This is a genomic window from Arenibacter sp. S6351L (assembly GCF_023016025.1).
Lineage (GTDB): Bacteria > Bacteroidota > Bacteroidia > Flavobacteriales > Flavobacteriaceae > Arenibacter > Arenibacter algicola_B.
Window position 1 is genome coordinate 403,701 of record NZ_JALKBB010000001.1, and the last position, 54,675, is coordinate 458,375.

At 39.3% G+C, this 54,675-nt stretch carries 56 protein-coding genes (1 of these 56 cut by a window edge); 31 read left to right on the forward strand and 25 right to left on the reverse strand.

The window, feature by feature from the left end:
* Positions 1–168 carry the 5' portion of a hypothetical protein gene (locus tag MWU82_RS01620; protein ID WP_072859856.1) on the reverse strand. It extends 180 nt beyond the left edge of the window, so only the first 168 of its 348 coding nucleotides appear in the window; its start codon is at positions 166–168; its stop codon lies off the left edge, out of view.
* Positions 169–631: 463 nt separating this feature from the next.
* Between MWU82_RS01620 and MWU82_RS01625 the strand changes: the two genes are divergently transcribed.
* From MWU82_RS01625 to MWU82_RS01660, 8 genes are all read left to right on the forward strand, one after another.
* On the forward strand, positions 632–874 hold the full coding sequence (locus MWU82_RS01625) for a hypothetical protein (protein ID WP_072859855.1): 243 nt from the start codon (positions 632–634) through the stop codon (positions 872–874).
* Positions 865–1,185: a type II toxin-antitoxin system RelE/ParE family toxin gene (locus MWU82_RS01630; RefSeq protein ID WP_072859854.1), complete on the forward strand. Its 321-nt coding sequence runs from the start codon at positions 865–867 to the stop codon at positions 1,183–1,185. The genes MWU82_RS01625 and MWU82_RS01630 overlap by 10 nt, the downstream gene beginning before the upstream one ends.
* Positions 1,186–1,886: 701 nt before the next feature.
* A complete protein-coding gene (locus MWU82_RS01635; protein WP_247094997.1) occupies positions 1,887–2,243 on the forward strand; it encodes a hypothetical protein in 357 nt (118 codons plus the stop codon).
* Positions 2,244–2,452: 209 nt separating this feature from the next.
* On the forward strand, positions 2,453–2,632 hold the full coding sequence (locus MWU82_RS01640) for an adenylosuccinate synthetase (RefSeq protein ID WP_247094998.1): 180 nt from the start codon (positions 2,453–2,455) through the stop codon (positions 2,630–2,632).
* Between the two features lie 264 nt (positions 2,633–2,896).
* Entirely contained in the window at positions 2,897–3,340 is a 444-nt protein-coding gene (locus MWU82_RS01645; protein ID WP_215947839.1) for a molybdenum cofactor biosynthesis protein MoaE, read from the forward strand.
* Positions 3,341–3,342: 2 nt separating this feature from the next.
* Positions 3,343–3,774: a cyclic pyranopterin monophosphate synthase MoaC gene (gene moaC, locus MWU82_RS01650; RefSeq protein WP_247094999.1), complete on the forward strand. Its 432-nt coding sequence runs from the start codon at positions 3,343–3,345 to the stop codon at positions 3,772–3,774.
* A gap of 58 nt (positions 3,775–3,832) precedes the next feature.
* Positions 3,833–4,207: a hypothetical protein gene (locus MWU82_RS01655; protein WP_215947841.1), complete on the forward strand. Its 375-nt coding sequence runs from the start codon at positions 3,833–3,835 to the stop codon at positions 4,205–4,207.
* A gap of 121 nt (positions 4,208–4,328) precedes the next feature.
* Entirely contained in the window at positions 4,329–4,838 is a 510-nt protein-coding gene (locus tag MWU82_RS01660; protein ID WP_215947842.1) for a hypothetical protein, read from the forward strand.
* A 121-nt stretch (positions 4,839–4,959) separates the two neighbouring features.
* On the opposite strand, the gene MWU82_RS01665 is transcribed toward MWU82_RS01660, so the two are convergent.
* Positions 4,960–5,682 (reverse strand): hypothetical protein, encoded by a 723-nt coding sequence (locus MWU82_RS01665; protein WP_247095000.1) that lies wholly within the window; start codon positions 5,680–5,682, stop codon positions 4,960–4,962.
* Positions 5,683–6,144: 462 nt separating this feature from the next.
* Here MWU82_RS01665 and MWU82_RS01670 point away from each other — a divergent pair, with 462 nt between their 5' ends.
* The 9 genes from MWU82_RS01670 to MWU82_RS01710 all read left to right on the forward strand — a co-directional run bounded on the left by MWU82_RS01670 (position 6,145) and on the right by MWU82_RS01710 (position 13,886).
* A complete protein-coding gene (locus MWU82_RS01670) occupies positions 6,145–7,602 on the forward strand; it encodes an arginine decarboxylase (RefSeq protein WP_215947844.1) in 1,458 nt (485 codons plus the stop codon).
* A gap of 20 nt (positions 7,603–7,622) precedes the next feature.
* Positions 7,623–8,567 carry an agmatinase gene (speB, locus tag MWU82_RS01675; protein ID WP_215947845.1) on the forward strand — a complete coding sequence of 315 codons (945 nt, stop codon included), beginning with the start codon at positions 7,623–7,625 and terminating at the stop codon, positions 8,565–8,567.
* Entirely contained in the window at positions 8,554–9,531 is a 978-nt protein-coding gene (locus tag MWU82_RS01680; protein WP_215947846.1) for a deoxyhypusine synthase family protein, read from the forward strand. Before speB ends, MWU82_RS01680 begins: the two co-directional genes overlap by 14 nt.
* Before the next feature lie 3 nt (positions 9,532–9,534).
* On the forward strand, positions 9,535–9,849 hold the full coding sequence (locus tag MWU82_RS01685) for a hypothetical protein (protein ID WP_103442589.1): 315 nt from the start codon (positions 9,535–9,537) through the stop codon (positions 9,847–9,849).
* A gap of 75 nt (positions 9,850–9,924) precedes the next feature.
* Positions 9,925–10,635: an RMD1 family protein gene (locus tag MWU82_RS01690; protein WP_247095001.1), complete on the forward strand. Its 711-nt coding sequence runs from the start codon at positions 9,925–9,927 to the stop codon at positions 10,633–10,635.
* A gap of 179 nt (positions 10,636–10,814) precedes the next feature.
* On the forward strand, positions 10,815–11,231 hold the full coding sequence (locus tag MWU82_RS01695) for a bleomycin resistance protein (protein WP_215947848.1): 417 nt from the start codon (positions 10,815–10,817) through the stop codon (positions 11,229–11,231).
* A gap of 122 nt (positions 11,232–11,353) precedes the next feature.
* On the forward strand, positions 11,354–12,730 hold the full coding sequence (gene rimK, locus MWU82_RS01700) for a 30S ribosomal protein S6--L-glutamate ligase (RefSeq protein ID WP_215947849.1): 1,377 nt from the start codon (positions 11,354–11,356) through the stop codon (positions 12,728–12,730).
* Between the two features lie 168 nt (positions 12,731–12,898).
* Positions 12,899–13,393, forward strand: a complete 495-nt coding sequence (locus MWU82_RS01705) for a hypothetical protein (protein ID WP_215947850.1) — start codon at positions 12,899–12,901, stop codon at positions 13,391–13,393.
* Entirely contained in the window at positions 13,386–13,886 is a 501-nt protein-coding gene (locus MWU82_RS01710) for a nuclear transport factor 2 family protein (RefSeq protein WP_247095002.1), read from the forward strand. The genes MWU82_RS01705 and MWU82_RS01710 overlap by 8 nt, the downstream gene beginning before the upstream one ends.
* 124 nt (positions 13,887–14,010) lie before the next feature.
* On the opposite strand, the gene MWU82_RS01715 is transcribed toward MWU82_RS01710, so the two are convergent.
* From MWU82_RS01715 to MWU82_RS01730, 4 genes are all read right to left on the reverse strand, one after another.
* Positions 14,011–14,715 (reverse strand): hypothetical protein, encoded by a 705-nt coding sequence (locus tag MWU82_RS01715; protein ID WP_247095003.1) that lies wholly within the window; start codon positions 14,713–14,715, stop codon positions 14,011–14,013.
* Positions 14,716–14,852: 137 nt separating this feature from the next.
* Positions 14,853–15,227, reverse strand: coding sequence for a hypothetical protein (locus tag MWU82_RS01720; RefSeq protein ID WP_215947852.1), 375 nt, complete (start codon positions 15,225–15,227; stop codon positions 14,853–14,855).
* Between the two features lie 122 nt (positions 15,228–15,349).
* On the reverse strand, positions 15,350–16,159 hold the full coding sequence (locus MWU82_RS01725; protein WP_247095004.1) for an SDR family oxidoreductase: 810 nt from the start codon (positions 16,157–16,159) through the stop codon (positions 15,350–15,352).
* On the reverse strand, positions 16,156–18,438 hold the full coding sequence (locus tag MWU82_RS01730) for a M28 family peptidase (protein ID WP_247095005.1): 2,283 nt from the start codon (positions 18,436–18,438) through the stop codon (positions 16,156–16,158). The genes MWU82_RS01725 and MWU82_RS01730 overlap by 4 nt, the downstream gene beginning before the upstream one ends.
* 213 nt (positions 18,439–18,651) lie before the next feature.
* Between MWU82_RS01730 and MWU82_RS01735 the strand changes: the two genes are divergently transcribed.
* Positions 18,652–19,116, forward strand: a complete 465-nt coding sequence (locus tag MWU82_RS01735) for a CBS domain-containing protein (RefSeq protein WP_069859037.1) — start codon at positions 18,652–18,654, stop codon at positions 19,114–19,116.
* A gap of 117 nt (positions 19,117–19,233) precedes the next feature.
* On the opposite strand, the gene MWU82_RS01740 is transcribed toward MWU82_RS01735, so the two are convergent.
* The 5 genes from MWU82_RS01740 to MWU82_RS01760 form a co-directional block, all read right to left on the reverse strand.
* Entirely contained in the window at positions 19,234–19,584 is a 351-nt protein-coding gene (locus MWU82_RS01740) for a hypothetical protein (RefSeq protein ID WP_215947855.1), read from the reverse strand.
* 7 nt (positions 19,585–19,591) lie between these two features.
* On the reverse strand, positions 19,592–20,200 hold the full coding sequence (locus MWU82_RS01745) for an LpxA family transferase (RefSeq protein ID WP_215947856.1): 609 nt from the start codon (positions 20,198–20,200) through the stop codon (positions 19,592–19,594).
* Positions 20,197–20,583, reverse strand: a complete 387-nt coding sequence (locus tag MWU82_RS01750) for a VOC family protein (protein ID WP_215947857.1) — start codon at positions 20,581–20,583, stop codon at positions 20,197–20,199. The genes MWU82_RS01745 and MWU82_RS01750 overlap by 4 nt, the downstream gene beginning before the upstream one ends.
* Positions 20,584–20,661: 78 nt before the next feature.
* A complete protein-coding gene (locus MWU82_RS01755; RefSeq protein WP_247095006.1) occupies positions 20,662–21,234 on the reverse strand; it encodes a pentapeptide repeat-containing protein in 573 nt (190 codons plus the stop codon).
* 123 nt (positions 21,235–21,357) lie between these two features.
* Positions 21,358–21,732: a DUF1304 domain-containing protein gene (locus tag MWU82_RS01760; protein WP_215947859.1), complete on the reverse strand. Its 375-nt coding sequence runs from the start codon at positions 21,730–21,732 to the stop codon at positions 21,358–21,360.
* Between the two features lie 264 nt (positions 21,733–21,996).
* Between MWU82_RS01760 and ssb the strand changes: the two genes are divergently transcribed.
* Positions 21,997–22,329, forward strand: a complete 333-nt coding sequence (gene ssb / locus MWU82_RS01765) for a single-stranded DNA-binding protein (protein WP_031442041.1) — start codon at positions 21,997–21,999, stop codon at positions 22,327–22,329.
* 418 nt (positions 22,330–22,747) lie between these two features.
* Positions 22,748–23,047: a GIY-YIG nuclease family protein gene (locus tag MWU82_RS01770; RefSeq protein WP_215947860.1), complete on the forward strand. Its 300-nt coding sequence runs from the start codon at positions 22,748–22,750 to the stop codon at positions 23,045–23,047.
* A gap of 839 nt (positions 23,048–23,886) precedes the next feature.
* Here MWU82_RS01770 and MWU82_RS01780 read toward each other — a convergent pair.
* The 5 genes from MWU82_RS01780 to MWU82_RS01800 all read right to left on the reverse strand — a co-directional run bounded on the left by MWU82_RS01780 (position 23,887) and on the right by MWU82_RS01800 (position 32,099).
* The gene (locus MWU82_RS01780; RefSeq protein WP_215947861.1) at positions 23,887–24,405 is read right to left on the reverse strand and encodes a ferritin; all 519 of its coding nucleotides are present in this window, start codon (positions 24,403–24,405) and stop codon (positions 23,887–23,889) included.
* Positions 24,406–24,475: 70 nt separating this feature from the next.
* Positions 24,476–26,599: a Tex family protein gene (locus tag MWU82_RS01785; protein WP_247095008.1), complete on the reverse strand. Its 2,124-nt coding sequence runs from the start codon at positions 26,597–26,599 to the stop codon at positions 24,476–24,478.
* Between the two features lie 44 nt (positions 26,600–26,643).
* The gene (gene metG / locus MWU82_RS01790) at positions 26,644–28,728 is read right to left on the reverse strand and encodes a methionine--tRNA ligase (protein ID WP_247095009.1); all 2,085 of its coding nucleotides are present in this window, start codon (positions 28,726–28,728) and stop codon (positions 26,644–26,646) included.
* Positions 28,729–28,863: 135 nt separating this feature from the next.
* Positions 28,864–30,579, reverse strand: a complete 1,716-nt coding sequence (locus MWU82_RS01795) for a DUF1501 domain-containing protein (RefSeq protein WP_215947864.1) — start codon at positions 30,577–30,579, stop codon at positions 28,864–28,866.
* Positions 30,580–30,590: 11 nt separating this feature from the next.
* Positions 30,591–32,099: a DUF1800 domain-containing protein gene (locus MWU82_RS01800; RefSeq protein ID WP_215947865.1), complete on the reverse strand. Its 1,509-nt coding sequence runs from the start codon at positions 32,097–32,099 to the stop codon at positions 30,591–30,593.
* A 191-nt stretch (positions 32,100–32,290) separates the two neighbouring features.
* Between MWU82_RS01800 and MWU82_RS01805 the strand changes: the two genes are divergently transcribed.
* Positions 32,291–32,650, forward strand: coding sequence for a YraN family protein (locus tag MWU82_RS01805; RefSeq protein ID WP_247095010.1), 360 nt, complete (start codon positions 32,291–32,293; stop codon positions 32,648–32,650).
* A gap of 51 nt (positions 32,651–32,701) precedes the next feature.
* Complete coding sequence (locus MWU82_RS01810; protein ID WP_031442049.1) at positions 32,702–33,361, forward strand: aspartate kinase; 660 nt, start codon at positions 32,702–32,704, stop codon at positions 33,359–33,361.
* Positions 33,362–33,449: 88 nt separating this feature from the next.
* On the opposite strand, the gene MWU82_RS01815 is transcribed toward MWU82_RS01810, so the two are convergent.
* From MWU82_RS01815 to MWU82_RS01840, 6 genes are all read right to left on the reverse strand, one after another.
* Positions 33,450–34,781: a redoxin domain-containing protein gene (locus MWU82_RS01815; RefSeq protein ID WP_247095011.1), complete on the reverse strand. Its 1,332-nt coding sequence runs from the start codon at positions 34,779–34,781 to the stop codon at positions 33,450–33,452.
* A gap of 14 nt (positions 34,782–34,795) precedes the next feature.
* Positions 34,796–38,194 (reverse strand): transcription-repair coupling factor, encoded by a 3,399-nt coding sequence (gene mfd, locus MWU82_RS01820; protein WP_247095012.1) that lies wholly within the window; start codon positions 38,192–38,194, stop codon positions 34,796–34,798.
* 201 nt (positions 38,195–38,395) lie between these two features.
* On the reverse strand, positions 38,396–39,109 hold the full coding sequence (locus tag MWU82_RS01825) for an SCO family protein (protein ID WP_247095029.1): 714 nt from the start codon (positions 39,107–39,109) through the stop codon (positions 38,396–38,398).
* Complete coding sequence (locus MWU82_RS01830) at positions 39,105–39,824, reverse strand: formylglycine-generating enzyme family protein (RefSeq protein ID WP_215947984.1); 720 nt, start codon at positions 39,822–39,824, stop codon at positions 39,105–39,107. The genes MWU82_RS01825 and MWU82_RS01830 overlap by 5 nt, the downstream gene beginning before the upstream one ends.
* Positions 39,825–39,928: 104 nt before the next feature.
* Complete coding sequence (nirK, locus tag MWU82_RS01835; RefSeq protein ID WP_247095030.1) at positions 39,929–41,335, reverse strand: copper-containing nitrite reductase; 1,407 nt, start codon at positions 41,333–41,335, stop codon at positions 39,929–39,931.
* A gap of 229 nt (positions 41,336–41,564) precedes the next feature.
* On the reverse strand, positions 41,565–42,827 hold the full coding sequence (locus MWU82_RS01840; RefSeq protein ID WP_247095013.1) for an alginate export family protein: 1,263 nt from the start codon (positions 42,825–42,827) through the stop codon (positions 41,565–41,567).
* Between the two features lie 424 nt (positions 42,828–43,251).
* Here MWU82_RS01840 and MWU82_RS24230 point away from each other — a divergent pair, with 424 nt between their 5' ends.
* The 4 genes from MWU82_RS24230 to MWU82_RS01855 all read left to right on the forward strand — a co-directional run bounded on the left by MWU82_RS24230 (position 43,252) and on the right by MWU82_RS01855 (position 46,780).
* Complete coding sequence (locus tag MWU82_RS24230) at positions 43,252–43,374, forward strand: hypothetical protein (protein WP_281502388.1); 123 nt, start codon at positions 43,252–43,254, stop codon at positions 43,372–43,374.
* Positions 43,375–43,376: 2 nt separating this feature from the next.
* A complete protein-coding gene (locus MWU82_RS01845; protein WP_247095014.1) occupies positions 43,377–44,141 on the forward strand; it encodes an SDR family oxidoreductase in 765 nt (254 codons plus the stop codon).
* A 60-nt stretch (positions 44,142–44,201) separates the two neighbouring features.
* Positions 44,202–45,083: an SMP-30/gluconolactonase/LRE family protein gene (locus tag MWU82_RS01850; protein ID WP_247095015.1), complete on the forward strand. Its 882-nt coding sequence runs from the start codon at positions 44,202–44,204 to the stop codon at positions 45,081–45,083.
* A gap of 71 nt (positions 45,084–45,154) precedes the next feature.
* Entirely contained in the window at positions 45,155–46,780 is a 1,626-nt protein-coding gene (locus MWU82_RS01855) for a sodium:solute symporter (RefSeq protein WP_247095016.1), read from the forward strand.
* Positions 46,781–46,813: 33 nt separating this feature from the next.
* Here the strand turns inward: MWU82_RS01855 and MWU82_RS01860 are convergent, their stop codons facing one another.
* Positions 46,814–47,698: a dienelactone hydrolase family protein gene (locus MWU82_RS01860; RefSeq protein WP_247095017.1), complete on the reverse strand. Its 885-nt coding sequence runs from the start codon at positions 47,696–47,698 to the stop codon at positions 46,814–46,816.
* A 624-nt stretch (positions 47,699–48,322) separates the two neighbouring features.
* Between MWU82_RS01860 and MWU82_RS01865 the strand changes: the two genes are divergently transcribed.
* The 3 genes from MWU82_RS01865 to bla all read left to right on the forward strand — a co-directional run bounded on the left by MWU82_RS01865 (position 48,323) and on the right by bla (position 51,745).
* A complete protein-coding gene (locus tag MWU82_RS01865) occupies positions 48,323–50,044 on the forward strand; it encodes a sensor histidine kinase (RefSeq protein WP_247095018.1) in 1,722 nt (573 codons plus the stop codon).
* Entirely contained in the window at positions 50,037–50,462 is a 426-nt protein-coding gene (locus MWU82_RS01870; RefSeq protein WP_247095019.1) for a response regulator, read from the forward strand. The genes MWU82_RS01865 and MWU82_RS01870 overlap by 8 nt, the downstream gene beginning before the upstream one ends.
* A 479-nt stretch (positions 50,463–50,941) precedes the next feature.
* Positions 50,942–51,745 (forward strand): subclass B1 metallo-beta-lactamase, encoded by an 804-nt coding sequence (gene bla, locus MWU82_RS01875; protein ID WP_215947876.1) that lies wholly within the window; start codon positions 50,942–50,944, stop codon positions 51,743–51,745.
* 7 nt (positions 51,746–51,752) lie between these two features.
* On the opposite strand, the gene MWU82_RS01880 is transcribed toward bla, so the two are convergent.
* Positions 51,753–52,061 (reverse strand): helix-turn-helix domain-containing protein, encoded by a 309-nt coding sequence (locus MWU82_RS01880; RefSeq protein WP_247095020.1) that lies wholly within the window; start codon positions 52,059–52,061, stop codon positions 51,753–51,755.
* A 120-nt stretch (positions 52,062–52,181) separates the two neighbouring features.
* Here MWU82_RS01880 and MWU82_RS01885 point away from each other — a divergent pair, with 120 nt between their 5' ends.
* Both MWU82_RS01885 and MWU82_RS01890 read left to right on the forward strand, forming a co-directional pair.
* Entirely contained in the window at positions 52,182–52,694 is a 513-nt protein-coding gene (locus MWU82_RS01885; RefSeq protein WP_215947877.1) for a VOC family protein, read from the forward strand.
* 304 nt (positions 52,695–52,998) lie between these two features.
* Complete coding sequence (locus tag MWU82_RS01890) at positions 52,999–54,213, forward strand: site-specific integrase (RefSeq protein WP_247095021.1); 1,215 nt, start codon at positions 52,999–53,001, stop codon at positions 54,211–54,213.
* Positions 54,214–54,346: 133 nt separating this feature from the next.
* On the opposite strand, the gene MWU82_RS01895 is transcribed toward MWU82_RS01890, so the two are convergent.
* The coding region (locus MWU82_RS01895; RefSeq protein WP_247095022.1) for a hypothetical protein at positions 54,347–54,675 on the reverse strand (329 nt) is incomplete at its 5' end.

Below are 54,675 nucleotides of genomic sequence, written 5' to 3' on the forward strand. Positions count from 1 at the left end.
ATAATTTGACTGACAGCCATCATTGTCAATTTCGCCAATAAGATCTGTAAACCTTGCTTCAATTTTTCTGTTCTCCTCCTGAAAACAATTCGGCAGGGAGTCATCATTGGAGCACGAGTTAATGGTGACAAGTAACACTAATATTTTAATCACAATCCTTATATTCATAATGACTTTTTTTAGAAATGAACATACACTGTAGAAAAACATTGTTCTAGATTATATATTGATGATGCATTTAAATCAAAATAGTTGCTCGTTCGCAACTGAAATATCTAATTAATAGTTTATTGGGGAAGTAAAAAAATAGACCAAACTTACTTCCTTGTACTCAGAAGTTGATCGTTAATGTTTGGTTGCAAATTTATCCAGTAATTAGGATAGTTTGTGGTAGTTATATTACCCTGAAACTAATTTTCCAATCAAGGGTCAGTAGGTTGCGCCCTAATTCGATTTTATGTAACGCTTATCTACCTGAACACTATAAAATCGAAATAGGATCCACGCGCAAAGTTTTTGTAAGATTTGGGGAGAAAAGCTCTAGCCAAATTAAGACCTGTAACAGCCATCAAAAAATTAATAGTGGGGTCAAATTCAATAATTCTGTATCTTTACGTAAAAGCTATTTAAAATGGACCTACAATCTAGAAAAATTAAGTTTGTACAGGAGTTTTTGAAATTACAAAGCGAAGAGGTCATTTCCCATCTTGAAAAAATATTGAGCAAAGAAACCAAAACTTTAACTAACCAAGAGTTTGAGCCTTTTACGATCGAAGAGTTTAATGTCCGAATTGATCAATCGATGGACGATTCCAAAAATGGGAAATTAATCAAGGCAAGCGATTTAAAAGCCAAAATTGACAAATGGGCCTAGAAATATTTTGGACTGGATTCGCTGAGGATCAACTTCATTGTATATTTAAACATTACCAGAAAAAAGCTGGTAATCGCATTGCCAAAAAACTTGTAGATGGAATTTTTAATGAGCCTTCTAAACTAAAAATCCAACCCGAAATCGGCCAAATCGAAGAATTATTAAGAGACAGAGAGCTCGGTTTTCGATATTTGATCTACAAAAAAAATTATAAAATAATTTACTGGATAAACGAAGACGAAAATCGAGTTGAAATTATAGATGTTTTCGACGTTCGGCAATATCCCCTAAAAATACGGAGATCGCAATAAGTCCGAAAGTTTAGTCATAGATTAACTCATAAGCGGAGGGATTTTCTCGATTACTATTCGATTTTAAACAATACCATTTATATCCATTTGACTACATTTGTAAAGACGGAATAAAAATCCTCAAAAAAGTTCACAAATCGTCAACATTGTAAACCTAGAAAAATCAGAATCCCTTTAAAATAAAGGGGTCACAGAAAGAGGTTCGATTCTTGGTGAGGTCACGAACCAAAGGTGCGCAGCACCAAAAGCGTCAGCTTTCGGATCGAAGCCCGTGCTGAGCGGCGTCGAAGTGATTCTTGGTGAGACTACGAAGTAGGCTAGACTGAGGTGTATGGCACGGTCATTTCTTTATAAGTAGAACTATACTTTCTTCATTGTTCTGCATTTCCTTTTATTAATTCTTGTGTACCTGATAAGGTTGGCGGGAGGTGGTAAAAAAGAAATTTATATTTAGTAATAAAAATACACTCCTAAGCATCATAATCTTGCCCTGAGGTAATTGGCGATTTTCAAGATTGCGTAATTGTATTGTGGATATTGAAGGAATACTCTTCTCAAAATAAAGCTGTTTGCCATAAAGGATTTGTTTGACGTTTTGTATAGGGCAGTTATTTATCAGGTTAATTATAAAATAGTTAGAGCAAATAGAGTAATGTTCACTTCATTAAATTTATATGTAATTAACATTAAAATTTATTACAATGATTACCGAAAATAAAAATCAAGATAAGAAGTCAGTTTTAAAGGGTTTGAATAATGAGGTTCAACAAAATCGTGGGCTTGACCTAGAAACAAACCCTAATGGGGATTCAAATAAAGGGGTCGGCAAACCGGTTGACAACGGAGGTGTTGCATCTTCAAGATTTGATAAGCATTTGGAAAAGCAATGGTTGGCCGTACGGGATAATTATCTCGCAAATTTCCCGGAACTAAACGATATGGACACCACATATGACAACAAGAGTTTTAGTACTCTAATACAAAAGCTGGCGAAAAGAAGACAGCAAACCTCTGAGCAGGTGCGGGAGGAAATAATGAATTGGCCTTCTTCCCAATAAATGCCGTATTTCTTTACGGCCTTATACTATGATATTACCGGGCAGTTTTCTGGCATGACCATAAGATTCTTCCTTGAATTTAGTTTTGGTTACCATAAAGAAGTCCTGGGCCGCTCCTGGATGTCATAATGAAGGCAAAGTGAAATAGATAAGGGTACTTAAGTAAACGCCTACTAAATTTCGTAAATTGCATAACAGCTATTCAAACAATGTTAAACATATATCCTTTATTGTTACAATTGCCGATAGGCACTCGAAATCCGGATGACAATGATCCTATTGATCTTACCAGTGCATTCGATGTTATTGTTTTTATTATTCTGCCTATTCTAATGGTTATCTTTTATATTCTTTGGAGAAAGAAAAGGAAGAAGGATAAGGAGAATTAGTTGTTGCAGTTAACTTTTGTAAATATAACTTTACGAGTAAGGCCCATAGTGCAAAGAGCTCTATTTCTATAGTAATAAAGGCTAGCCTGATTACAATTGAAACAGGGGTGCAGCTTAAGATGTTTGATGGTGTGATTGGTGGATGGTCTACGCTAGAAACGCCCCATCGCAAAGACCTTGATTATAGTTTGGGAGTGATGCAATTCCAACACCTACTACCATAAATTCCTGAATGTTGATTACCTTAGTGCCAAAGTATTGACCATGGAAAAGAGCAAAATCAAAAATGTATTCGTAGAAGGTGCAATAAGCCCGGAGTTCATTGCCAATTCCATTGCAAAGCACCAGTCCAAAACCACTATTGGGGCACACGATATCTTTTTGGGCCAGGTACGGGCAGATCTAATTGACGGACAGGAAGTGGCCGCTATAGAATATTCGGCCTATGAGGAAATGGCCAATTTAAAATTTCACGAAATAAGGGAGGCTACCTTTGCCAAGTTTAACCTAAGCTGTATGCACATCTATCACAGTTTGGGAAGGGTAAATACTGGAGAAATATGCCTGTTTGTTTTTGTGTCATCGCCACACCGAAAAGAAGTTTTTGAGGCATTGCACCATGTGGTGGAGGAAATTAAGAATCAGGTCCCTATTTTTGGGAAGGAACTGTTTGAGGATGATTCCTATCAATGGAAAGTAAATAAATAGAGATGGTAGATATCACCCATAAAAAATCAACTTTGCGTACGGCGATTGCCCAGGCTATAGTCCAAGTAAGTTCAGAGGATACTATAAGCGCCATAAATAATAAAACGGTGCCCAAAGGCGATGTGTTTGCCATTAGCAAGGCTGCTGGTTTATTGGGAGTGAAGAAGACGGCGGACCTTTTGCCGGACTGCCATCCCCTGCCTATAGAATACACCGATATTTCTTACTCTATAATTGGTTTACAAATAACGGTTTTGGTTACGGTAAAGACCATCTACAAAACTGGTGTAGAGGTAGAAGCCATGCACGGTGCCAGTATAGTGGCCCTAAATATGTATGATATGTTAAAGCCTATAGACAAGGGCATCGAAATACAGCATATTAAATTATTGAGAAAAACGGGAGGGAAGTCGGATATAGGTGCCGACCTATAATTCTCCAGTCAATAAAATTTAACAGTTACTTAAGAGAATCTGTGCATATCTTTGTGGTGTGAAAAAAACAAGGCACTTGCTTTTTTTTAGGGTTCTAGCGCTTATACTTTTCTTAAGTATAGGGCAAGTCTCTATGGCTACCACCAAGGAGGCCAAAGAAGTTAAGGCCGGGGTTAATGGTGAGATCCAAACAGATCATCATCTAACCTACGAGATGCCGAACTCTGGGCATACTATGCTCTTGGCAGAAGGTAATTATCAATTGCCAACAGTTAACGAACTAAGGCCAAATCTCAATTTATTTTCCCCTAATACTATAAGTTGCCTCTCCGTACTCAAGGAAAAGGAGCTTATGTCCCTAAAAAGGGAGGTCCAAATTATTGCTAGTTTGGACGCGCTAACCATTATCTATCCCTTTCACACCTTTTTATAAATTTTTCCATTACTCACACCTAATTCCAGAATAACCAATTTTGGAAAATTCCCCATGCCATACATTAGCCTTGGTAGGTGGGGATGTAATTAATAAATGGAATAATTTAAAAAAATATACAATGAATATATCAATGTTGTTGGTATCAGTTTTATTGGTGCTTTGCACCATCATACCTTTTGTAATCCTTAATAAATCAGGAAAAGGGGATTTAAAAATAATGTCTAAAGAAGTTAAAAACTTAATGATCGAATCTAAACTTAAATTCGATTTAAAGGAAAGTTGGGGCAATTCGTTCATCGCCCTGGATTCAAATAATAAGAAACTTATTTTTTCCAAAGTATTTGATGGCGTTGTAGCCCTGGAAAATATTGATCTTAATGAAGTGTCCAATGTCAAAATCGTAAAGAAAACCTACCAGCTCAAGTCCAAAAATAAGAAGGAGACGGTTTTGGAGAAATTGGATTTGGAGATTAGCTTTTTAGATCATGAAAAGCCCGTCAGGACCCTAAATTTTTATGACATCAATAGTATTTACATGGAGGATTACGAACTTGTCCGTGCCGAAAAATGGAATACTGCCATTAATGGTGTTTTAAAAACAAATATAGAAAGTGCCAAGGTGGCCTAATTTCCTAGGTTTTTTATTAGTTAACATAGTTAAGGGCAATCTGTATTTTGGAAAATAGACTTTTCGGAATACAGATTGCCCTTTTTAGTACTATATATTTTTGAAGGCAAAGGATTTAGAATTACTCCCGTTTTGACCAAATTTCATTTAAGGGGTCGCCCTTGCTGCTTTTGCCGGTATGATGCCAATCCTTGCCATTTAATTCGTAATTGAAGGATAGGGCCGCTCCCACCCGGGAATTGTCCCTGGAGAAATAGCCTATATTTTCTATGTACTTGCCATTGGTTGCGTCGTAGGTTCCGCCCCCGCTACCAAAAAACTCGAAGGTTTCGGTGTTATAGGCAATCCATTGAAAATGCCCGTTCAATAAATATTTCATAGTTTTTCTTGGTCTGGAAGTATCCCTTCTTTCTTCGCCTTGGTCCGTTACCCGGCCAGTCATTAGCCACTTGCCGTCCAGATCCTGAGTACCAATTGTGGTGGGGGTAAAGGTCATTGGCTTGGCCCCTTCGAGTATCAAGTTTCCTTTTTTTAGCTTATAGGGTACATTAATACTGGTAATTTTATCTTCTTTATGGTTGGAATTAAATTCAAGATCAACCATAAGGTTATTGTCGGAGGTGGTGTAGTAGCCACCCATGGTTTTTATAAATTCTGCAGGGGACTCTTTATAGATGGTGTGGACGTAATAATCCCCGTCCAATTTCAACTCGTGATGAAGGGTTCCATCCTTGCTTTTTTCCTTAAAATGATAAACGTTGGCCGGTATTTGGGCCGTAATTTTATTAAAAAAAGAGAGGAGGAGAATAAGACCAATAAAAACGTTGAATTTTTTAAGCTTCATGACCATCTGGTTTTTATTTAAAAATAGTCAAGAAAAGGTTAAAAATCAACGCTTTGGGTTTAATTTTTAGTTAATTTTTTACTATTCGGGAAATTCATTTTTTACTTCAACGTAAAATTTTTTAAAACGCTTGTTTTTTCATTTTTTTTGTTTTCATTTGTCACATCAATTTAGCCTTAAATTTTATCTTGATATTAGCATCTAGTTGAGTACAATGAACCATATTTACAAATTTGGATTTCTGGCAGCAGCAAGGTTTAGGCCACTGAAATTTAATGGTATAGGTAGCCAGAATTTACTTGGTATTCCAAATTTTTCTTCCATCGTGTGCAGTCAGCACGACTATTTTTTTATTCCTACCACTGAAAAGCAGATAATTGTTTAGGGATTTAGTTATAATTTCTAATATTATTTGCATTTGGCGATGCTATTTACTTATTTACAATTCATATATTTATTTAAATGAACACGAAGTACATTAATCTTATAGATCAGACATACTATTTTCCTCAAGAGGAGTTTTCATTGGATGGCGAAAACCTAAAGTTCCATGGAATACCACTTATGGATTTGGTAGAGCAGTATGGCAGTCCTTTGAAATTTACCTATTTGCCTAAAATTTCAGAAAATATCAACAAGGCAAAGGAATGGTTTAAAATAGCCATGGAGAAAAATAATTACAAGGGCAAATACCATTATTGCTATTGTACCAAAAGTTCCCATTTTAAACCGGTTTTGAACGAAGCCTTAAAGAATGATATTCATATAGAAACGTCTTCCGCCTTTGATATTAATATCGTTGAAAAATTAAAGGAAAGGGGTAGGATTAAGGACAATACCTATATCATATGTAACGGATTTAAAAGGGATCAATATATTACCAATATAGCTAATCTTATAAACCGGGGACATCAGAATTGTATTCCTATTATCGATAATTACGAGGAAATAGACCTTTTGTCCGATGCCATCAACGATACTTTTAAAGTTGGAATCAGAATTGCATCCGAGGAGGAGCCAAAGTTCGAATTTTATACCTCGCGACTGGGAATCGGATACAAAAATATCGTACCTTTTTATGAGAATCAGATTAAGGATAATGACAAGGTAGAGTTAAAAATGCTACACTTTTTCATTAATACCGGTATACGTGACAATGCCTATTATTGGAACGAATTGGTTAAATGTTTAAAGGTGTATGTGAGGCTTAAAAAGATTTGTCCATCCTTGGACAGTCTTAATATTGGTGGTGGTTTCCCCATAAAGAACTCTTTGGCTTTTGATTACGACTATCAATACATGATAGATGAGATTATAAACCAAATTAATATTGCCTGTCAGGAAGCGGATGTTGCAGTACCTAATATCTTTACCGAATTTGGAAGTTTTACGGTAGGTGAGAGTGGCGGTGCCATTTATGAAATACTATATCAGAAGCAACAGAACGATCGGGAAAAGTGGAACATGATCGATTCCTCTTTCATTACCACATTGCCGGATACCTGGGCCATTAATAAACGTTTCATTATGCTGGCTATTAACCGCTGGCAAGATGAATATGAGCGGGTATTGTTGGGCGGACTAACCTGCGATAGCGATGATTATTACAATAGTGAGCAAAACATGAACGCCATTTATTTGCCCAAGTACAGAAAGGATAAGCCGCTTTATATTGGATTCTTCAATACAGGGGCCTATCAGGAGTCCATTGGAGGTTATGGCGGGTTACAGCACTGTTTAATACCACATCCGAAACATATTTTAATTGATAAGGATGAAAACGGAAATATAACGACCAAATTATTTAGTGAACAACAAAAGGCAGAGGATCTGCTTAAAATTTTGGGATATGAAATGAATCTTAACGGCAATACTGAAGTTGGTGAATCCGTTAAGCAGAAAATTAAATCTGACCTTTAAAATCAATAAACTTTAAACAAATGAACACAACTAACAATTACGCTGGCATACCAGACGAGTTTGCGCAATTGGAAAAGGCAAAGGTAGTTTTGATACCTGTGCCTTATGATGGAACCAGTACCTGGGGAAAAGGGGCGGACAAAGGGCCAAAGGCTTTTTTGGAGGCCTCGGAAAATATGGAATGGTATGATATAGAAACCGATACGGAGGTCTATCAGCAAGGGATATATTTGGCGAATTCCATAGATGAGGACAGTTCTCCGGAGGCTATGGTAAATGCGGTACATAAGGCCACAAAGGAGTATATTAAACGGAATAAGTTTGTTACCCTTTTCGGAGGGGAGCATTCAATTTCCATAGGTACCATTAGGGCCTTTAATGAGTGTTTTGATAACCTTACCGTATTGCATATAGACGCACATGCAGATATAAGGAAATCATATAATGGCAGTAAATTTAATCACGCCTGTGCGGTTCATGAGGCAAGTCAGACCACCAACCTTATCCAAGTGGGGATACGTAGTATGGATGCCATTGAAAAAACCTTTATAGATGAGGAGAAAACTTTTTTCGCCCATGATATGGTAAATGATGAGTATTGGACGGATAAGGTAATAGATCTTATGACGGACAATGTCTTTATAACTTTCGACCTGGATGCATTGGATCCGTCCATTATGCCGTCTACCGGAACCCCTGAACCAGGAGGCTTGTTTTACTATGAGACCTTGGAGTTTCTAAAACAGGTGTTTGAGGATAAAAATGTTGTAGGATTTGATATTGTGGAACTTTGTCCCAATAAAGCGGATAAATCTTCCGATTTCCTTGCAGCCAAATTATATTACAAAATGCTTAGCTATAAGTTTATGGGTGAGGCCGTAGAAGACGAATACGACAACACCTATGACGTTGATTCCAAAGTGGGAGGCAATAATAATTCAAAATTCGACGATGACGAAGACTAAAGGAGAAATTTCCAATTTTATTGAAAAGTATTATTTACATTTTAACGCAGCCGCTTTGGTGGATGCCGCAAAGGGATATGAAGATCAACTAAAGCAGGGTTCCAAAATGTTGGTCTCTTTGGCAGGAGCCATGAGTACAGCAGAATTGGGAAAGATTTTCGCTGAGGTTATCCGCCAGGATAAGGTGCATATCATTTCCTGTACCGGGGCCAATTTGGAAGAGGATATCATGAATTTGGTGGCCCATTCGCATTATAAGCGTGTGCCCAATTACCGTGATCTAACCCCTCAGGACGAGTGGGATCTGTTGGAGAAGGGCTTGAACAGGGTAACGGATACCTGTATTCCTGAGCATGAAGCCTTCCGAAGGTTGCAAAAGCATATTTTTGAAATTTGGAAAAAAGCTGAAGACGACGGGGAAAGATATTTGCCACATGAGTTCATGTACAAATTGTTGCTTTCCGGTGTTCTGGAAGAATATTATGAGATAGATCTCAAGGATTCGTGGATGTATGCCGCAGCCGAGAAGAATTTACCTATTGTTTGTCCAGGTTGGGAAGACAGTACCATGGGGAATATCTTTGCCTCTTATGTGGTAAAAGGTGAGTTAAAGGCCAGTACCATGAAGTCCGGGATTGAATATATGACCTTTCTGGCAGATTGGTATACCGCAAATTCTGAAAAAGGGATCGGATTTTTTCAGATAGGTGGTGGAATTGCCGGAGATTTCCCAATTTGCGTGGTGCCCATGTTGTACCAAGATCTTGAAAGGACAGATACACCGTTTTGGAGTTATTTTTGCCAAATAAGTGACTCTACCACAAGTTATGGTTCCTATTCCGGTGCAGTGCCGAATGAAAAAATTACCTGGGGGAAATTGGATATAGACACCCCTAAGTTTATTATTGAAAGTGATGCAACCATTGTTGCGCCCTTAATTTTTGCGTACCTATTAGACATGTAGTATATGGACAATTTAAAAAGAGTTATTGTAGACTTTAAAAAACTTACTCCCGAAGTTTTGAAACTTTTGGTTGAGAAGTATCCGGATGGGTACGACGATCTTAATATCATCTCCTTCAAGAATGCGCAAGGGGAACGTATAGAGGCCGTTGAGGTAACTACCGAGGATACCAAATATCTTGTCAAGATTAGCGCCAAGTTGGAAAAGACTATGGCCAATTATGACGAGGATGATTATGAGGATTTTGACGATGACGATCCAGAGGCCATTCCAGATGTGGATATGGAAGGAGTAGAGGGAGATGATGACGATGATTAACTCGTGATGTTTGAGGTTGTTGCCGTTCATATAGCATCTTCGATCAATATTAGGCAATGTAAATCTCTATTGCCCTTGAAAATATTGTTTTCGGACAGTGATGAGCTTTATTTAAAAAACGGCGAAAAAAAATTCGTTTATATCTTTCAATATGGTCTAATCTCTTTTTTTAATCATTCCGAGGATGAAAAAGCGAAGATTTTAGACGCCCTTTCCGCAATTACCAAGGAGAAAAACGCTCCCCAATTTACAGAGACTATAAAAGTAGAAATAATCGAAGGCCACCAAAAGGTGGCTTTCGATAAAGTTATCTTACCCAGTTTTGATGCCGAGTTTATTAGATTGGTAATGTTGAATACTTCCCAATCGGTGGCGTTGGACCAATATTCCGAAATTACACAACAGCTTTTGGAAGAGACTAATGAACACACCCAATATTTGGAAAAGAAGGGAAAGTTGAATATTTCGGGAATTAAGCTAAAGCAGTTTATAGGGAAGGTCCTGAATATTAAAAATCAGATATCAGAAAACCTATATATTTTTGATGAGCCGGACAGTACTTGGGAAAATGAGCAGCTGAACAGGTTAAATCTGGAACTTAAACAAACGTTCGACCTAAAGATAAGGTATAGGAATATACACGAGCAATTAGGGATTATTAAAGAAAACCTGGAGTTGTTTAAGGATATTTGGGACCATAGGGAAAGCAGTAGATTGGAGTGGGTCATTATTATACTGATTTTGGTAGAGGTTTTGGATCTTTTTGTATTTAGGTTGTTGAGGTAAATTGTAATTGATCTTTTTACTACCTTAGTTAAAGCATCATTACTTTATTAAAGCCAGATGAAATGAGCCATAAAAATTCTTTAAAACACCCGATGATTATCGGGAGTGGTTGTTTAATGGCGAATTGCACCCGATAGGTGTCGGGATGACCTCAATTATTATGAATTAAATATAAACAGATGAAAAATGCACCCTTCCATATGTCATTGCCCTGTCTAAGCATAAGCAAAACAGAAGATTTCTACGTAGATGTCATAGGTGCCGAATTGGGAAGGCACTCTTCCCGATGGCTGGATATCAATCTTTTTGGGAACCAGATTACATTTACCAAAGCAGGCATTTTTAATTTTACCTTTAAAACCTATAAGTTTGAAGATACTGTGCTCCCATCTTTTCACTTTGGGGTAATTGTGGATGAAAGCACTTGGAATAATTTGCATGCCAAATTAATGAAGTCGGAATATGAACTTACGACCGAGGTCGTATTTTTAAAGGACAAGATAGGCGAGCATAAGTCCTTTTTTATTCAGGATCCCAATGGGCACATGGTAGAATTTAAATGTTTCAAAAAGCAAAAAGAGATGTTTTTATCCTGATTTTAAGGATTATTTCAGAAAGCCTACCGTCATTTAATAAATTAATAATCATTTATTCTTGATTCCCAGGGGTCAAGTGTTTTATTTTTGCAATTAATTAAAAAGAAAATTTAGATATAGCAATGAAGTATAAGGACCTGGATATTATTGGTAGTGAGGAATGGTGTGTATTTGAGGATTTGGAGATTCCTGCCATAAAGGCTAGGGTAGATTCCGGGGCGAAAACTTCTTCTATTCAGGCAAATAATATAAAAGTGTTTACCAAAGGGGCCCATGAATGGGTAAAGTTCGAGGTTAATCCCCTACAGGACAATAGGGGTATCAATATAGACTGCAAGGCGCGTTTGGTAGACCGTAGAACGGTAAAGAGTTCTTCAGGGATATCCGAGGAGCGGTTTGTAATAAAGACCCCGGTACGTGTTGGCAGTCATACTTTTGAAATAGAACTTACCTTGGCCAATAGGGATACTATGGAGTACCGTATGCTTTTGGGCAGGGAGGCACTAAATGAACGTTTTGTGGTAAACCCTGCGGTTAGTTTTAATTTGGGAGAGTTCACGGCAACAGAAATAAATCAGAGATATGCCTCTCATTTTAAAGAAAAAACAGGGCTTAAAATTGCACTGTTGGCCAGTAATCCCTTGTTGTACAGCAACAAGCGAATAATGGAAGCCGGTGAGGCTTTGGGCCATGATATGGTGTTTTTAAATGTGGAGCACGCCTATATGAAATTGGATGCCAATTCTCCGGAGATTAGATATAGGGGAGGTAACATATTAAATGAGTTCGATGCCATTATACCTAGGATAAAACCGGCGGTTACCTTTTACGGCTGTGCCTTGATAAGGCAATTCGACAATCTTGGGGTGTACTGTTTAAATTCGGCAGAGGCCATTACCCAGTCCAGGGACAAATTGTTTGCATCCCAGCTTTTTTCCAAAAATGACATACATATCCCTATTACAGGATTTGCCAAATCTCCTATGGATACCAAAGATCTTATCAGGATGGTCAACGGGGCTCCTTTGATTATAAAACTATTGGAAAGTACCCAGGGTAAGGGCGTGGTGTTGGCAGAGACAAACAAGGCTGCAGAAAGTGTTATAAACGCCTTTAAAAGTGTGCAGACCAATATTTTGGTACAGGAGTTCATAAAAGAAGCAAACGGCCAGGATATACGCTGTTTTGTAGTAAATGGAAAAGTAGTGGCCTCAATACAGCGCCAAGCTGAAAAGGGGGAATTTCGTGCAAACCTGCACCAAGGGGGGAAGGCTTCCATTATAAGGATCACGTCCGAAGAAAGGAAGTTGGCCGTAAAGGCCGCCAAGGTTCTAAATCTGGCCGTTGCCGGAGTGGACATCATCCGTTCCAATAAAGGACCCTTACTGCTTGAGGTAAATTCATCCCCGGGATTGGAGGGAATTGAAAATGCTACGGGGAAGGATATTGCCAGTATCATGATCCGGGCTATAGAGAGTAAGATTAAATTCAATAGCTAGTCGCTAGTTTTAATAGGAAGTAAAATAAATTGGGAAGGTGTGGCCATCGTTCATGCCTTCCCAATTTAATTGCATGCCCCAAGGACTAGAACTGATTTTTGAATTAAAACCTAGTTAAATTTAAATGCTGCCAAAGCTGGCGTTTATTAAAATTTGTACCTTCGTCCTATGGGAAGAATATTGTTTTACCTCATTGTTTTCATATTGTTGGGCTCTTGTAAACAGCAGGCAAACACAGAGGCCGTTGAAGAAAAGGCGGAGGAGTTTTTCAGTGTGGATTCGCTCCCCAAACCCAGTGAAATTAATGAACAGGCCCTGACAATCTTAAAGGAATGGCAGGAGTTCAACGGTTTGGAAACTACTTTTGAATCGTTGTACCGGGTGGCCAATAGGGAGGATTTGGAATTGGTCATTGAAGATTTGATCGAGAAACAAAAAACGCTGGAAGCATCTACATATCCGGCAACATTTGATAAGCCACAGATTAAGAGTAGACAAAAGGTCTTTAAGACCTATATTCTTAAAACAAAGGGAAATATGGAGTATAGGGTTGGTACCAAAGCGTCCACCATAGAAATGATCAATGCTTATAACGCATTTAGGAACCAGTTCAACGTTATTGTCAACAGCAAGTTGGACACTATTCTAATTTTAAGTGAGTAGGGCCCTGATGTTTATGTTGGTCGTCCTTTTGTCCTTACAGCTGAGGTCCCAGGCACAAGTGGATAAATTGGAAATAGGGAACATTTTGGATAGCTGGCACAGCGCGGCAGGGAGCGCCGATTTTGATGCCTATTTTAATTTAATGACTTCCGATGCCGTGTTTATAGGTACGGATGCTTCCGAGAATTGGCAAATCGAAGAATTTAAGGCTTATGCAAAGCCCCATTTTGAAAAGGGGAAGGCGTGGAACTTTAAAGCCGTGGAACGACAAGTGTATGTCAATGATGAGGGGGATTATGCCTGGTTTGATGAATTATTGAATACCCAGATGAAACTATGTCGCGGTTCCGGGGTACTTAGGAAAGAATCCGGGGAATGGAAAATAGCGCATTATGTACTTTCTCTTGTAATTCCCAATGAAAATGTTTCCGAGGTAGTCCTGATCAAACAGGAAAAGGATGACAGGATTATCAAAGATTTGATCAAGCAATAGACCTCGTTAAGAAAGGGAAGGTTATAATCTTTAGTACATAAAAAAAACCACTGTTGTGTTGTACAGTGGTTTTTTTATGCTCCATTTTAAAGGAAGCACAGAGTTGGGCAGGAAATTAAATGGACTATTCCTTTGTTTCCTTATTCTCTTGTTTCTCTTTTCTGGACTGTAAAGCTTGTCTACTTAGACTGGCCAAATTAAAATTGGGGTCTATTTTTAAAGCTTCATCAATGGTAGCCAAAGCACCATCTATATCGGTTTGATCTTTATTGAATTCTACCAGGGCCTTCAAATGGATAAATGCCGCCTTTAAGGCAACCTCGTAGGGTTGTTGCCTTTCATAGAATGCATATTTCATATCGTCCTTCGCATTGGCAATTCCAAATTCAATATTGGCAGCTGCACCTTCATTGTCACCGGTCTGAATTTTTAGATCTGCCAATTCATACGCCAGATACGGATTTGGTCCTCTCTTATTAAGAATTTCAAACTGTTCCAAAGCCCTTTTTGGTTGGTTCAACGCTTTTAGGGAAATAGCTTTTACCTGTACGGCCAAATCGGAGTCCGATTCGTTTTTTTCAATCCCAATCGTATTTAAAGCTTGTAAATGCTGATTGTCCGTGGTGTAAATGTATGCCAAGGTATCATTGCGTTCTTTGCTTGGAGAAAGTATGTTAAGGTGGGTAATGGCGCTAATAACCCCATTTATGTCACCCTGTTGTCTCATTTGGTCATAATAGGCCTCATAATGCGTAAGCAACTCACTTTTTGTCTGTGAATTTGCTGTAAATCCTACCATAACTAGTAGGATCAGTACTATTTTCTTCATTGTTCTAATTTTTAGTGTGCCAAAACTAGTAAATTATTTCTAACCATTTGTTAAGGAATGTCTTAAACCTTGGATAGGCAATAAAAAAGGATGCCGATCGGCATCCTTTTTTCTAATATGGTTGGTCTGGGTCTGGGTTAAACAACGGTGAGCGTAACATTTCTGTTTTCGTATGCCCGAATAAGTCTGGCATAAAATGCAATACTCACGTTGTCCTTGTCCAAGCTAGAACTTAAGAACTCTTTTAAATTCTTGAAAAGTAAATTTGCCCTGAGAATTGGAAGGCTGGAATTCACTTTTTTGGGGTCATAACAGCTGTCGTCCATAACAATATCCATAATGACTCTCTTTCTATGATAGTCAATGGATACATCTGCAGCATTGTAATATTTTTTTAATATGGCAACATGCAGATTTTGAAATTTTTGGGACATTTTGCTTTTGGAGCAGCTTTTGGAAATTAAATTTTCAATTTCGGTAAGTACTCTTGTTTTTAGACCTGAATTTTCCATGATAATTGAATTTATTCGTTTACTTAAAGGTACGGACTAATCGATAAACGGTTAATAATCAAGGGTGTAATTTAACCAAAAGTGGGTGACTTTGTTGTGAAAGTACAAAAATGTGTGGTGAATTAACTTACAATTGAAGTGTTATAAGGGTAGATTTTAACATTTAAATACTTACTTTCTATGCTTTTGTTTCCTATTTTATCTAAATTTTTGGTGTAAACGGGCGGCAAAAGCCCTCTTTTTATAGCTTCAGTGGTATAATAAGTCTCCTTTGTAGGGTGGAGGGGATACACCCCATTAATGACTTTATTTTCCCAATTCCCATTTATGGCCATTGTGATAATTCCTATACAGTCATTTAGATGAATTAGATTCACTGGGTCATTGCCATTGCTAAGATCGGTTTTACCGGCAAGATGGGTTACAGGATGCCTTGATGGCCCAATTAGGCCCCCAAACCTAATAATGGTGCTATTCAGGTCCCCGTCGTTCAAAAAAATATTCTCTGCCGCTAGAAGTTGCCTGCCCGACTCCGTATTTGGTCGGGTAGGGGAGTCTTCTGTGATTAGTCCGTCGATGTTGCCATATACAGAGGTGCTACTAATAAAAATAATACGGCTAAGTGGAGTTTTTTTTATTTTATCATATAGATGGAACATTTTTTTAATAAAGCTCTCTTGGGGAGCCGAACGCAACTTTGGAGGAACGTTTATAATCAATAAGTCCAATGCCGCTAAAAAGTTGTCGATCTGTCCTTCAATTCCTTTCTCTGTTAGACCAATGGTAAATGGTACAATATTGGCTTTCTGCAATATCTCTATTTTGGAATCGGAGGTGGTGGTTCCGAACACGGTATGTTCCTCATGTATGAGGGATTTGGCCAAAGGTAATCCCAGCCACCCACAGCCTAGAATGCCGATCTTTTTGTTCAAAACGCTATCTTTTTGCTAATCAAAATGGCGTCGTTTAAAACAAATGGCATTGGAATATTGTCTTCTGGCCTCGGAGGGACAGTAAATAATGGATTGTTCAATAGATCGTTGGAAGCTTCATACAAGGTAAGTTCCAAAGCACTCTCCTTGGGGATGGTAATCTGCAATTCGGTATAATCGTTATTACTGATATAGTGGGTGACCAACTTATTGTTTTTCCTATTTTTTAGATAATAGTCGGACAGTTCTATTTTATTTATATTGGTCTTTATAATTTCTACATCATTCGTAAATATTTCCAGGCGGTTTGTGTTGCGTTGGGGCGTAATACATATTTCCAATTTTCTATGGTCCCCTATAATGGTATCCAAGGTAGTTTCTATTTTAGGGGGGGTAATATTTTTTACCGGAGCTTCGGAAATGTAACTAAACCCTGTTCCATATTTACTGCTTAGGGCATCATAGCCCGAATTTTTGGGCTGTGCCTTGTTCATATCTATGTATTGCGATGTCCAACTGGATAGAACATGATTATAGGTAGCCCATTGTGCAGTGTTTTTGTCCGCGTCAAGAATATATACCAGACTTGTGGGTTTCGCATTTTCTTTATCAAAACCCGAAGAAAAGTGGGCTGACAAAAGAAAACCAAAACAGAGTAGCATGAACATATAGGCCAAGCGGTTTTTGTTTTTTAAGGGACCAAAAACCGGAAGCAATAGGAAAAAGGTCAAAGAGGTTAAAAGGGTAGCGGTAATCATCATCTTAAGGCCAAGACCCACCGGGAACATTTTAATTAGAGGGGTGTAGATCCATATGGCAGGCAAAGCCAAAAATAGCAACACGTATGGACTGGGCAGTTTTTGGTGTGTTAGGATCAGCAAGGAGGCGAGCAATGCAAATACAGGAATTATAAAAAAGCTGGCCCCCTTTAAATATACGGCAACCGCCCCACAAAGAATTAACCATAGAAACAACGGGGCAATTAAGAGGTTTTGGGTCTTTGCCTTTCCGAATTTATGATAGGCCCAAAAACCGACAGCCACTGAAAAGAGTACAAAAGCCGCTATGTAGGCATAGCCGTTATAGGTGAAGCCATGAAGGATATCCTGATATTGCGGGTAGAGACTTTTAAGTACTGTCCAGCCAAAATAACCTACTACCCCATTAATGGCCAAGATTAAAAGTAGGGGAACAAAGCCCTTTCCAATTTCTTTGATTTCCAAGGAACTATTTCTAAATCCCAGGAACAAAAGTGTCAAAAAGCCTATTATGGCCAGTACCAGCATAGGGAAAATCCAATCGAAGGGATAAGTGACCAATCTAAAGAATGGAATATTGAAATAAATGGAATCGTTCGGGCTTTTTAGGTTGGTTAGGTCGGAATTGCTAAAGTGCTTCAACAAGGGCATTAGATAACTGCCTTGGTGAGCAAGGGTATTACGGTCCAAACGCTCATAATTATCGCGCGCGGTATGGTAGTCATAATGGTCGTCTATAAAAGCAAAATTTAGTCCCTCTATGTCCATATCTTCCCGGAACACGGTAAGGTCGGTATCATTGGGAAGCATTTTGTATACGCTATAGACCAATGAATTGGCTGCAGGGTATTTCGGATTTGCCTTAATAAACTCATCAATGACCTTCGAATTACCCCTATTGGTTTCCAATAACATATAGGAGGGTCCTCCACTTCCCCGAGCTTCAAAATTTAAAACCAATCCTGTTTCCCGTACCCACGGATGATTGTTTACAAATAAATCCGCACCGTTAAGTCCCAATTCCTCAGCATCGGAAATTAAAATAATGATATCGTTTTTAGGCGTATTGTTTTGCTCTAGGAAGGCCCTTACACCTTCCAATATGGTTGCCACCCCACTTGCGGCATCGCTGGCGCCCAAAGATGAATGGGGGTTGCTATCGTAATGCGAAAGCAAAAGTAAAGCCTTTCCCTTTTCGCTGCCTTTTATTCTAGCCAATATATTGGTTGCACTACTAAAATTTCCCCAGTCCCCAGCGGTATAACCTTGTTGGGTAGTTGTTTCCAATCCCAGCTTGGTCAATTCCGATATAACATAATCCCTAACCTCTGAATGTGCCGGAAAACCTACGGCATGTGGTTTTTCGGACATATTTTTTACATGGACAAGGGCCCTGTCCGTTGAAAATGAAATATTTTCAATATTGGCGTCCGGAGTGTAGCTTGGCATAGAGGCTTCAAAGCTCCAATAAATGGCAAGCAGGAGAAGTAGAAGGGTTATGGGAGAAGAATATTGCTTCATAGTATTTAGTAAAAACTTAAAAGTAAGAAATTATCCCTGTATTACATTATAGTGTTCGGTATAACCAATAATTTCAGGTTTTCAGGGTTTTTTCGAATTGAATTATACGCAAGAATTTAAATGAATATTTATCAATACAACTGATTAAATATTAAATAGTTGTGTAATTATTAAAAAAATACTATCTTTCAAATTAACCTAAAAATAAACGGTATGGGAATAAAAAGTTTTCAGGGAGTTCGCAAGGTCGTAAAAAAGGAATTTGATGCTCCCATTTTAGTAGAGGACTATATGACAAAAAAGCTGATCACCTTTAGTCCTGATCAATCTATTTTAACGGTTATGGAGCATTTGGCCAAATACCATATTTCTGGTGGTCCTGTATTGGATAACAACGGATTTTTGGTAGGTATAATCTCCGAGGCGGATTGTATGAAACAGATTTCGGAAAGCCGCTATTTTAATCAACCTATCTTGGACAAGAGTGTTGAGCGATTCATGACAAAGGAGGTAGAGACCATACCTCATGATATGTCTATTTTTGATGCCGCCGGTATTTTTGACAAACATAAAAGAAGAAGGTTGCCGGTTATGAAAAACGGGATATTGGTGGGGCAAATAAGTCGCAAGGATATCGTAATAGCAGCCCTTAAATTAAGCGGACACAACTATAAATAGAAAGCTGCTTTCACTTCCCCTGAGCTGACGGCTATCAAAACAACAAAACTTATAATTTTTATGCCCTTGAACTGTTTCTTGAAACAGTTCAAGGGCATTCTTAATTGGGGTAATATTCTACTCCCTTTTCACGATCATATAATAATCATTGTCCAACGGAAGATAGCCCAGGTCATATACAAAATAGTAGGTGGTTCCTTTTTTGGTGGTATATAAATTGGTGATATACTCAAAATCGAAACCCTTGTCCATTAATCTGGTCTTGGTAGTTTTGGTCTTGCCATCGGTTAGGGGGTAGCTATCCAAGATTCTGTAGTTTTTGCGCAAGCGGTTATTTATATTCCTGACCAGATTTTTACTGTCTTTGTTCAGTTTATTATTGTAGGCATTTCTACAGTAGTCCGAGCAGAATTTTTTGTCTATTCTGCCCAAAATCTTTTCTCCACATTCCAAGCATTTTTTTTCCATGGTTCTTTCAGTTGTTTTGTTCAATAAGCTCCAATCGTTTTACTACTGATTCCCTTGGTAATAAGGTACCTGGGGAAAGTACGGCATTGGCCCCTATGTTGGAATTGTCCCCGACCAAGGCGCCAAATTTAATGGAGCCGGTATTGGTCCTGCTACCATTTACTTGGACCCAAATGGTCTTATCGGACCTTTCGTTATAGTGATTGGCAATAAGTGCTCCTGCCTCAAAATTTACATGCTCACCAATAATACTGTCCCCTATAAAATTAAAATGGGCCATGGCCGAATGATCGCCAATAATACTGGACTTGATCTCACTACCTGGGCCTATCCGCACCCCCTCGCCCAAAAACACTCCGCCCCGGAGATAAGCGTGGCTGGCAACAAAGCAGTTTCCAGATATAATGAGGGGTTCTTTTAAAATTGCCCCATTTTCGATTACTGCAGTTTTATGGATAGCAATTCTACCTGTAATGGCATAATCGTCAGTATTAAGGTCCAGAATCTTCTTGGTTATTAAAGATGATATGGATGGTGTTATTTCCCATGGAGGCACTCCTTTCTGGTCGGGAAAAAGGGTGTAAAAATGCGCTATGTATGTAGTTATAGCGGTCATTTTTGGTATAATTCTATAGGTAAATTGTCTGGGTCAAAGATGAAGGTGAACTTTTTTTGGGTATACTCGTCAGTACGGACAGGTTCGGCCAAAATGCCTTTTTCGGACAAATCCAATAAGCTGGTATCCAAATCGTCCACCTCAAAGGCCAAGTGTCTTAAACCGGTTGCTTCTGGTCTAGTGGATCTGGGGGGTGGTTTGGGAAATGAGAATAATTCAATGATATAATTTCCGTTCAATGCCAAATCCAGTTTGTAGGAACCCCGTTCTTCCCTATAAATTTCCTGCAAAGGTTCCAGACCTAATTCTTCCACATAGAATTTTTTGGATTGCTTATAATCCGAGCATATGATGGCAATATGGTGTACTTTATTTAAGGTCATTCTTTGTTATTGGAAACTGTTTTAGAACCAATAAGGTACAAATTATCCGATTACAAACGATTAATTCTTTGCGTTGGTTTATTCAATTTTGATATTGTACTTCTTTAATAAACCCAAAGCACCTTCCTTGGAGAATTTGGCTTTGGCAATTTTATTCTTTTCGGGATCCAGGGTATAGTTGAATGCTGTTCTGAAATCAACTTTTTCTAGGTTGGAATTTTCAAAGATTGCACTTTGAAGATCACAGGATTCAAATTGGGTTTCTGTTAGGTCGGATTCGTTAAAATCCACGGAAATCAATTTGCAATTTTGGAATATGGTGTTCTTGAGTTTTAATTTGTAAAAGGAGGATAGATTTAAGGTGCAGTCAAAGAAATTGAATGACAATAAAAAATCGTTACAATGGTCAAAACGTATCCCCAAAAGTTTACTGCTTTTAAAAACCGTTTCCTTAAAGGTGGTGTTTTTTAAGTTTACATTGCTTAGATCACAATCTGTAAAAACACACTCCATAAAAACGATGTTGGATATATCTCCTTTGGAAAATGTACAGGAGTCGAAAACGCAGTTCTCATAATCTCCTTTGGATAGGCGCTTGGAGGTAAAGTCGATTCCTTTAAAGGTTTGGTCCGAAATAAATGGAGTACTCATACTGATATTCGAATTTTTGGTATTTAAATAATCTTGAGGGAAAGAAAGTGTAAAGGAAAGAATATTATAGCTAGCGAATAGGTTACTGCTTATTTTGATTTTGGTTGGTCCATAGTTCTATGATTAAAAGGAAGAAACAAACCACTGTAACAAAAGTGCTATTAGAGCAGGTAAGGCCTGCACCACGAATATTTTTTTACTGGCGGACCAAGCACCATAAATGCCCGCAATGGCCACACAGCTTAGAAAAAAAATGGAGATATTGGTGCTCCAAGCCGCGTCTTTTATGAAAAATGTCCAAATAAGCCCAGCGGCCAGAAATCCGTTGTACAGCCCTTGGTTTGCAGCCAATCCTTTGGTAGGTTTAAACATATGCTCCGGAAGTGCTTTTCTAAATGTTTTTTTGCCCAAGGTCTCCCAGGCAAACATTTCCATATATAAAATATAAAGGTGTTCAAGGGCTATAATGCCTATAAGGATTTTTAATACGATCTCCATAGTTTGATTTTTGCAAGGATTATTTTGTTCTAAATATAGGGGATTCAATTGATTTATCGTTGTTGCAAGTCAGTGTATTGTGGAGTGGTTTATGAACCATAAGGGGGGCATCTATATACATTTACAAACGACTACAAATGATAACAAACGAAATTAAATACTTTTCAACCGAATAACATCTGCAGAGGAAGCTAAGTTTGTCCCATCAAAAATCATTAACTGTTTAACCTTTCCCGTGGATTCGGGATTTAAAAATTATGTATTATGAACGCACTTAGAAACAGAGTACAGTTGATTGGGAACTTGGGGAACGATCCAGAAATTATTAATCTAGACGGAGGTGGCAAATTGGCCAAATTCGCCATTGCTACCAATGAGACTTACAAAAATGCCAAAGGAGAAAAAGTAACGGATACCCAATGGCACAATGTTGTGGCCTGGGGCAAGACTGCTGAAATCGTAGAAAACTATCTCAACAAGGGTAAGGAAGTTGCCGTTGAAGGAAAATTGACCACTCGGTCTTATGAAACCAAGGAAGGGGAAAAAAGGTACATCACCGAAATTCGATGTAATGAACTCCTGATGTTGGGGAAATAAATTGGTCTACTTATCAGGAGGTCTATATCGTAAATAGGCGTTAAGCAGGAAGTAATCTGTTGGGTCCGTTTAAGCGGCTATTGGGTTACTTCTTTTGTTTTTTGGGGGGAGACCACTCATTTGAGCATTGCAAATGAATTTATAAACGCATTGCGAGCCTGCCTATCGGCCGTCAGGGAACGTTAGTCACTTGGTAATCTTTTTGTAAAGGGAACAAACCAATGAGATTGCTTCACTATGTCTGCCTGCGGGCAGTCAAGTTCGCAATGACGGAATGTTGGATTGGAAATAACAATATGCAACGTCATTGCGAGGAGCAATAGTGACGTGGCAATCTGTTTGTATGGGGTGCTATGAAGAGGTTGGTTCACTGCAACTCCTATTGATAGCTAAGTTCGCTAGTAGGAAATAGAATATCATGAAAAAGTCATATGTATATTTACTTGCTAATAAGAATAATACCGTCATCTATGTAGGGGTTACAAGCAATCTAGTTAGACGTATTTATGAACATAAAACCGGTGCATTTCGTGGGTTTAGCTATCGATACAATTGCAATAAACTGGTTTATTTTGAAGAATATAGCAATATGGATATGGCTATTGAAAGGGAGAAACAGATAAAATCGGGAAATAGGAGGCGTAAGGAACAATTAGTCAATAGGGGGAATCCTAATTGGAAGGATTTGGCTATAGGATGGTTGTTTTATATTGATTAAATAGTTTAGAACTTATATGCCATTTTCAAGAGATTGCTTCACTATGCCTGCCTATGGATAGTCCCTTTCGCTATGAAGGGATGTTGGATTGGAAATTAAAATATGCAACGTCATTGCGAGGAGCGATAGTGACGTGGCAATCTGTTGGTTTGGTGAGCACAACTATGAGATTGCTTCACTAGGCCTGTCTGTTGACAGTCCCGTTCGCAATGACGTGCAACTATGGTCGTTAAGGCTTTCTGCTTTATTAGTCCCAATGAGGCGTCATTGCGAGGAGCGATAGTGACGAAGCAATCTGTTGGTTTGGTGAGCACAACTATGAGATTGCTTCACTAGGCCTATCTGTTGACAGTCCCGTTCGCAATGACGGATTGTTGGATTGGAAATTAAAATTAGCAACGTCATTGTGAGCCTGCCTATCGGTAGACAAGGGACGTTAGTGACGTGGCAATCTGTATGATTTTGGTTACTGCTATTTGTTCTTGGCGCACAGCTGTGAGATTACTTCACCGTGCCGCGACTATCGTAAGTCAATTAAATTCGCAATGCTCGGTATGCGCAAGGTTGTCAAAGTTTAAGCCACCTTCTTCATCAAATCGAAACAAGGACAGCGATTACACCTCTTGGATTCCGACTTTTTGTATTTGTCGCAACACTTGGTTTTGCACCCATGGGGAACCATTTCCTTGAGAGCCGTTTTCTGCTCCTTTTTTAAAGCTTTTTTTAGCTTTTTTTTCTCTTTCTTGTCCTGTTTCTTCTTTTTACCCACTGGAAATTAGAATAATAACGAGGCAAAAGTATTTATTTTAATTAAATCTAAATAAGATTAAATGTTAAATTTATGCCTTTGGTGTTATGGCCGCACTATTGGCTGTAATCTGCTGTATATCTCGATCGAACAAATACAGGCCGCCTTTGTCATTGCCAATAAGGTTGATCTTGTCCAAAATATTACGCGCCAAGGCCTCTTCCTCGATTTGTTCCGCTACATACCATTGAAGAAAATTATGGGTAGCATAATCCTTTTCCTGCAGGGTTACATGTACCAGTTCGTTAATGCTATTGGAAACAAAAATTTCATGATCCAATAGCTCGTGGAACATTTTCTGAAAACTGCCGAAGTCGGTTTTAGGAGCTTTAAGCGCGGATACAAAGGCGTGCCCGCCCCTTTCATTAATGTATTTTACCAGCTTGAGCATATGCAAACGCTCCTCATCCGATTGGCTGTACATAAATTGTGCAATACCTTCCAATCCTTTTCCTTCTGCCCAAGAGGCCATGGATAAATATACCTGTGAAGATTCGGCCTCTATACGGACCTGTTCGTTCAATGCTTTTTCTAGTTTTTCGGACAACATAAGTTTCAAATTTTAACTAAAGTTACAAATAAATGGCTCTTTTTACCAGCTCTTAACTTAAGATTTGGAGTTATTTGTGCAAAGCCAATTGTATCCGTTTTCTGGGAATATCAACTTCCAGCACCTTTACAATAATTTGCTGGTGCAGGCTAACATGTTCGTTCACATCTTTTACAAAACTATCGGATAGGTTGGAGATATGGATTAGGCCACTTTCTTTGATCCCTACATCCACAAAGCAGCCAAAATTGGTAATGTTGTTTACTATTCCCGGTAATAATTGTCCCTCTTTTAGATCGGAAATGGTCCTTATGTTCTGATTAAAGGTAAATACCTTAGCCTTTTCCCTAACGTCCAGCCCGGGTTTCTCCAATTCCTTTACAATATCCTGTAGGGTGGGCAATCCTACATTTTCTGTGCAATATTTATTTAGATCGATCTTTTTGAGGACTTCCTTGTTTCCTATTATTTCGGAAAGGGGAACTCCTTGATCTTTCACCATTTTTTGTACAAGGGAATAGCTCTCAGGATGTACTGCAGAATCATCCAAAGGATTTTTTGCCTGCCTGATACGTAAAAATGCCGCTCCCTGTTCAAAGGCTTTTTCTCCCAAACGGGGCACCTTTTTTATTTCGCTCCTACTGGTAAAGGCACCATTTTCGTTCCTATAGGCCACAATGTTTTCCGCCAATTTAGGGCCAATTCCGGAAACATAGCTAAGTAAGGGAACACTGGCAGTATTAATGTTTACGCCCACGGTGTTAACACAGCTTTCTACTGCGGCATCCAGGGAATTTTTCAATAGATTTTGGTCTACATCATGCTGATATTGTCCGACCCCGATAGATTTGGCATCTATTTTAACCAATTCTGCCAAGGGATCTGCTAGGCGTCTTCCTATCGATACGGCACCCCTAACGGTAACATCGTAATTGGGGAATTCCTCCCGGGCAATTTTAGAGGCAGAATAAATTGAGGCACCGGCCTCACTGACCACAAACACCTCAATATTGTTCTTGAATTGAATCCGCTTTATTAATTGCTCCGTTTCCCTGGAGGCGGTACCGTTTCCTATGGCTATGGCTTCAATCTTATAGGCGTCTGCCAAAGAACTTATTTTCTTTATAGCCCCAGTGCTGTCGTTTTGAGGTGCGTGTGGGTAAATGGTCCCGTTATGCTCCAAATCGCCCTGAGCGCTAAGGCAAACCACTTTACAGCCCGTTCTGAAGCCAGGATCTATGGCCAAAATTCTTTTTTCGCCTAAGGGCGAGCCCAATAACAGTTGTTTCAGGTTTTTGGAAAATACCTGAATGGCCGATTCGTCCGCTTTTTCCTTAGCAGATTTTAGAATTTCATTGGAAAGGGAAGGGAATAGCAACCTCTTATAGGCATCCTGTATGGCCAGTTGAAGATGTGGAGTAGTAGCATTTTTATTTTTGATGATCCTATACTCCATATTGGAGATGGCCTTATCATCGTCTATCTCGACTTTAACCCTTATAAAACCTTCATTTTCGGCTCGCAGTATGGCCAAGAGTCGGTGCGATGGACATCTATTTAAGGGTTCGCTCCATTCAAAATAGTCCCTAAATTTTTGTGCCTTTTCATCATCTTTCTTTGTGGAAATAACCTTGGTGGATATTAAGGCGAATTTTTCCAATTGGGACCTGATCTGATTTCGGATATCGCTGCGCTCATTGATCCACTCCGAAATTATATGTCGGGCTCCTTCCAGGGCATCATCTTCATTGGGAACCGCATCATTGATATATTTGGATGCCTCAAAATCGATTTCATCGGTACGCTGGGCCAAAATAATTTTAGCCAAGGGCTCCAAGCCATTTTTCTTAGCTGTTTCTGCTTTGGTTTTTCGCTTTTTCTTGAAGGGTAGATAAAGATCCTCCAAGGTGGTGAGATCCTCGGCATCATTTATTTTTTTTGCCAATTCAGGAATTAGTTCCTCCTGTTCCTCTATGGATTTAAGGATGGCCGACTTACGTTTTTCCAAAGCTTCAAACTGCGATTTGTACTGTACAATGGCGCCAATTTGCACCTCGTCCAAATTTCCGGTCCGCTCTTTTCGGTAACGGGAAATAAAGGGTACTGTACAATCCTCATTTAATAGGGCAACCGTATTTTCTATGCCTTTTAATGGGAGTTGGGTGTTTTTGGATATGTAGGATATAAGATTCATGGGGTATTTTGATTTTTAAGTAGTAGGTTTCAGGGCATTCAGCCTTAATTTATTGTCTCACCACTTTCAACCCCATCTTCATCCGGATTAATAAATACCAATTTACCATCTGCATTTTCCGTCATTAGGATCATTCCCTCACTATCCACGCCACGTAGGGCCCTAGGTGCCAGGTTTACCAAAACGGTTACTTTTTTACCTATGATATCCTCGGGTGAAAAGCTTTCCGAAATACCCGATACTATAGTTCTCACATCTAATCCCGTATCCACTTTTAACACCAAAAGTTTTTTGGCCTTAGGCATTTTTTCTGCTTCAATAATGGTACCTACCCGCATATCCAATTTGGAAAAATCGTCAAAGGTAATGGTGTCTTTTTGTGGGCTAACTTCTTTGTTCATAGTTTCATTTGCTTTTTTGGTAGCTTCCAATTTGTCCAATTGCGCCTGTATGGTTTCGTCCTCTACTTTGCTGAAGAGTAACTCGGCTTCGTTTATCTGATGTTCTGCAGGCAGTAATATTTCCTTTTCCGATATGTCTTTCCATTCAAGGGACCCCTCAGCTCCACTTTGGGAGATATTGAGGATTTTTTTAAGCTTAGCGGCAGTAAAAGGTAGGAATGGCTCGCTTAACACTGCCAGAGCCGACGCTATTTGAAGGGCAACGAACATAATCGTCTTTACCCTTTCCTCATCCTGTTTAATTACTTTCCATGGCTCCTCGTCGGCCAAGTATTTATTGCCAAGTCGTGCCAAATTCATTACTTCCTGTCCGGCTTCACGGAAACGGTATCTTTCTATAGAACTGGCAATGATCTCAGGATATTTTTTAAGTTCGGCCAGAGTTTCCGTATCTACTTGGCTATAGGTACCAGGGGAGGGAACAATTCCATTATAATATTTGTTGGTAAGCACTACAACACGGTTGATGAAGTTCCCATAAATGGCCACTAATTCATTGTTGTTCCTGGCCTGAAAGTCCTTCCAGGTAAAATCGTTGTCCTTGGTTTCCGGGGCATTGGCGGTCAGGGTATATCTAAGTACATCCTGCATATTGGGAAATTCTTCCAAATATTCATGCAGCCACACCGCCCAATTCTTGGAAGTGGACAATTTGTTGCCTTCGAGGTTTAAGAATTCGTTGGCCGGAACATTTTCCGGTAATATAAAATCGCCATGTGCCTTTAGCATACTGGGGAAAATAATACAGTGGAATACAATATTATCCTTGCCGATGAAATGTACCATTTTAGTGTCCTTGGCCTTCCAATAGGGTTCCCAATCCTTTCCTTCCCTTGCTGCCCATTCTTTGGTAGAGGAAATATATCCTATTGGTGCATCGAACCAAACATACAATACCTTGCCTTCACCGCCTTCTACAGGTACCGGGATTCCCCAATCAAGATCACGGGTTACCGCCCTTGGCTTTAGGCCGTCATCGATCCATGATTTGCATTGTCCATATACATTGGGCTTCCAGTCATTTTTATGACCTTCCAAAATCCAGGTCTTCAGGAAATCTTCGTAACGGTCCAAAGGTAAAAACCAGTGCTTGGTTTCTTTTAGGGAGGGTACTGCTCCGGAAATGGTCGATTTGGGATTGATAAGGTCTGTGGCATTTAAAGTGGAGCCACAATTTTCGCACTGATCCCCATAAGCTTCTTCATGGCCACATTTAGGACAAGTACCGATTACAAAACGATCGGCCAAAAATTGTTTTGCCTCTGCGTCATATAATTGTTCGGTAGTTTCCTCAATAAAATCTCCTTGTTCATAGAGTTTCACAAAGAAATCGGAGGCCGTTTTATGGTGAACTTCGGCGGATGTTCTTGAATAGTTGTTGAAGGTAATTCCAAAATCCTGAAAGGATTGCTTAATTATACCGTGATATTTATCGATTATGTTTTGGGGACTTACTCCTTCTTTTTTGGCTTTCATGGAAATGGCAACCCCGTGTTCGTCGCTTCCACAAACGAAGGCCACATCATTTCCATTTAATCTCAAGTATCTTGCATAGATATCCGCTGGCACATAAACTCCTGCCAAATGCCCTATATGTATAGGTCCGTTGGTATAAGGAAGGGCTGCGGTTATGGTATATCTTGCTGGCTTCTGAAGGTTCTGCGACATTATTTATGGATTAGGCTGCAAAAATAAAGATTTTTACTTGCAGCTGGCGTATTCCTTCAAAAAATAAGCCTTCGTTACCCTGAAAAGAATTCAGAATATACGAAGGCCTTCTCGCATAGTAAGTAGGGGGTGACTTTAAGCTACCATTATGGATTTACTAAGATTTTGATTTTGAACCTGTATTCTATAAATATATTTTCCTGACGCCAAATAAGTGGACAGGTTCTCTCTGATGTTTATTTCTGTAGACCCTTCCAACATTATTTCATTAAATACGGATCCCAAATATTGCCCCATAATGTTAAACAATTGTATGTTTACATGGGCGCTAAAAGGCATTTCGAGGTAAATGTGCGGTGTTGAATCTGTAGGGTAAAAAGGTTTGTGTACAATGGCGTTTATCAAATCCGGATTTGGATTTTCCTCAATAGGATCTGTTGGTGTTGGAGGAGTGGGTTCACCGTCACTATAAACTATATCCGGGAAATCTACTCCACTACAATTAAAGCCTAGGTTTACAGGGGTATACGTATATCCGTCCATGATATGTTGTTCCACAAGGGGAATATCTACACATAGCCATTCTGCCAGTACGGTGGCATAAAGGTTTCTAAAGTCCATTGTGTATTCCAGGTTACCTCTGCCATTTGGCTCGTCCAAAGAGGGGTGGTCACCCACAAAAGCACTTCCGTTTAATCCAGAACCAAAAAATAAGGTAGGGGCAGCCTTTCCATGGTCGGTTCCATTGGATCCGTTTTCGAAGATCCTTCTACCGAACTCGGAAAAAGTCATGCTCAATACCTTGTCGTCCTGCTGGGTAAAGGCGAGGTCATCATAGAAATTATCAACGGCAATGGACAGTTGCGTCATTAGGCGTTCATGTACCAAAGGTTGATTTCCGTGGGTATCAAAACCTCCCATGCTGATCATGTAGACCTTGGTGCCAAGGTTTCCTTTGATCAATCTGGCCAATAATGCCAATTGTCTGGCAAAACCATTATTTTGATACTCAACTTGGTTTGCGCCACGCATATAAGCTTCGTGTATAGTACCTGCGTATTCATTGGTTACGTTGGATACACCTCTAAGAAATTTAATCTGATCACTGTACATGCAACTATCAAAAAGCGAATCGTCTATAGAATATTGCAGTCCTGTTTCCGCAATTTGTTCCAACTGATCTATATTGTTGGTTACAAAGGCGTAATTGGTCTCTTCTCCTTCAAAAACCAAACTTCCATAGTTTCCGACTTGGATAGCGGCAGGGCCTTCTGGTCGGCTACCGGGAAAATCCGATAAATAATCCGGATATAGGTGTTCGAAATGTCTTCCCATCCAACCGGTATCCCTTCCACTGAAACCTGTAGTACTTAGGTCGGTATTGGCAAAAATATCCGAACCGGTAAAGTGGGATAGGCTTTGGCCTTCATAACCTACACCGTGTACCGCTTTAAATTGGCCTTCGCCCCACATGGGCTCCAAAGATTTCATATAGGTAGGTACCCCAAATTCATCTGTTAGTCTTAATATTTTACTTTCCGGCAGATAAATATTGGGACGTGCATTGGCATAGATGTCGTACTGCTCTATTGGAATAATAGTGCTAAGTCCGTCGTTTCCTCCTGACAAGCGAATTAAAATTAAAATATTATCGGTTTCCGCCATGGCTATAGCCGAGGTCAGAGGGGATGGGGCCGATGCTGTTAGATAGTTACTGCCCAGCATCATGGATCCGGAACCGGCAATACCTAAGGCTTGTAGAAAGGAACGTCGACTCCATGTCTTATGTTCCAAATCGTGACCATCATGGTCTTTGCCTTTATGGGGTGATTTATGATGAGTATCGCACATAATGGTCGGTTTTATTTAAGTTGAAATTCGGGTTGTCTGGTAAGGTGTCTTAAAAGTAGATGAACCTGTGAGGGAACCTCTTGGCTTACGCTTAAAATCCATAACGATTGTCCGCCAGGGATATAATCCGGGCCATAATAATCTTCAGGAACATCTTCTATTTTAAATGCCGACATGGCATTGTCAAAATCCTGTTGGGTAAACAATCCCTTGGGTGTAATTTTGTCTACAATAGCCCGTACAACAATTTCCGGGTTACTTGTATTGCTATTTCCTGGTCCAACGGCGTCCATGGCAAATGTCCTAAATTGCTCAGGACTGTCCTGGTAAAAACCATCTACAATAGTTTCCATGGTAAGCCAACGGCCAATCATAAAATTGGTATTGATCCAATCCCTGTTTCGTTGCCATCCTGCAACATCAAAAGGGTCAAATAGGTCTTGCCCCAGCATTCCACTATAATTTATGGCACTTCCAATAGTAGTGTCGTTATAGGCAAAGCCGGTTTCGTTTATCAGATTTAGATAAATATCGAACGGACTTTTAATGATTACACCTATGGCTTCATCGTCAAAAAAGTGTTGACTTTTAAAAAGTTGGCTTAAAACTGGTGCCATTTCAAAATTATTGCTGATAAATGTTGCCGTTAAGCCATCAATAATGGTCTTTGCATTGTTGGCTTCATCCGTGGCATCCGGGTGTACAAAAAATTCGTACAATTTTTTACAGATGAAATAGCCTATTTCGTTGGCTCTTTCTTCAAAAAGAATATCTATGACGTCATCATATCCCCAATTTCCAGTTCTTCCAAATATTGTTTTATTCTCTGTGTTAAATTTGGTAGGATCAAAAACTACTTGCTCACAGCCGAGTTCTCCCCTTTCAACATATCCGGAAATGGCCTTGGCCGTTTCAATGATATCCTGTTCGGTATATCCATTTCCTTCGCCTAAGGTGAATAGCTCATAAAGTTCACGGGCATAATTCTCATTGGGGTTGTTACCATTGTTGTAAACACCGTCCAAATAGTAGAGCATGGCACTGGTAAGGCCAATTTCGCTAACAAAGGTCTTAAAATTCCCAATAGCGTTGCGCTGTAGGCAGTTGATATAATGATAAAGGAATGAGTTGCAATTGTAAACGTCCAGTTCTGTTACAAAATGATTGCTCCAAAAAAAACTAAGCCGATCTCGGAGGTTATTATCAAGTAAGGAGTTGGTATAGGCCAACTTGAATTCTTCTTGTTGAGACCTTATCATTTGTCCACGTAGGTCATCGTCTTCAGGATAATTGCTATTGTTCCAGTCTGCCCAGAGTGGAGCAGCCAAGAGGGGCATATTTTGCGCTTCGGAAATAAGGGAATTAACCAAATTGCCGGCGGTTTGGCCAGTAGCTTGATTAATAGTTTGGACGGAGGCGCTAAAACCCAATCTTCTATATAGATGTTGAGCCCTTTGTCCATCCAACGGGGTGGTATAGGGGGCCAAACTAGAAGTATTACAGTTTATGAAAAATTCCATAATTTATTCCGCATTTGATAGGTTACAAGTAAGGGGTCATTGCATAACGCAGATTTTAATAAGAAATTATTGCTCTTAGAAAAAATTCGCTAGAATGCATAACAAATTACGTGGTTTATAGAAATTTGGACGACAGTATGTTAGGTTTTTCGATAAAATGCACGTTTTTTGGTAAATAGATTGGAAATGGTATGGCAAAGCATAACGAATTTGGGAAAAAGGGAGAGCAATTGGCGGTCGACTATTTAACTGAAAATGGTTATAGGGTAGTTCATAGAAATTATAGGTATTTGAAAGCAGAGATCGATATAATTGCGAGAAAAGGGGATATATTGGCCATTGTAGAAGTAAAATCGCGAAGTTCCGATTATATGCAACCAATTGCCGACACGGTTACGGAGAAGAAAATAAAACTCTTGGTCTTAGCGGCCGATCATTATATTATTAGCAAGGATCTTGATGTGGAGGCCAGGTTCGATATCATTACCATACATAAAAAAGGGTCAAAATTTAGCATAGAACATTTGGAAAATGCGTTTTATCACTTTTAATTATTTGTTTTATTTGTAACAATTTGTTATTTTTACCAAAAGTTTAAGGAAATGAAGACTATTTCATCGGTCGTGGAAGACTACATTAAAAAGAAACCATTTTTACAAAGTGCTTTAGCTCAGGGTATTATAAACTTAACGTCGCTTTCTAGAATAGTAAAACCGGAAATAGAAAGTGAATTGGGGAAGGATATTCGCAACGGTGCTATTGTAATGGCCTTAAAACGACTTTCCGATGATTTGGAGTTCCGTGCTACCCATAAAATTATTAAGGTTTTAAAAAATATAGGGGAAATCACGGTAAGGTCATCATTGACCGATTTTACCTTTTTGGTATCCGAATCCATTTTGGAAAATCAGACTGTTTTATTAAATGAGGTAAATAGGAATAAGGATGTTTTTTATACTTCGTCAAGAGGGGTAAACGAACTTAATATCGTTGTCAGCAATATATTGGACGAGGCAGTGGAAGAGTTGTTTAAGAACGAGAAGTGCACACAAAAGGCTGAAAATCTCTCCTCTATTACCGTTAAGTTGCCGGCGGAAAACGTTTCCGTACCTGGTATCTATTATTTTATTTTTCAACGCTTGGCATGGGAGGGTATCGTTCTATACGAAGTGATATCCACAACCAATGAATTTACCATCATCGTAAACGATGAGCAGGTAGATGTCGCCTTTAAGACTATTAAGGATCTTAAAACATTGTAATGCACTAATGTAGCAATTGGTTAATGGAACAATGTTTCAATGTGTAAACGTGATAATAGGAAAACGCATTGTCTCCAATTGCAGAGTGTTAATTATTCCCTTTTAAGAATTTCACAACTTCTTGGTAATCATCCGGCCTGGCAACAATGCGCTTTTCATTGTCCAAAATATAATAGGTAGGGGTTTGATGGATATCGTAAATATCCGCATACGGACTTTCCCATTTTCCTAAAGCTATACCGTGTATAAATCCTGATAGCTTTGCGGATTCCTTTTTCCAAGTTACATCATCGTCTTCCAGGCCAATGGCCAGGACCTTGGTGTTGGAAATATCCTTTAAGGCTTTATGAAATTCAGGAAGTTGCCGTAGACAGTGCGAACAGGTGCTGCTCCAAAATACAATTACATAATTCTTTGCCTCCGTTAGGCCACTAAGTTTTTTGGTGCTACTGCCTTCATTCCAAGTAATTTCCGGGGCTACGGCTCCCAAACGAAGTCTATTTTGGGTTTCGATCTTTTTTAAGAGTTCGGATTTATTTGTTTCGGTTGCCAGGGATTTTAGATAATTATCGTAAATAAAATCGGCCACTATATTTAAATTATCGTTGGATGCCTTTGTCCATAGGCTATTGAATAACTGCACCTTATTGATGGCGCTTACATTTTCCAATACTTGTGCCAATTCCTTAACATTTTCTATAATAACAGGCTCTTTTTCCTTAGAGGGAATTTGAAGTTGGGGCAGGGCCGTAAATGCGTAATTTACTACTTTGTCCGTTAAAAAGTCGGATCCCAGTAGTACGTGATCGTTAAAGTCCAAGGCGTCAAAATAATGTTCTCTTTTATGCCTTACATAGGTTTCAACATCCTCATAGCCCGAAGAAATATAGGGCCTGTTTGCCGAAATGAAATGTCCGCTGAGCATCTCTTGTGATTGGGTTTCGAATGATTTTTGCACCGCGGCCAACTTCTTGTTGAGGTTTAAAAGCAGGTTGCGATCCTTCTTTTTTTCCGAATAAAATTGAGCAATTTGTTTCTCCAGTTTATGTATTTCATTAAAATACCTGGCATATAAGAGGTTTTCAGTGGAGGATATAAAAGATAGGCCTTTTTGGGAATCGAAGGAGAGAACAATATCCTCCTTTCCATTATAGATAAAATCAAAATAAAATTCCTCCTGAGGTACGGCATATACCAGTCTATACATGCCCGTCTGTGCATTGGCCGGAAAATTTAACGAGAAAGCCCCGTTCTTAACAGCCGTGTCGGCAATGTAATTCTGATGGTCAGGATTCAATTTATAGGCAATCAGCCATTTGTAATCGTCGGCCGGTGATAAATTTCCTGAAATGGTATGTTGGGCTTGCAAAATAAAAGTGAAGCACAGGGTAAAAAGTAATAGGGTATTTTTTAATAGCATCAACTGTAGTTTTTTTATGTAACCGTTATTCCCTGTTTTGGGATAAGGGAATCGAAAGGTTGAATGGATTTATAGGCTTTATCTATAGAATTTATATGCTCAAATACCAACAGCAGTCGCAGTCCGTTTCGGGTCTGCTTTTCTTTCAATTTCGCAAGCTTGGCATGGGTTTGTACAAATTGTAATACGGCGGTAAAGGCACTACTTTGGTAAAAATCCGATTGTTGGTCTGCTATAAAATAACCGATCATTTTACCCTTCTTCATCACTATTTTTTCCAGGCCAATACTATTGGCTATCCATTTAATACGGACCGAGTTTAATAAATCCTCTGCCTGGGTAGGGAGCTCCCCAAATCTGTCGACCAATTCCGTCTCAAATTTTTGTAATCCTTCCTCATCGGAAACCTGGTTCAATTCGGTATAGAGGTTTAAGCGTTCGGTAATATTATTGATATAATCGTCAGGGAACAGCAATTCAAAATCGGAATCTATTTGGGTCTCCTTGACAAATATTTTTTGTTTACCCCCAACTTCTTCGTATAGCTCCTTAAATTCGTTTTCTTTAAGTTCGTCTATGGCCTCGGCCAATATCTTCTGATAGGCATCAAAGCCAATTTCATTGATAAACCCACTCTGTTCTCCTCCCAATAAGTCCCCGGCACCCCTAATTTCCAAATCTTTCATGGCAATATTGAAACCGCTGCCCAGATCCGTAAATTGTTCCAAGGCCTGAATTCTTTTTCTGGCATCGTTGGTCATAACATCATAGGGTGGGGTAATAAAGTAACAGAAAGCTTTTTTATTACTTCGGCCTACACGCCCCCTCATTTGATGCAGGTCGCTTAGGCCAAAATTATTGGCATTGTTAATAAAAATGGTGTTGGCATTGGTAACGTCCAGACCGCTTTCTACAATGGTGGTAGAAATAAGAACATCGAACTCACCATTCATAAACGCCAACATAAGGGTTTCCAATTTCTTACCGTCCATTTGCCCGTGGCCAATACCAATTTTGGCATCCGGCACCAGTCTTTGGATCATTCCGGCGACTTCTTTAATATTTTCAATTCTATTATGGATAAAGAAGACCTGTCCACCCCGTTGGATTTCGTAGGTTATGGCATCGCGAATGGTCTCTTCGCTAAAACGGATTACCTCGCTTTCTATGGGGTATCTATTGGGCGGTGCGGTATTGATGACCGATAAATCCCTTGCAGCCATTAAACTAAATTGAAGGGTTCTTGGGATGGGTGTAGCGGTAAGCGTTAGGACATCTACATTTTCCTTAATGGATTTTAATTTGTCTTTAACCGACACGCCAAATTTTTGTTCCTCATCCACGACCAACAATCCTAAATTCTTAAACTTCACGTTCTTGTTTACCAACTGATGGGTACCAATAATGATATCTACCTTGCCGCTTGCAAGATTTTCCAAGGTCTCTTTTTTCTCTTTGGCAGTCCTAAAACGATTTACGTAATCTACGGTAACCGGCATATCTTTCAAACGCTCCGTAAAAGTCCTGTGGTGCTGAAAGGCCAAAATAGTTGTAGGGACCAAAACGGCAACTTGTTTTCCATTATCCACGGCCTTAAAGGCAGCTCTAATGGCCACTTCCGTTTTGCCAAAACCTACATCCCCACAAACGAGTCGGTCCATGGGTCTTTCGCTTTCCATGTCTTTCTTGATGTCCTCGGTAGACTTGCTTTGGTCCGGGGTATCCTCGTAAATAAAGGACGCTTCCAATTCGTGTTGTAAGTAGCTGTCCGGGCCATATTGAAACCCTTTTTCCAATCTTCGCTTGGCATAAAGTTGGATAAGGTCGAAGGCAATTTTTTTAACGCGCGATTTTGCCTTGTCCTTGATTTTTTTCCAAGCTCCAGAACCTAGTTTATATATTTTTGGGGGTGCCCCGTCCTTCCCATTAAATTTGGAAATTTTGTGCAATGAATGTATGCTTACATAAAGAATGTCCCTTTCCCCATACATTAGCTTTATAGCTTCCTGTTTCTTTCCTTCAACATCTATCTTTTGAAGTCCGCCGAATTTTCCAATTCCGTGGTCTATATGGGTAACATAGTCCCCAATTTCCAATTTGTTCAGATCTTTTAAGGTAATGGCCTGCTTTTTAGCGTAGCCATTTTTTAAATGGAATTTTAGATAGCGCTCAAAGATCTGATGGTCCGTGTAACAGGCAATCTTTAAATCATTGTCCAAAAAGCCCTGATATAATGGAAGTACAACGGTTTTATAATGGACTTCCTTTCCCACTTCATCAAAAATATCGTGAAACCTTTTGGCCTGTTGGTCGGTTGCGCAAAAGAGATAATTGGTAAACCCGTTTTTGTAATTATCGTTTAGGTTTTCAATTAACAAATCGAACTTTTTGTTAAATGAAGGTTGAGGCTTTGTGTTGAATACGATGGTTTCCGGATCACTGGAAGCTTTGGTGTTTCCATCGATCTCTACGAGGCCAAAATCGGCCAGTTGATGTTTTAATAAATGGGAATTGGTAAACAATTCCTGAGGTTTCGCATGCTTTATTTCTTTGGACAGTTTGGTAAATGCCTCTTCTGCTTTTTCAAAAAATGAATCCAACCTAGCGTATAGCAAACTCAGGTTCTTGCTAAAGATAAGGGTGTTTGGGGATATGTACTTTAGAAAGCTCTCCCGGTTTTCGTCCAGGAACTTGTTTTCCACATTGGGAATGATGGTGATCTTTTTAACCTTTTGTGTAGACAACTGGGTTTCCACATCAAAGGTTCTAATACTGTCTACCTCGTCTCCAAAAAATTCAATTCTATAAGGTTCATCATGGGAAAAGGAAAATACGTCCATGATACCACCACGAACCGAAAATTCTCCTGGTTCGGTGACAAAATCGACCCTTTTAAATTTGTATTCGAACAAAACCTCATTTAAAAAGTCTAGGGAAAGGGTATCCTCCAGTTTAATTTTTAGGGTATTTTTCTCCAGTTCCTTTCTGGTCACCACTTTTTCAAAAAGCGCATCGGCATAGGTCACGATGATCGCCGGTTTTTTTCTGGAGTTGATACGGTTAAGTACTTCTGCACGCAAAAGCACATTGGCATTGTCCGTTTCCTCAATCTGGTAGGGCCTTCTATAACTACCTGGATAAAATAACACATCATTATCCCCTAGCAGCTGCTCCAGATCGTTTAAATAGTAGGCGGCTTCCTCCTTGTCGTTTAAAATAAACAAAAATGGAGCCTCGGATTTGAGAAATATTTCTGCAATTACGAAGGACAGGGCAGACCCTGTTAATCCTTTGATATTCGTTTTTGGTTTTGAGGTCGCAGAGGCGTTATCTTGGAAATCGGCAATAGTAGCCCTCAGTTTTCCCAGTTGGGGAGACTGTGCGAACAGTTGTAACATTGAAGATTTTGTCAACCGTAAATTTTATTGCAAATATAAAGCTTGGATAACCTATACACAAAGGATAGATAAATTTAATCATCAGATTATTTATGATAGACCATATGTAAAAGCATATTGATGAATAGTAAAGGTTGTTGTCTCCTAAAAATATACGGGCATATATTATTCTTGCACCCGACGAGATCGGTTGTGATTAAAAAAAATCTATTTAATCTAATTCACCAATTCTATAATTTTAGAAACCGTTTCCTTATTGTTTACTCCCAAGCCTTCTTGTTGATAGGCCAATTCCCCTTCTTGGTCAAAAACGCTTATGATGTTGGAATGTGAAAAATCCATAGGGGATATTTTTTTGTAGTTTACCGCCAGTACTGCCGAAAATTCACGGGTGTCCCCTTCGGAACCTCTTAGAAATACCCATTTTTCCGAATCCATTTGGTTTTCCTTTGCAAATTCTTTTAAACGTTGTGGCGTATCTGTTTCAGGGTCTATACTAACAAAGACAAGGGTGACCTTATCTTTCTTATCGGCTGGGATTTGCTCTTCTATACCTCGCATATCAGCGACCAATCTAGGGCAAGCGGTTTGACAGGAAGTATAGATCATGACCATAACCAATACATCTCCTTTCAGCGCCTTCAACTGTATTTCCTCATTGTTCTGATTGGTCCATTTGGACGGAAGATTATAAATGGATAGCTCAGAAATTTCACCCTCCTTTTTGGTGTTCATGGCCAGAAGCTGCAGGTCCATTTTACAAACGCCACATTTACCAGGTTGGTCATAGGTCTTGTCACCCTCGCAATGCATGGGGCATTGGTATTTTTCTGTTATTGTTTTGGTTGAATTTTTGGTATTGCAACCTATAAGATTGATTAGCAAAAAGCATAACAATCCGGCATTGAGAATTTTTTTCATTTCCTTAATAAGTTAGGTTTTTATTGTTGGGTCCTTTCGTCTGCACACATCGGAACCCTAAATTTCGTATGGCATAATTAGCTTTTAAACTGCCTCTAAAGGCATAGCGCATAAAGGCGGCATAGTTCATTAAATCCGATGCTCCTACCGCAGCACTTCCACAAAAAAGATTACTGTCCTTGTCCACATCCTTTCTGGATTCACCGGAAATTAGAACGGAATTAAAGTCCATTGTCCATTCCCATACAAGGCCGTGAAGGTCATAAATTCCCCAATAATTTTTGAAAGTGGAGCCTATGGAATTGTTAAATGTTTTTGGAGCTTCGTACCAATCCAGAATAAGCTGATTGTAGGATTCTTTTTTGCGGGCGTCCGGACTATTTTGATCGGCCATTGCCGCGTATTCCCATTCATCTACGGTTGGCAATCTTTTACCTTGGCATTCGCAATATTTCTTGGCGGCAAACCAAGAAACGTTGGTAACCGCTGCATCGCCGGCCAACTGGTTGCCATAGGAATCATCACCCTCCCAATTCACCAAGTAATTACCGTCTGCAAATAGTCGCTTGATCTTACTTTTTTTCCATTCAGGATATTCCTGTACAAACTTTAAATACTCCTTGTTGGTTACGGGGTATACGTCCATTGTAAACGCATCTACGGTGACAGCTGTTGAATCTACTCCGTAAAGTGGAATATAAGTCCCTCCTTTTACGGTAACCATATTCTCTGATTGGGCGGAAACAATATTTACTGCTATGATTGCAATCAGTGTAAAGGCTACTTTAAAAAAGGGACTTATGTTCATTTTATTGTTATGGAATTATGTTATTTATTTCTTACACTTTTAACCATGGCCGGAGTTACGTCCTTTTTGGAATTGCCCCAACTATTGTACACATAAGTCAGTACGTTGGCCACTTCTTCATCTGACAAGGTCTGCGCGGTCATAACACTGTTATATTTTTGTCCGTTCACTGTTATTTCACCCGTTTTTCCGTGCAATACTATATCTATAGCGCGATTAACATCGGCATTTAGGTAGTCCGATTTTGCCAACGGAGGAAATGCATTTGCAATACCCTGGCCTTCTGCTTGGTGGCAGGCAAAACAGGTCTGCATATAGGTTGCTTTTCCAAATTCCATCTTTTCCTCCATTGATTTGGCAGGAATTTCAGATTCTACTACGCCATTGGTTGAAGGCATTTTTTGTATACCACTTCCTTCGGGCAAGTAGATTCCATCTTCCAGTTCTCCAGAATAGATAGTCTTATTTTTTTCGCCCTGTACTTTCAACATTCCCAATGCTCCTTTATTAAAAGCTCTGAAAATGGAATGGTCTACTAGGATAAACGTTCCGGGAACATCTACCTTAAATTCTACTATGGCGGCCCCACCGGCTGGGATTAAGGTAGTTTGCACATTTTCATTGATCATATCCCCGCCTTCTACATGTACCTTGTCGAATATTTCACCAATAACATGAAAGGAAGATACCAGGTTTGGTCCACCGTTCCCAACGAACAATCGCACAGTTTCGCCTACGTTTGCGGTAATGGCATTATCCCCGGTCAAGGCTCCCATCTTACCATTGAAAACTACATAATCTGCCTTTTCATCAACTGCTTTTTGCATATCAAAAGGTTGTAAACCTCTTTCTCCATTGGCACCTTTGGTGTAAAAATCGCCCTGCATAATGTAATATTCCTTATCTACCAAGGGCAAGCCTCCTTCTGGTTCTACCAATATTAATCCGTACATACCGTTGGCTATATGCATACCTACGGGAGCGGTGGCACAGTGGTACACATAAAGTCCAGGATTAAGGGTTTTAAACGAAAAAACCTTTTCGTGACCTGGTGCTACAAAAGAAGACTCTGCACCTCCTCCTGGACCGGTAACTGCATGTAAGTCGATATTGTGGGGCAATTTATTTTCAGGGTGATTTTTTAGGTGAAATTCAACTTCATCGCCAACCCTTGTTCTTATAAAACTGCCTGGTACGGTACCTCCAAAAGTCCAATATACATATCGCACTCCGTTGGTCATTTCTCCCTCCTGCTCCAGGATCTCCATGTCTACCTTAAGTAATTTGGCCTTTCTTTTACCAACAGGAGTGGGTACGTTGGGAGGGGATGTTAATTCGGCAATCATTTCACGATTTGCAGGAATATCAGCTGTGCTTTCATAAACTATCTTTTCCTTTTTTGCACATGAGAGGATAAGACTGCCCATTCCTACAGCCATAATTAGGGAGAGGAATATTTTTTTTGTCAATTTTGAATTCATAATAATTTGTTTAGGTTGCTTGTTGAAAAAATAAAGGATGTTTTGGTCTTTTATTCAGGCAAAAATAGTTTTGGCAATGCTACAAAAACATGACACTTGTCATATTTTCTATTTATGTCTAAAAAAAATTAATTTTGCGTTGCCACTCTATTCTTGGGTTAGGTTTTTCTTAGGATTAATCCTTATTTGAAAATAAAATAGGGTTTATAGTCAACATTATCCAACCCCAATTATTAATATTCCCATCGAAGTTTCCTTTTATAGTTTCCATGCCTTGAGAGGCAAAAAGATGCGAATAACCGCCACTGATGCCAATTTCTTTTTGAAGTTTATAGGCGTAAACGATATCTAGTTCAGTCCCCAATTGTTTTTCGCTGTTTGGACCTATTTCTGCTGCGGCTGAAAAGTTGTGAAGAGCAATATTTACATTGGATTTTTCATTTAACGCCACCTTGGCATTGGCATAAATATCCAAAAGCCCTACGCTGTTAGTGTGGTTGCCAACATAGAAATAATCCATAAGTCCGTTAAACTTATGATTGGTTCCATAAAGGGGGGTAAAAGCTTTATTTTCCTGGTTGGAAGGTGATCCATTGTCATTACCGCTGATGAGTTCTACCCCAAGTCCCAGAGTGGATTTAGCAGCAATTTTATAGTTTCCCTCTAAGGATATTAGATATGCATTTAGGTCATTATTGGCAATATCCTTTCCAAATTGGTAATAAAGGTTTGATGTCAATTTCAAATTATTCGCCTTATAATTTAAATGGGTTCCAAGGGTTTGGCTATACCTGGTTTGGTTGTTATTGGAATTGATATCATCAATAAATTGCAAACCATTGTTTAAGAAAAGAAAGCTTGCGGAGAATTTGTTCCATTCGTTATGTGCCCATAGATATTGAATGCTTTTATAAGTTCCTGGGGTGGTCAAAGTATTTCCGGTTAAGTTTTCATCACTTTGGTTAAATGCGAATCCCAGATCAATTTTTAAGCCGGCATTGTTGTATTCCACGCGGGCGGCATCGTGACTTCTGGCTTGCTGGGCCCAACCTACATCTCCAAAAATTCGGTGGTCGTCATAAATAATTTCTTGTCGTCCCACTTTTAGGAAAAAAGTTGGATCTAGCTTAATTTTCCCCCAAGCCTGATGTATTCCGACCCCATTTTTATCCGAGCTGTTAAGTTGAGGAACATCTCCCCAGATCCGGACGTCCTGTAGACTTAGGTAGAAGGACAGTCTGTCAATTTCATAATTGGTATTCAGTCTGGTCCGTTGAGAAACAAAGACCGCAGGGTCTTCATTATTAGGGAATAAGGTTTTAAAACCATGTCTATATTCGAACCTAGGTCGTAATTCGGCATCTATTGCCAACTGCGCCTTTACTTGCGTGGATAAAAGGATAAAAAAAAGAACTTTAAAGGGTTTCTTCAGTTTCATGACTAATTTGGTTGATTTTTCGCAGGCAAAATTCAGGAGGTTATCTTTAGTGGAATATGATATTTGTCATATAGAATAAGTTGAAATACTTACTTCACTTTTTGAAACTCGCCCTTGCACATTTTGGTTCATTACTGGGGGTACATATATTTATGATCTTGCAATTCTATATTTACTTGCGCCCAATTTTAAATTCCTTAAAATACGACCTATTTATTTCGGAAAAGTTCACGATATTGAAGCCTGCAAATAAGGATTGAGTGAAATACTCACAATAAAATGATGATTTATAGAAATGAATTCCACCCAAATATCATTAGGGAGGAACCAAAGTTTTTAGATTCTTTAGAAAACCAAAAAATGGGTTAAGTGCTGTGGCTGTCGCTAACAGCTCAGACCCATTTAAGCATGAATACAATAAGCGATGAAAAACGATGACAAGAAAAAGCTGTGTAGCAGCAATTGGTTCGGTCGCACAGGTAATGACGGTTTTATTTATAGGGCCTGGATGAAGAACCAAGGAATTTCCATTAATATTATTGATTGATCATGGATTTTAAGGGTAAAGTAGCCATTGTTACAGGAGCGGGACAGGGAATAGGCTTGGAGATTTGCAAGCAATTGGTGGCCAATGGGGCCAATGTTCTTCTGAACGATTTGGATGCCACTTTAACGAAGGAAGCAGTGGCGGAAGTGGATGGTAATAAAGGAAATTGTATTGGTCTTGCTGGAGATTCCAGTGATATGCAGGTAATACAACAAATGGTAGAAACTGCAGTTACGGAATTCGGGAAACTGGATGTGGTGGTCGCCAATGCCGGGATTACCCTTTTTGGGGAATTCCTTACCTATACTCCAGAATCTTTCTTTGAGGTTATGAAAGTAAATTTGGGCGGTAGTTTTTTTCTGGCCCAAGCCGCAGCCAATCTAATGAAAAAGCAAGGTTCCGGGGGGTCTATTCTTTTTATGTCTTCGGTAACAGGGCATCAGGCACATGAAAATTTAGCGGCCTATGGTATGAGTAAGGCCGCATTGGAAATGTTGGCCAAGAACTTGGTCATAGAGCTATCACCCTATAAAATAAACGTCAATACCGTGGCACCAGGTGCCACCCTGACCGAGAGGACCTTGAAGGATAAAGACTATTTTGGGACTTGGGAGAACATTACGCCCCTGGGCAGACCTGCATCTGTCAATGATATAGCCCAAGCTGTTTTGTTTTTGGTCTCGGATAATGCCAAACATATCACGGGACAAAGTTTGGTAATCGATGGTGGTTGGACATCGGTGAGTCCGTCTCCTTATAAAAATTAATAGGCGCCTTGAATATTCTAATGCTTATAATTATTAATAAATAAATAGATTCTAAAAAATATGGGTCCAGAAGTAGTTAGTGGAATTATATGCGAATTGGGGGAAGGTCCGCTCTGGGATAACTCCAAAAAACAGATATGTTGGGTAGATATTTTAAATGGAAATATCCATGGATGGTCTCCAAAATCCAATGCTTCGAACACCATTTCGGTAGGCCAAATGATCGGCGCTATGGCTATTTCTGACAATGGGAATTACATTGCTGCCTTAAAGGACGGATTTGGGTTCGTAAACCGCAAAAATGGGAAAGTCGATATGATAACGAATCCAGAGAAAGATTTGCCGGAAAACAGGTTTAATGATGGGAAATGTGATCCAGTAGGTCGGTTTTGGGCAGGGACCATGCCCATTGCAGAAGATAAATCCTCTGGCAGCCTTTATGTGCTTGATGCTTCATTAAATGTTAGGAAAAAGGAATCCAATATTAGTGTTTCAAATGGCCTGGCCTGGAGTCCGGATCACAAAACAATGTACTTCATAGATTCACCGACCCGCAAAGTAGTGGGCTACGATTACGATAAGGAAAGTGGCGAATTGGCCAACAAAAGAACGGTCATTAACATTGCCGAAGAAGATGGCTTTCCAGATGGCATGACCATAGACCATGAGGGGATGTTATGGGTAGCGCATTGGGGAGGGTGGCAGGTAGCCCGCTACGACCCTGGAACGGGAAAAAAATTATTGTCCATTACTATGCCGGTTTCCCAAGTTACCTCCTGTGCCTTTGGGGGTGAAACCATGGAGGATTTATATATAACTTCAGCTAGGAAGGGGCTTAGTGAAGTGGAACTGGAGAAACAACCCTTGGCAGGGTCGCTATTTGTAGTTAGGAATTGTGGTCATAAGGGATTCCCGGCCTATCAGTTTAAGAGTATAGCCTAAAATAAGTTCCAGCCATTTCTATCTAAAAAAATTGCCAATAATATAAACCAACGAAACCAAATTAAATTAGAATGAAAGGATTGGACACACTGGATTGGGTGGTGATCAGCTCCTATTTTGTGATATTGCTTGGGGTTGCCTGGTGGGTAATAAAACAAAAGCAAAAGAATACAGAGGATTATTTTTTGGCCGGACGAAACATTGGGTGGTTTATGGTTGGGGCTTCCATTTTTGCCTCAAACATTGGGTCCGAGCATGTAGTTGGATTGGCCGGCAACGGGGCAGGCGATAAGATGCCATTATTGATTTATGAGCTCCACGCCTGGATTGTTTTAATGTTGGGTTGGGTGTTTTTACCTTTTTATGCCAGAAGCGGGGTATTTACAATGCCCGAGTTTTTGGAAAAGCGTTTCGATGCCCGCTCCAGATGGGTACTTTCCATAGTGTCTTTAATAGCCTATATACTTACCAAAGTTTCCGTAACCATTTATGCAGGTGGAGTAGTGGTCTCTGCCTTGTTGGGAATACCCTTTTGGATCGGTGCGGTGGCAACCGTGGCACTTACGGGTCTGTATACCATTTTGGGTGGAATGCGTGCTGTAGTCTATACCGAGACCATACAGGCCATTGTGTTGGTGCTCGGGGCAGGAATCCTTAGTTTTATGGGACTTGAGGCTGTAGGGGGCTGGGGAGAGCTGAAGGAAACCATAGGAGTGGATTATTTTAATATGTGGCGGCCCAATTCGGACCCGGATTATCCATGGCTTCCATTATTTCTTACCAGTACCATTGTGGGAATCTGGTATTGGTGTACAGATCAGGTAATCGTGCAACGGGTGCTTACTGCCAAAAGTATTAAGGCAGGCAGGCGTGGAAGTATCTTTGGAGCACTTTTAAAGCTGATGCCGGTTTTTCTTTTTCTTATACCTGGGGTGGTAGCCTTGGGGCTTAAAATGCAAGGGAAATTGGACTGGAACAGTCCGGATGAGGCCTTTCCGGTATTAATGAGCAATCTTCTGCCTTCCGGCCTCCGTGGTTTGGTAGCTGCGGGATTGTTGGCTGCCCTGATGAGTTCCTTGGCTTCCGTATTTAATTCCTGCTCCACCTTGTTTACCTTGGATATCTATAAAAAGCTGAAACCCAATAAACCTGAAGAGGAATTGGTAAAAACCGGTAGGACGGCAACCTTTTTCGTAGTTGGGCTGGGACTGTTGTGGATACCTGTAATTACAAGGCTCTCGGACGGCTTATACGAATACCTGCAGAATGTACAGGCCTATATTTCCCCACCGATTACGGCGGTGTTTCTTTTGGGGATTTTTTATAAGCGCATTAATGCCAATGGAGCAATCGCTACTTTGGTAGGCGGATTGATCATAGGATTTTCCAAACTGACCTTGGAAATCATGAAATCCAGTTTTTCCGAGGGAAGTTTTCTTTTTAACCTCGCTGATGTGAACTGGTTGGTATTTGCTGCCTATTTCTTTGCCCTCTGTGTGGCCATTGCTGTTATAGTGAGTATGTTTTATCCGGCCCCTTCCGCAGCGCAATTGTCCGGCCTAACCTTTGGAACGGTTACGGCAAAACAAAAAGCGGACAACAAGTCGAGCTATACTATTTGGGATATAGTGGCTTCGGTGTTGGTGGTGCTCATTGTGCTGTATATTATGATATCGTTTAGTACGCTATCATTGTAGTGATCGCCTAAACTCTTTTTTATGTCCCAGATTTTAAGCTAGTTTTTTCCTAAAAAAATCGATGGTGCGTTTCCAAGCCAATTCGGCAGCTTCACGATCATACCTGGGTGTGGTATCATTGTGAAAGCCGTGGTTTGCTTTAGGGTATATATAGGCATTATATTCCTTGCCATGTTTCTTTAGAGCTTCTTCATAGGCCGGCCACCCTTCGTTAACGCGTGTATCCAATTCGCCAAAATGGAGCAATAATGGGGCATTTATTTTTTCAATATCTTCTGTTGGCTGTCCGCCGTAAAAAGGAACGGAAGCTCCTAAACCAGGAACCTTTACCGCCATCATATTGGAAATCCAACCTCCAAAACAAAATCCTACCACACCAACCTTGCCGGAGCATTCCGGGTGGGCTTTCAAATATTCAAAGGCAGCGATAAAATCCTCCAACATCTCATCTCGATTTCGCTTGCTTTGCAATTCGCGACCATCATCGTCATTGCCGGGATAACCGCCAAGAGGTGTCAAAGCATCTGGAGCCAAGGAGATAAACCCTGCAAGGCCGGCCCTTCGCCCAACGTCTTCTATGTGCGGATTCAATCCACGGTTTTCGTGGACCACGATTATTCCTGGAAGTTTTACCTTGGTATCGGCCGGTCTAGAAAGCAAACCCTTTATGGAACCTCCTCCTTTTGGGGAATCGTAATAGATATATTCCGATTTTAATTTGGGATCATTAGGTTTTATCTGGATTTTTTTCACATAATCAGGGGAAATAAAGCTAAGTAAGGAAGCTACCGTTAGCCCACCAACCGCATAGGTGGATAATTTATCCATAAACAGCCTTCTACTTACCCTGTTATGGGCATAGTCATCATAAAGGTCAAAAACCTCTTGTTTAATATCCTCTTTTTTCAATGGTTTCATGGGCGTTAATTTATGGTTGAATGTACTTTCTAGTCTTTGGGTTCCATCAGATCCGATCAAAAATATTCCCTTGTGGCATACTTTACGGAGGAATGCGGAAGGGACGCTTTTTAAAGGATTTTTCTGATTTTCATTGCTTTATTTAATGTATTTATAGCAAAACAAAGCCTTGAAATAAACAGTACTTACTAAAAGTATGAAATTAGTTTTAACTTTTAAAGATAATTATGAAGTCAGGCTAATTGTCGTATTTCCATAATGCAAAAATTATTGGACTTTGGATATCTATGAGTCAATATTGCATTACTAGTTTTAGTATATAACGAATTTTGGTATATTAATTATAATTATGGTTTAGACGGCGAATTCTTAAAATGATTTAAAATTAAAAATGACTTTTGAGGTTTATTTTTACTTATATTTGATTTCTAGTTTAATGGCAATTTTGGCCATTAAGACTTTCCCCCAAATAAGTTTATTGTTCATTGGCCAGTGTTGGGATTCCAACACCAGGTTTAACCATTAATAGCTTATAATTTGCTTAAACGATTACTATTAAAATTTGTCAAGTACTACCTCCCAATTCTAATATTAAGTGTTTTGGCGATTTTGTGGCTATATAAAATGGAGCACGAAAAGCTGATTTCCTTACAGCAAGATGAACTTTCCAATAAAAAACAACTGATCGTTGAACTTCTAAAACCCATGATAGCCAATCTCTATTATTGGAAGCAATACAATTTTAGCGAGAGCGATTTTGATCCAGAGCAGAATGCCCATTTAGAAAAGAAAATTGGTGATTTTATTATTGGTATGGACAGTTATAATCAATTTAGGCTAATTGATTTGTCAGGAAAGGAGGTATATAGACTTAATAGACAGGATAATGGTAAAATAGTAAAGAGTTTGGCCCTACAGGACAAGGCCAATAGGGATTATTATCAGGCGACCACGGAACTTGAAAAAGATCAAATTTATTTGTCCCCATTAAATCTGAATCAGGAAAACGGCGTATTGGACTTGCCATATAAGCCAATGATTCGAGGAGTAGCGCCTATATTCGATGCTCAAGGCACCAAATTGGGCATTGTGGTTATTAATTTTAGTGCCGAAAGGTTTTTGGACCTGCTCAAAAAGGACAATCCTTATTCCTTTATGTTGTTGGATCGTTTTGGCAATTACCTGATATGTAAGGATAGTAAAAAAGAGTTTGCCCATTTAATTCCCAATAGCCAAAATATTACCTTTTATGAGGAACACCCCGAGTTAGCGGATTCACTGCGTATGAAAGAATCTACATCTTTGTTCCGGAACGGGGATCTGTGGATAAAGACCGAATTGGATTTTAAAAAGGAACTTGGCCAAACTCCTTTATTTCAGCATAAATTTGCGGACATCAAAACCAATAATAAATGGCTGCTTTTAAAACATTTGGATTCAGAGATTTTAAATGCTAGGCTGAAAAGTGAGATCTTTTCAATATTCCTTATCAATTTATTGGCAATTGCTGTTATTTTTTGCCTATCATTTCTTGAAGCAAAAAGTGATACTTCCAAAAGGAAGTATATGCAGGCCCTTGAAGTAATTAACAAGGAGCTGGAAAGCAAAAGTACCGAGTTGGAAAGTAAAAACAACTCCTTGGCGGCCATGCAGAGCAAACTTGAGCTGCGGAATGCACAACTTCTGGAGTATAACAATATTGTTGCCCATAACCTAAGGGCTCCTACTACAAGCGTTTCTGCTTTGGTGTCCATGTTAAAGGAATCCAAGGATTATGAAGAGGCCAAGAGTTATTTTCCCAAATTGCAAAAAGTAACCCATGCTATTAACACCCTAGTGGATGATCTTCTAATTTACGTTAGGATTCTGAACGATGACCACCAGGTAAATATGGAAAATATAGCGTTGGAACCTTTGATAGAGACAACCTTGGATTTGTATGTTGAAACTTTTGACTTGGAAACCATAGAAGTGAAGACAGATTTTACTGCATGGAAAGAAGTGAAGTTTTCAAAAATTTATTTACAGAGTGTAATTCAGAATCTAATATCCAATGCCATAAAATATAGGGATCCCAGTAGAAAGTCCGTCATATTTATCCGTACCTTATGGGAGAACGACAAGAAAGTTTTAGTAGTGGAGGACAATGGTGTAGGGGTGGATCTGAATCGTTATGGCAACGATATTTTTAAATTATATAAAAGATTTCATCGTGGACTATCCGGAAAAGGTATGGGTTTGTTTCTGGTGAAAACACAGTTGGAATCTTTGAATGCCAATATAGAAGTAACCAGTAAATTGGGAGAGGGAACCATATTTAAAATAACATTTGACAGCTATGAATAACTTAAGTTTTTTTCTAATCGATGACGATGAGATTTTTCAGTTTATAATGAAGAATACCATTGCTGAAATAAGTCCGGACATTAGGATTAAGTTTTTTTCCGATGGTGAAAAGGGTATCGATTTCCTAAAACAGAACCTGGGTGCTGCCACCAATCTTCCGGATATTATCCTTTTGGATGTAAACATGCCTTTTATGGATGGATGGGAGTTTCTCAATGAATATAAATCACTTCAAACCGAAATAAAAAAGGATATCAATATATATCTGCTTACATCGTCCAATAATCCTAACGATATAGCTATGGCCAAAGAGATTAGTGAACTTTCTGGTTATTTGGTAAAGCCAATATCGAAGGAGGGAATCAAAAACCTAATTAGTCATTTTCCAACAAACGAGTGGTATCATAATCAATTTTAGATGGTGATATATTTTAGCAGTCTGGTCTAAGGTTGGTTTATGGGCTGGTGAAATAACGAAAGCTCCGAGATTTTTTTTTTGGTTGGAAATTCTAATGTCCGTTTTTGAAACAGCTGTCGGCGCACCTGAGATTTATTGTAGCTTCTATTTAACCGCTAATATAACTGCCTGGTAGTCCTACGGACCGTTTACAGGCAATAACTAATTGGGAAAGGTCCTGGCAAATCCCTTTTTTTTCCTTCCTCACTTCTGCAACAGGAGTGGAAATATTTGTAAGCCCTGATACAAACTGAAAATCGATAAAAAAATGTATATTCTGACTGCGGTTTGGAGTCAACTCCTGCCGCTAGATTGGTCTTTTGGGGCAAATTACTTATTAGGCGTTGCGAAAATTGGACAATACAGAAAACTCCTTATATGAATAATAGCATTGTGTATCCTATATTTGCTCTATTCAAGTATTCCGATATATCTCCGTTATGGCTAAATACTTAATAGTCGTTTTTTCATTTGCAGGCCTATTGCTTGCTTCATGTAATGAAACCTCAAACAAACAAAATCGAACCGATCAGAAAATTGTTGCCCAAACCGCTCAAGCTTCTTTAGCGGACAGCTCGATAGTTTATAAAACGGATAATTTAATTGTTAATCGGCTATCGGACCATATTTACCAACATATTTCATTTTTAAATACAAACGATTTTGGCAGGGTGGCCTGTAATGGGATGTTGGTGGTATACGAAAATGAAGCGCTTGTTTTTGACACGCCAACGGATGATGAAAGTTCGCTGGAATTGATAAACTATGTGACCAAAAAACTTAATTGTGAAATAAAGGTAGTGGTGCCGACTCATTTTCACGGAGATTGCGTAGGAGGGTTGGAAGCCTTCTATAAATACAATATCCCAGCGTACGCATCCAATAGTACTATAGAATTGTTGGGAGCCAAGGACAAAGTATTCTCCAGACCTATGAACGGTTTTGTCGATAGCCTTGCTTTAAATATTGGGGGCAAAAAGGTATATGTGGAATATTTCGGGGAGGGCCATACCAAGGATAATGTTATAGGTTATGTTCCATTGGATAATGCCATTTTCGGTGGATGCCTCATAAAGGAAGTAGGCGCCACTAAAGGCAATTTGGAAGATGCCAATGTAAAGACGTGGTCCAATACCGTGAGAAAAATAAAGCAAAAATATCCCGCCGCAAAAATTATAATACCAGGACACGGAATTGCTGGTGGAACAGAATTATTGGACTATACCATAAAATTGTTCCAATAAAAATGTCTTAGTCCTTAGAAAAAGAAGCTCCCCATTGATCCATACTTCTTAAGATATTCTCCAGGGATTTCCCTTTATTGGTCAAGCTGTACTCCACCTTGGGGGGGACAACGGGGAAAACTTTCCGGGCAATTAGTCCGTCCTGCTCCAATTCCCTCACGGTCTGGGTGAACATTTTATTGGATACTCCTGAAATTTTCTTCTGTAAAACTCCGGATCTTAAAGGGCCCTCCAATAAATGAAATAGAATTAAAGGCTTCCACTTTGTGCCAATTAGGTTCAGGGTATAGTGCAGGGGACAATTATTTTTGATCATTAAGTTAATTTAAATACTTGATAATGTACATTTTACTCGTTTAGGTAACTATATTACTTTTAGGTAAGTTATTGCTGTTAGGGCAAATATAGATTAATTTTGCAGTCTAAAATAGAATCCATGAAAACAAATAAAACGTATCCAAAATCATTTTCTCACATTGGAATTACCGTTCCAAATATTAAGGAAGCCGTAAAATTTTATTCAGAGGTGATGGGCTGGTATATTATTATGGAGCCCTCCACAGTAAAAAAGGAAAGGGAAACAGCCATTGGTCAAATGTGTATCGATGTTTTTGGGGAGGACTGGCAGGAATTCGAAATTGCCCATTTGGCAACCTCGGATGGTATTGGTATTGAATTGTTTTCCTTTCCACATGGTGTTAAGGAAGCACCAGAGTTTAATCCTTTTAATACCGGTCTTTTCCATTTTTGCATACAGGACCCCAATATTGAGGAGCTGGTAGCCAAGATTGTGGCCCATGGCGGTAAGCAAAGAATGCCCATTAGGGAATATTATCCCGCAGACAAACCTTATAAAATGTGTTATGTAGAGGATCCTTTCGGGATTGTATTTGAAGTCTATACGCATAGCTATGAACTCACCTATTCTTCCGGGGCCTATGCCAAATAGGGGGCTATGGGCAAAATAATTGATCCCTGGTTGGCTGTTAAAGAAGTTGTATAAAATGAAAAACCCCGTAAATCATATGATTCACGGGGTTTTCTTTGTACTCGAGGTGGGAATCGAACCCACACTCCGAAGAACTGGATTTTGAATTCAGAGTATTTTGATGTCATATGTAGTTAAATAGCTCATATTAAGCTATTTACATTTTTACAAAAAACAATAAAGACCATATAAAACCATAAAAAACCACCATTTGTTGTACCTATGTTGTACCTAGAATTCGTATCTTTAGTATAAATAGTAAAGTATGGGGTCAAGTATAAAGGTAACTCTTCGCAAGAAAGCGAACAAACAAGGTCTTTTTCCTTTAGCGGTTCGCATAACTAAAAACAGAAAAACGACCTATCTTTATATAGGGCATTACATTGCTATTAAATATTGGGATGAAGGCAATCGCGAGGTGCGAAAATCGCATCCCAATTCCATACGCTTAAACAATCTTCTAATCAAGAAGTTGGCGGAAGCGAACCAAACCTTAATTGATTTACAGACTCATCAAAATGATATCTCGTCAAAACAGATAAAAGAGGAAATTGCAACTCCGCTTACCAAAACTAGCTTTAAAGAAATTGCCGATAATTATTTAGATAATTTAGAAAAAACAAATAAACTACAGCGTTTATCATCCGATAAAGCGCGAGTCGGTCATTTTATAAGATTTGTCGATAATGATGATTTAAGTTTTCGAGAAATTGACGAGGCTTTATTGCGTCGTTTTTCACTCTATTTGAAAACTACACGAAAAGTATCTCAACGCTCGGTCATTAACAACTTAATTGTAATTAGAACCCTTTACAATAAAGCTATACGATTAGGAATTGTTGACAGAAAATTGTATCCATTTGGAGCGGATAAAATACGCATCAAATTCCCCGAATCCGAAAAAGTTGGGCTTACCATAGAAGAAATTCAATCAATCGAGGCTTTGGAGGACTTAACGGAACAGCAATCTCATGCGCGAAATGTTTGGTTGTTTAGTTTTTATCTTGCAGGGATGCGTGTTGGTGATGTTCTTATGATTAAGTGGAGCGATATTTATGATGGCCGGTTACACTATCGTATGGGGAAGAACGAAAAATTGTTATCCTTTAAATTACCAGAGAAAATTACATCACTTTTAAGACGATATGATGAGGACAGGAGATCCAGTGAGGATTTTGTTTTTCCTGAAATGAACAATGCCGACCTGAAAAATCCGAAAGATATTTTTAACAAAGTAAAAACCGCCAACAAAAAATTTAATAAATATCTCGTGCATATCGCAGAAAAAGCGAAAATAAACAAAAAGCTCACCATGCACATTGCCCGTCACAGTTTTGGCAATATTTCAGGCGACAGAATTCCTATTCAGATGCTGCAAAAGCTATATCGTCATTCCACCGTTACAACTACAATAAATTATCAAGCCAATTTTATGCATAAAGAGACTGATGATGCTTTAGAAAAGGTTATTAATTTCTAAATTTTCAAAGTTTCAAAAAGTTCAGCAAAAAAGGAAAGTTAATACTTTGCGCATTTTTAATTTTTCTCCCTATCCACGAAAAAAAGCACCTTTTGCGGTGTCAATTTCTATAACTCAATCACTTCTTTAAAAGCTACATTGAAATCCCCTTACCCTTGTACTTCGACCAATCCGTGAGTTCATCCTTGAACCCATTGTAATTCTCCTCTTGCCCTTTTTTGCCCCTATTGCCCAATAACGAACTGATGGCATAAACGCCTTTTCGCAACAAACGGTTTTGTTCGATGGAAGATTTCCTTTCCAGTGCCTTATTTAAACTTTTCCGAAGTCCGTTGCCCATATGGTGATGCACCATTTCCGAATGGAGGTTTGGGTAAACTTTTTCAGCTGTCAGCATAAAGGCGACCCTATCGTACATTCCCCTTTCCATTAGATGGCCCGCCCAAAGGTTCTTGAGATCGT

Bases quoted from the DNA above. Each gene is read 5' to 3' on its own strand.
- MWU82_RS01695 (WP_215947848.1), top strand. From the start codon at position 10,815: ATGAAAAATGCACCCTTCCATATGTCATTGCCCTGTCTAAGCATAAGC.
- MWU82_RS01860 (WP_247095017.1), bottom strand. From the start codon at position 47,698: ATGAAACCATTGAAAAAAGAGGATATTAAACAAGAGGTTTTTGACCTT.
- MWU82_RS01670 (WP_215947844.1), top strand. From the start codon at position 6,145: ATGAACACGAAGTACATTAATCTTATAGATCAGACATACTATTTTCCT.
- MWU82_RS01735 (WP_069859037.1), top strand. From the start codon at position 18,652: ATGGGAATAAAAAGTTTTCAGGGAGTTCGCAAGGTCGTAAAAAAGGAA.
- MWU82_RS01880 (WP_247095020.1), bottom strand. From the start codon at position 52,061: ATGATCAAAAATAATTGTCCCCTGCACTATACCCTGAACCTAATTGGC.
- MWU82_RS01800 (WP_215947865.1), bottom strand. From the start codon at position 32,099: ATGGAATTTTTCATAAACTGTAATACTTCTAGTTTGGCCCCCTATACC.
- metG (WP_247095009.1), bottom strand. From the start codon at position 28,728: ATGTCGCAGAACCTTCAGAAGCCAGCAAGATATACCATAACCGCAGCC.
- MWU82_RS01645 (WP_215947839.1), top strand. From the start codon at position 2,897: ATGGAAAAGAGCAAAATCAAAAATGTATTCGTAGAAGGTGCAATAAGC.
- MWU82_RS01680 (WP_215947846.1), top strand. From the start codon at position 8,554: ATGACGAAGACTAAAGGAGAAATTTCCAATTTTATTGAAAAGTATTAT.
- MWU82_RS01850 (WP_247095015.1), top strand. From the start codon at position 44,202: ATGGGTCCAGAAGTAGTTAGTGGAATTATATGCGAATTGGGGGAAGGT.
- MWU82_RS01750 (WP_215947857.1), bottom strand. From the start codon at position 20,583: ATGACCTTAAATAAAGTACACCATATTGCCATCATATGCTCGGATTAT.
- MWU82_RS01760 (WP_215947859.1), bottom strand. From the start codon at position 21,732: ATGGAGATCGTATTAAAAATCCTTATAGGCATTATAGCCCTTGAACAC.
- MWU82_RS01870 (WP_247095019.1), top strand. From the start codon at position 50,037: ATGAATAACTTAAGTTTTTTTCTAATCGATGACGATGAGATTTTTCAG.
- speB (WP_215947845.1), top strand. From the start codon at position 7,623: ATGAACACAACTAACAATTACGCTGGCATACCAGACGAGTTTGCGCAA.
- MWU82_RS01840 (WP_247095013.1), bottom strand. From the start codon at position 42,827: ATGAAACTGAAGAAACCCTTTAAAGTTCTTTTTTTTATCCTTTTATCC.
- MWU82_RS01780 (WP_215947861.1), bottom strand. From the start codon at position 24,405: ATGTTGTCCGAAAAACTAGAAAAAGCATTGAACGAACAGGTCCGTATA.
- MWU82_RS01865 (WP_247095018.1), top strand. From the start codon at position 48,323: ATGGAGCACGAAAAGCTGATTTCCTTACAGCAAGATGAACTTTCCAAT.
- MWU82_RS01810 (WP_031442049.1), top strand. From the start codon at position 32,702: ATGAAGACTATTTCATCGGTCGTGGAAGACTACATTAAAAAGAAACCA.
- MWU82_RS01785 (WP_247095008.1), bottom strand. From the start codon at position 26,599: ATGAATCTTATATCCTACATATCCAAAAACACCCAACTCCCATTAAAA.
- rimK (WP_215947849.1), top strand. From the start codon at position 11,354: ATGAAGTATAAGGACCTGGATATTATTGGTAGTGAGGAATGGTGTGTA.
- MWU82_RS01745 (WP_215947856.1), bottom strand. From the start codon at position 20,200: ATGACCGCTATAACTACATACATAGCGCATTTTTACACCCTTTTTCCC.
- MWU82_RS01805 (WP_247095010.1), top strand. From the start codon at position 32,291: ATGGCAAAGCATAACGAATTTGGGAAAAAGGGAGAGCAATTGGCGGTC.
- nirK (WP_247095030.1), bottom strand. From the start codon at position 41,335: ATGGGCAGTCTTATCCTCTCATGTGCAAAAAAGGAAAAGATAGTTTAT.
- MWU82_RS01660 (WP_215947842.1), top strand. From the start codon at position 4,329: ATGAATATATCAATGTTGTTGGTATCAGTTTTATTGGTGCTTTGCACC.
- MWU82_RS01625 (WP_072859855.1), top strand. From the start codon at position 632: ATGGACCTACAATCTAGAAAAATTAAGTTTGTACAGGAGTTTTTGAAA.
- MWU82_RS01830 (WP_215947984.1), bottom strand. From the start codon at position 39,824: ATGGTTACCGTAAAAGGAGGGACTTATATTCCACTTTACGGAGTAGAT.
- MWU82_RS01630 (WP_072859854.1), top strand. From the start codon at position 865: ATGGGCCTAGAAATATTTTGGACTGGATTCGCTGAGGATCAACTTCAT.
- moaC (WP_247094999.1), top strand. From the start codon at position 3,343: ATGGTAGATATCACCCATAAAAAATCAACTTTGCGTACGGCGATTGCC.
- MWU82_RS01795 (WP_215947864.1), bottom strand. From the start codon at position 30,579: ATGTGCGATACTCATCATAAATCACCCCATAAAGGCAAAGACCATGAT.
- MWU82_RS01685 (WP_103442589.1), top strand. From the start codon at position 9,535: ATGGACAATTTAAAAAGAGTTATTGTAGACTTTAAAAAACTTACTCCC.
- MWU82_RS01730 (WP_247095005.1), bottom strand. From the start codon at position 18,438: ATGAAGCAATATTCTTCTCCCATAACCCTTCTACTTCTCCTGCTTGCC.
- MWU82_RS01740 (WP_215947855.1), bottom strand. From the start codon at position 19,584: ATGGAAAAAAAATGCTTGGAATGTGGAGAAAAGATTTTGGGCAGAATA.
- MWU82_RS01715 (WP_247095003.1), bottom strand. From the start codon at position 14,715: ATGAAGAAAATAGTACTGATCCTACTAGTTATGGTAGGATTTACAGCA.
- MWU82_RS01815 (WP_247095011.1), bottom strand. From the start codon at position 34,781: ATGCTATTAAAAAATACCCTATTACTTTTTACCCTGTGCTTCACTTTT.
- MWU82_RS01665 (WP_247095000.1), bottom strand. From the start codon at position 5,682: ATGAAGCTTAAAAAATTCAACGTTTTTATTGGTCTTATTCTCCTCCTC.
- MWU82_RS01635 (WP_247094997.1), top strand. From the start codon at position 1,887: ATGATTACCGAAAATAAAAATCAAGATAAGAAGTCAGTTTTAAAGGGT.
- MWU82_RS01845 (WP_247095014.1), top strand. From the start codon at position 43,377: ATGGATTTTAAGGGTAAAGTAGCCATTGTTACAGGAGCGGGACAGGGA.
- MWU82_RS01855 (WP_247095016.1), top strand. From the start codon at position 45,155: ATGAAAGGATTGGACACACTGGATTGGGTGGTGATCAGCTCCTATTTT.
- MWU82_RS01890 (WP_247095021.1), top strand. From the start codon at position 52,999: ATGGGGTCAAGTATAAAGGTAACTCTTCGCAAGAAAGCGAACAAACAA.
- MWU82_RS01720 (WP_215947852.1), bottom strand. From the start codon at position 15,227: ATGGAAAATTCAGGTCTAAAAACAAGAGTACTTACCGAAATTGAAAAT.
- MWU82_RS01640 (WP_247094998.1), top strand. From the start codon at position 2,453: ATGTTAAACATATATCCTTTATTGTTACAATTGCCGATAGGCACTCGA.
- MWU82_RS01705 (WP_215947850.1), top strand. From the start codon at position 12,899: ATGGGAAGAATATTGTTTTACCTCATTGTTTTCATATTGTTGGGCTCT.
- ssb (WP_031442041.1), top strand. From the start codon at position 21,997: ATGAACGCACTTAGAAACAGAGTACAGTTGATTGGGAACTTGGGGAAC.
- MWU82_RS01885 (WP_215947877.1), top strand. From the start codon at position 52,182: ATGAAAACAAATAAAACGTATCCAAAATCATTTTCTCACATTGGAATT.
- MWU82_RS24230 (WP_281502388.1), top strand. From the start codon at position 43,252: ATGAAAAACGATGACAAGAAAAAGCTGTGTAGCAGCAATTGGTTCGGT.
- MWU82_RS01755 (WP_247095006.1), bottom strand. From the start codon at position 21,234: ATGAGTACTCCATTTATTTCGGACCAAACCTTTAAAGGAATCGACTTT.
- bla (WP_215947876.1), top strand. From the start codon at position 50,942: ATGGCTAAATACTTAATAGTCGTTTTTTCATTTGCAGGCCTATTGCTT.
- MWU82_RS01770 (WP_215947860.1), top strand. From the start codon at position 22,748: ATGAAAAAGTCATATGTATATTTACTTGCTAATAAGAATAATACCGTC.